General features: G+C 38.2%; 54 protein-coding genes and 1 pseudogene (1 of these 55 running past the window's edge). 16 read left to right on the top strand and 39 right to left on the bottom strand.

Annotated features, from left to right (window positions below):
- From FUA48_RS11740 to FUA48_RS11730, 3 genes are all read right to left on the bottom strand, one after another.
- On the bottom strand, positions 1–492 hold the 5' end (the start) of the coding sequence (locus FUA48_RS11740; RefSeq protein WP_147583708.1) for an arylsulfatase. Its footprint begins 1122 nt before the window's first position; only the first 492 of its 1614 coding nucleotides appear in the window; it begins with the start codon at positions 490–492; its stop codon lies off the left edge, out of view.
- Positions 493–1198: 706 nt separating this feature from the next.
- Entirely contained in the window at positions 1199–1912 is a 714-nt protein-coding gene (locus FUA48_RS11735) for an SIMPL domain-containing protein (protein ID WP_147583707.1), read from the bottom strand.
- Between the two features lie 150 nt (positions 1913–2062).
- Entirely contained in the window at positions 2063–2710 is a 648-nt protein-coding gene (locus tag FUA48_RS11730; RefSeq protein ID WP_147583706.1) for a rhomboid family intramembrane serine protease, read from the bottom strand.
- A gap of 110 nt (positions 2711–2820) precedes the next feature.
- Between FUA48_RS11730 and FUA48_RS11725 the strand changes: the two genes are divergently transcribed.
- A complete protein-coding gene (locus tag FUA48_RS11725) occupies positions 2821–3723 on the top strand; it encodes a lysophospholipid acyltransferase family protein (RefSeq protein WP_147583705.1) in 903 nt (300 codons plus the stop codon).
- Here FUA48_RS11725 and FUA48_RS11720 read toward each other — a convergent pair.
- The 19 genes and pseudogenes from FUA48_RS11720 to FUA48_RS11630 all read right to left on the bottom strand — a co-directional run bounded on the left by FUA48_RS11720 (position 3713) and on the right by FUA48_RS11630 (position 21682).
- Positions 3713–5209, bottom strand: a complete 1497-nt coding sequence (locus tag FUA48_RS11720) for an aminotransferase class V-fold PLP-dependent enzyme (protein WP_147583704.1) — start codon at positions 5207–5209, stop codon at positions 3713–3715. The genes FUA48_RS11725 and FUA48_RS11720 overlap by 11 nt on opposite strands.
- A 973-nt stretch (positions 5210–6182) precedes the next feature.
- Positions 6183–6635, bottom strand: coding sequence for an SH3 domain-containing protein (locus FUA48_RS11715; protein ID WP_147583703.1), 453 nt, complete (start codon positions 6633–6635; stop codon positions 6183–6185).
- Positions 6636–6710: 75 nt separating this feature from the next.
- Positions 6711–7031: pseudogene (locus FUA48_RS11710) on the bottom strand (cyclic-phosphate processing receiver domain-containing protein); the annotation flags it as partial.
- Positions 7032–7046: 15 nt separating this feature from the next.
- Entirely contained in the window at positions 7047–7478 is a 432-nt protein-coding gene (locus tag FUA48_RS11705) for an SMI1/KNR4 family protein (RefSeq protein ID WP_147583701.1), read from the bottom strand.
- Positions 7479–7483: 5 nt separating this feature from the next.
- Positions 7484–7810 carry a hypothetical protein gene (locus FUA48_RS11700; protein WP_147583700.1) on the bottom strand — a complete coding sequence of 109 codons (327 nt, stop codon included), beginning with the start codon at positions 7808–7810 and terminating at the stop codon, positions 7484–7486.
- A 28-nt stretch (positions 7811–7838) separates the two neighbouring features.
- A complete protein-coding gene (locus FUA48_RS11695; protein ID WP_147583699.1) occupies positions 7839–8273 on the bottom strand; it encodes a hypothetical protein in 435 nt (144 codons plus the stop codon).
- Positions 8274–8619: 346 nt separating this feature from the next.
- The gene (locus tag FUA48_RS11690) at positions 8620–8802 is read right to left on the bottom strand and encodes a hypothetical protein (RefSeq protein ID WP_147583698.1); all 183 of its coding nucleotides are present in this window, start codon (positions 8800–8802) and stop codon (positions 8620–8622) included.
- Positions 8803–8813: 11 nt separating this feature from the next.
- Positions 8814–9506, bottom strand: coding sequence for a (d)CMP kinase (gene cmk / locus FUA48_RS11685; RefSeq protein WP_147583697.1), 693 nt, complete (start codon positions 9504–9506; stop codon positions 8814–8816).
- A gap of 1 nt (position 9507) precedes the next feature.
- Positions 9508–10527, bottom strand: a complete 1020-nt coding sequence (gene porQ / locus FUA48_RS11680) for a type IX secretion system protein PorQ (RefSeq protein ID WP_147583696.1) — start codon at positions 10525–10527, stop codon at positions 9508–9510.
- Positions 10528–11002: 475 nt separating this feature from the next.
- Entirely contained in the window at positions 11003–11374 is a 372-nt protein-coding gene (locus tag FUA48_RS11675; protein WP_147583695.1) for a hypothetical protein, read from the bottom strand.
- Positions 11375–11792: 418 nt separating this feature from the next.
- Entirely contained in the window at positions 11793–14243 is a 2451-nt protein-coding gene (gene lon, locus FUA48_RS11670; protein ID WP_147583694.1) for an endopeptidase La, read from the bottom strand.
- A gap of 212 nt (positions 14244–14455) precedes the next feature.
- Positions 14456–14956 carry a DUF6252 family protein gene (locus FUA48_RS11665; protein WP_147583693.1) on the bottom strand — a complete coding sequence of 167 codons (501 nt, stop codon included), beginning with the start codon at positions 14954–14956 and terminating at the stop codon, positions 14456–14458.
- A 132-nt stretch (positions 14957–15088) separates the two neighbouring features.
- Positions 15089–16006 carry a DUF6252 family protein gene (locus tag FUA48_RS11660; RefSeq protein WP_147583692.1) on the bottom strand — a complete coding sequence of 306 codons (918 nt, stop codon included), beginning with the start codon at positions 16004–16006 and terminating at the stop codon, positions 15089–15091.
- Between the two features lie 21 nt (positions 16007–16027).
- Complete coding sequence (locus FUA48_RS11655; protein WP_147583691.1) at positions 16028–16804, bottom strand: hypothetical protein; 777 nt, start codon at positions 16802–16804, stop codon at positions 16028–16030.
- A 50-nt stretch (positions 16805–16854) separates the two neighbouring features.
- Positions 16855–18168 carry an MFS transporter gene (locus tag FUA48_RS11650; RefSeq protein ID WP_147583690.1) on the bottom strand — a complete coding sequence of 438 codons (1314 nt, stop codon included), beginning with the start codon at positions 18166–18168 and terminating at the stop codon, positions 16855–16857.
- Positions 18169–18394: 226 nt separating this feature from the next.
- Entirely contained in the window at positions 18395–19360 is a 966-nt protein-coding gene (locus tag FUA48_RS11645; RefSeq protein WP_147583689.1) for a hypothetical protein, read from the bottom strand.
- A 218-nt stretch (positions 19361–19578) separates the two neighbouring features.
- Positions 19579–20133: a hypothetical protein gene (locus FUA48_RS11640; protein WP_147583688.1), complete on the bottom strand. Its 555-nt coding sequence runs from the start codon at positions 20131–20133 to the stop codon at positions 19579–19581.
- A gap of 274 nt (positions 20134–20407) precedes the next feature.
- Positions 20408–21223, bottom strand: a complete 816-nt coding sequence (locus tag FUA48_RS11635) for a M48 family metallopeptidase (protein ID WP_147583687.1) — start codon at positions 21221–21223, stop codon at positions 20408–20410.
- 111 nt (positions 21224–21334) lie between these two features.
- The gene (locus tag FUA48_RS11630; RefSeq protein ID WP_147583686.1) at positions 21335–21682 is read right to left on the bottom strand and encodes a DUF1801 domain-containing protein; all 348 of its coding nucleotides are present in this window, start codon (positions 21680–21682) and stop codon (positions 21335–21337) included.
- Between the two features lie 67 nt (positions 21683–21749).
- On the opposite strand from FUA48_RS11630, the gene FUA48_RS11625 reads away from it, so the two are divergent.
- From FUA48_RS11625 to FUA48_RS11610, 4 genes are all read left to right on the top strand, one after another.
- Entirely contained in the window at positions 21750–22613 is an 864-nt protein-coding gene (locus tag FUA48_RS11625) for an alpha/beta fold hydrolase (protein WP_147583685.1), read from the top strand.
- Positions 22610–23128, top strand: a complete 519-nt coding sequence (msrB, locus tag FUA48_RS11620; RefSeq protein WP_147583684.1) for a peptide-methionine (R)-S-oxide reductase MsrB — start codon at positions 22610–22612, stop codon at positions 23126–23128. The genes FUA48_RS11625 and msrB (FUA48_RS11620) overlap by 4 nt, the downstream gene beginning before the upstream one ends.
- 4 nt (positions 23129–23132) lie before the next feature.
- Complete coding sequence (gene msrB / locus FUA48_RS11615) at positions 23133–23525, top strand: peptide-methionine (R)-S-oxide reductase MsrB (RefSeq protein WP_147583683.1); 393 nt, start codon at positions 23133–23135, stop codon at positions 23523–23525.
- Positions 23526–23715: 190 nt separating this feature from the next.
- Positions 23716–24357 carry a TRADD-N-associated membrane domain-containing protein gene (locus FUA48_RS11610; protein WP_147583682.1) on the top strand — a complete coding sequence of 214 codons (642 nt, stop codon included), beginning with the start codon at positions 23716–23718 and terminating at the stop codon, positions 24355–24357.
- 435 nt (positions 24358–24792) lie between these two features.
- On the opposite strand, the gene FUA48_RS11605 is transcribed toward FUA48_RS11610, so the two are convergent.
- The 4 genes from FUA48_RS11605 to FUA48_RS11590 all read right to left on the bottom strand — a co-directional run bounded on the left by FUA48_RS11605 (position 24793) and on the right by FUA48_RS11590 (position 29604).
- Complete coding sequence (locus FUA48_RS11605; protein ID WP_147583681.1) at positions 24793–25689, bottom strand: OmpA family protein; 897 nt, start codon at positions 25687–25689, stop codon at positions 24793–24795.
- A gap of 53 nt (positions 25690–25742) precedes the next feature.
- On the bottom strand, positions 25743–26522 hold the full coding sequence (locus tag FUA48_RS11600) for an OmpA family protein (protein WP_147583680.1): 780 nt from the start codon (positions 26520–26522) through the stop codon (positions 25743–25745).
- 6 nt (positions 26523–26528) lie between these two features.
- A complete protein-coding gene (locus FUA48_RS11595; protein WP_168196976.1) occupies positions 26529–27311 on the bottom strand; it encodes an OmpA family protein in 783 nt (260 codons plus the stop codon).
- 103 nt (positions 27312–27414) lie between these two features.
- Entirely contained in the window at positions 27415–29604 is a 2190-nt protein-coding gene (locus tag FUA48_RS11590) for a glutamine synthetase III family protein (RefSeq protein ID WP_147583678.1), read from the bottom strand.
- A 353-nt stretch (positions 29605–29957) separates the two neighbouring features.
- Between FUA48_RS11590 and FUA48_RS11585 the strand changes: the two genes are divergently transcribed.
- Positions 29958–30221, top strand: a complete 264-nt coding sequence (locus FUA48_RS11585) for a hypothetical protein (RefSeq protein ID WP_147583677.1) — start codon at positions 29958–29960, stop codon at positions 30219–30221.
- 118 nt (positions 30222–30339) lie between these two features.
- A complete protein-coding gene (locus tag FUA48_RS11580) occupies positions 30340–32700 on the top strand; it encodes a glycosyltransferase (RefSeq protein ID WP_147583676.1) in 2361 nt (786 codons plus the stop codon).
- A 70-nt stretch (positions 32701–32770) separates the two neighbouring features.
- On the opposite strand, the gene FUA48_RS11575 is transcribed toward FUA48_RS11580, so the two are convergent.
- Positions 32771–33295, bottom strand: a complete 525-nt coding sequence (locus FUA48_RS11575; protein WP_147583675.1) for a hypothetical protein — start codon at positions 33293–33295, stop codon at positions 32771–32773.
- Positions 33296–33400: 105 nt separating this feature from the next.
- On the opposite strand from FUA48_RS11575, the gene FUA48_RS11570 reads away from it, so the two are divergent.
- Positions 33401–33952 carry a DUF1543 domain-containing protein gene (locus tag FUA48_RS11570; protein WP_147583674.1) on the top strand — a complete coding sequence of 184 codons (552 nt, stop codon included), beginning with the start codon at positions 33401–33403 and terminating at the stop codon, positions 33950–33952.
- A gap of 2 nt (positions 33953–33954) precedes the next feature.
- Here FUA48_RS11570 and FUA48_RS11565 read toward each other — a convergent pair whose 3' ends face one another.
- From FUA48_RS11565 to FUA48_RS11525, 9 genes are all read right to left on the bottom strand, one after another.
- A complete protein-coding gene (locus tag FUA48_RS11565) occupies positions 33955–35733 on the bottom strand; it encodes a tetratricopeptide repeat-containing sensor histidine kinase (protein ID WP_147583673.1) in 1779 nt (592 codons plus the stop codon).
- A 272-nt stretch (positions 35734–36005) separates the two neighbouring features.
- Entirely contained in the window at positions 36006–37790 is a 1785-nt protein-coding gene (locus tag FUA48_RS11560) for a tetratricopeptide repeat-containing sensor histidine kinase (RefSeq protein WP_147583672.1), read from the bottom strand.
- Between the two features lie 402 nt (positions 37791–38192).
- A complete protein-coding gene (locus tag FUA48_RS11555) occupies positions 38193–39104 on the bottom strand; it encodes a hypothetical protein (RefSeq protein WP_147583671.1) in 912 nt (303 codons plus the stop codon).
- Positions 39105–39191: 87 nt separating this feature from the next.
- On the bottom strand, positions 39192–40034 hold the full coding sequence (locus tag FUA48_RS11550; protein WP_147583670.1) for a hypothetical protein: 843 nt from the start codon (positions 40032–40034) through the stop codon (positions 39192–39194).
- Positions 40035–40123: 89 nt separating this feature from the next.
- Positions 40124–40963 (bottom strand): hypothetical protein, encoded by an 840-nt coding sequence (locus FUA48_RS11545; RefSeq protein WP_147583669.1) that lies wholly within the window; start codon positions 40961–40963, stop codon positions 40124–40126.
- A 105-nt stretch (positions 40964–41068) separates the two neighbouring features.
- Positions 41069–41563, bottom strand: coding sequence for a hypothetical protein (locus FUA48_RS11540; RefSeq protein WP_147583668.1), 495 nt, complete (start codon positions 41561–41563; stop codon positions 41069–41071).
- Positions 41564–41727: 164 nt separating this feature from the next.
- Complete coding sequence (locus FUA48_RS11535) at positions 41728–45156, bottom strand: methylmalonyl-CoA mutase family protein (RefSeq protein ID WP_129751252.1); 3429 nt, start codon at positions 45154–45156, stop codon at positions 41728–41730.
- Positions 45157–45269: 113 nt separating this feature from the next.
- Positions 45270–45875: a hypothetical protein gene (locus tag FUA48_RS11530; RefSeq protein ID WP_147583667.1), complete on the bottom strand. Its 606-nt coding sequence runs from the start codon at positions 45873–45875 to the stop codon at positions 45270–45272.
- 33 nt (positions 45876–45908) lie between these two features.
- Positions 45909–46559, bottom strand: a complete 651-nt coding sequence (locus FUA48_RS11525; protein ID WP_147583666.1) for a VOC family protein — start codon at positions 46557–46559, stop codon at positions 45909–45911.
- Positions 46560–46736: 177 nt separating this feature from the next.
- On the opposite strand from FUA48_RS11525, the gene FUA48_RS11520 reads away from it, so the two are divergent.
- The 4 genes from FUA48_RS11520 (at position 46737) to FUA48_RS11505 (ending at position 49883) form a co-directional block, all read left to right on the top strand.
- Positions 46737–47657 carry an EamA family transporter gene (locus tag FUA48_RS11520; RefSeq protein WP_147583665.1) on the top strand — a complete coding sequence of 307 codons (921 nt, stop codon included), beginning with the start codon at positions 46737–46739 and terminating at the stop codon, positions 47655–47657.
- Between the two features lie 78 nt (positions 47658–47735).
- A complete protein-coding gene (locus FUA48_RS11515) occupies positions 47736–48461 on the top strand; it encodes a DUF4197 domain-containing protein (protein WP_147583664.1) in 726 nt (241 codons plus the stop codon).
- Between the two features lie 21 nt (positions 48462–48482).
- Positions 48483–49199, top strand: coding sequence for a DUF4197 domain-containing protein (locus FUA48_RS11510; protein WP_147583663.1), 717 nt, complete (start codon positions 48483–48485; stop codon positions 49197–49199).
- Positions 49200–49442: 243 nt separating this feature from the next.
- The gene (locus tag FUA48_RS11505; RefSeq protein ID WP_240732448.1) at positions 49443–49883 is read left to right on the top strand and encodes a thioredoxin family protein; all 441 of its coding nucleotides are present in this window, start codon (positions 49443–49445) and stop codon (positions 49881–49883) included.
- Between the two features lie 922 nt (positions 49884–50805).
- Here FUA48_RS11505 and FUA48_RS11500 read toward each other — a convergent pair.
- Entirely contained in the window at positions 50806–51561 is a 756-nt protein-coding gene (locus FUA48_RS11500) for an ABC transporter substrate-binding protein (RefSeq protein WP_147584988.1), read from the bottom strand.
- 107 nt (positions 51562–51668) lie between these two features.
- Positions 51669–52478: an orotidine-5'-phosphate decarboxylase gene (gene pyrF / locus FUA48_RS11495; RefSeq protein WP_129751247.1), complete on the bottom strand. Its 810-nt coding sequence runs from the start codon at positions 52476–52478 to the stop codon at positions 51669–51671.
- Positions 52479–52691: 213 nt separating this feature from the next.
- On the opposite strand from pyrF, the gene FUA48_RS11490 reads away from it, so the two are divergent.
- The 3 genes from FUA48_RS11490 to FUA48_RS11480 all read left to right on the top strand — a co-directional run bounded on the left by FUA48_RS11490 (position 52692) and on the right by FUA48_RS11480 (position 55419).
- Positions 52692–53120, top strand: a complete 429-nt coding sequence (locus FUA48_RS11490) for a response regulator (RefSeq protein WP_147583662.1) — start codon at positions 52692–52694, stop codon at positions 53118–53120.
- A 181-nt stretch (positions 53121–53301) separates the two neighbouring features.
- Positions 53302–54864 (top strand): hypothetical protein, encoded by a 1563-nt coding sequence (locus tag FUA48_RS11485; RefSeq protein WP_147583661.1) that lies wholly within the window; start codon positions 53302–53304, stop codon positions 54862–54864.
- Between the two features lie 69 nt (positions 54865–54933).
- On the top strand, positions 54934–55419 hold the full coding sequence (locus tag FUA48_RS11480; protein ID WP_147583660.1) for a hypothetical protein: 486 nt from the start codon (positions 54934–54936) through the stop codon (positions 55417–55419).
- Between the two features lie 94 nt (positions 55420–55513).
- Here the strand turns inward: FUA48_RS11480 and prfA are convergent, their stop codons facing one another.
- Positions 55514–56587, bottom strand: a complete 1074-nt coding sequence (gene prfA, locus FUA48_RS11475) for a peptide chain release factor 1 (RefSeq protein WP_147583659.1) — start codon at positions 56585–56587, stop codon at positions 55514–55516.
- A gap of 292 nt (positions 56588–56879) precedes the next feature.
- Between prfA and FUA48_RS11470 the strand changes: the two genes are divergently transcribed.
- On the top strand, positions 56880–57620 hold the full coding sequence (locus FUA48_RS11470; RefSeq protein ID WP_147583658.1) for a hypothetical protein: 741 nt from the start codon (positions 56880–56882) through the stop codon (positions 57618–57620).
- The last annotated feature ends 51 nt before the right edge of the window (positions 57621–57671 follow it).

Below are 57671 nucleotides of genomic sequence, written 5' to 3'. Positions count from 1 at the left end.
ATAGGTATAAGCATTTAAGTGATACAGCACTACATTTTCCATTTTATCAAAACCGTGGGCTGTAGGCATGGCATAATCTGCCTCACCTAAATGCCATTTACCCGAAAAATAGGTTTTGTAATTTGCCTTTTTTAATACAGAAGCAAGGGTCCACTCTGCTGCAGGCAAACCGCCTCCCTGCCCCTGAAAGGCAACTGTTGTCATACCGCTTCGGTTAGGAATGCGCCCGGTTAGCATTGCTGCCCTTCCCGGTGTACAGCTTGGTTGGCCGTAAAACGACCAAAACTGCATTCCCTCCTTAGCCATTTTATCCAGATTAGGGGTTGGCATACCGCGGCCTACACCGCCACCATATACACCAAGGTCTCCCCATCCTGTGTCATCTGAAATAACCATAATAATATTAGGCTTCTTTTTACTTTGTGCAAAAGTGTTAGTAAACACAAAGCAGCACAAGCCCGTTAAAACCAGTGATAATAATTTTTTTGCCATAAGAAAAAATTTAGTGATTAGTGTGAAATTCATTTACTCTTTGTAAACAGTAGTTAAAGCGTTTTGTTTAGTGCGTAAGTAAAATTTCCGCCAGACGATATGTCCCGTGGTAGTGGCTCAAGATCGCGTCTTCTTTTTAGTTGACCGATAAACTAATTTTTATTGGATTTTTTGATAGCAATTTTAATTGATTGGTTTTTTCTATTCTTTATAGGCTTATTCTCTTAAAATTAACTAAAAGAATTGTTCACTAACAGCGTTTTAATAAAACTTTAGCAAATATTTTCCCGTTATTACTTAGAAAATACCCCGCCCCATAAAAAGCCGGGGTAAATTATATAATGAAAAAACTACTAATTTCATCTGCAATAAAATTTTAAAAATTTCCCCTGCATCACTCTGCAGGGGAAATTAGTGGGGATTACAATAATTAACCTGATTTAAATGAAATCTTTATATTTTTAAACCTGAAAGAAAGGAAATCCCCGGGGCGCATTTCCCGGGGAAGGAACAACATTTAACCTGTTTCAGGTCGACATTATGTTTTTTAAGAGTGTGTTAAAACGTTATTAAAATTAACAAAATAAATTCCTGAAAGACAAATATTTAACAATCCTTTAAGTGTTGTTTGTGGTTTTCACGCAAAAAAAATCCCCGCAACCTTTCGGCTACGGGGACACACTTTCTATAATTAAATTTCCTGCGATTATTCCTTAATCAAAGCGTCACTTGGTTTTATCTTAATAATAAAACCTACGGTTACATTTGCCTTAATTTCTATTTCTCCGGCAGCCATGGTTTCTCTTTGTCCGCCAGACTCAGCTTTATCATACATTGCCATAGAACGCATTGGTACATAAGACGACGTTGCATTTTCGTTTATCATAATGGCAGGGCCCATCTCTTGGTTTAAAGCCGCAACATACTCCTGTGCTTTCTTTTTAGCATCCAACATTGCCTCTCTCCTTGCCTGAGTTTCATACTCTTTTTGCTTAGAAGACTCAAACTCCACTCCTTGTATGTTATTTACTCCCGACTCTACCAGTCCGCCCATAAGTGCGTCATACTTTGTAAGGTCTCTTAGCTTAACGGTAATGGTTTGTGAAGCCGAGTAATAGTATTTCTTTTTATCGTAATCGTAGTTCCTGTTTAGGTACACACGTTGTGTTTGATAGTCTTTTGCATCTATACCCGATTTTTTAAGGTATTTAAGCACGGCATCAACAGCTTTGTCGTTTTCCTTTTTAACGTCGGCGGAGTCGTTACCCTGGTTGTTTACCCCTATTGTTATGGTAGCCATATCGGGCACTACCCTTATAATACCTTCCCCTGTTACCGTTACCTGCGGAATTTGTGAACCGGTTTGGGCATTTACTGCCCCGGCAACCATCATAACTAATACTAATGCAATTTTTTTCATAGTCTGTATTTTTTATTTTGTTTGTTGAAATCCAAAATGCGTGCCAATAACGGCAAAGTTTCCTACAAAACTAGGAAAACACAACAACAGACAGCGTTAAGAAAATGATAATCAAACGGATGGTAAATGATATTTTTTTATGATAGATAGCTATATCTTCCCTGATCGGGCCATAAAGAACAAAATAACTATAGGTACTATAAGTAAGCCAATTACAAGAGTTTGTGTCTGGAAAAGTTCAGGCCTTTTACAAAGTGTAAATACGAGTCCGCCTATTGCACCGCCAAAGTGTGCCGTATGGCCTATGTTATCGGCCTTGGCTCTCATACCATAAATGGAATATATAAGATAACCCAATCCAAAAACATACAGTGGCATTGGTAAAAAGAAAAACAGATAGATTATCTCATCCGGATCCAACAATACTGCTGAATAGATAATCCCCATCACAGCCCCTGATGCTCCAATAGCTCTGTAGTACAAGTCGTTTTTATGAATGTAAAGTGTAAGCAGGTTACCGCATATAAGGCTGGCAAAGTAAATAATAAGGAAATTAATTACTCCCAGTCCGCCAAGTACCATAGGTGCAAATATGTATAGCGTATACATATTAAAAATAAGGTGAACGGGGTCGACATGCAAAAAGGCACTGGTAAACATACGGTGCTGTTCCCCTGCCCTTATGCTCCCTATGTGAAAGTCGTATTTCCTGAAAAAATATACATTGTCAAATCCTTTAAAGCTTACTAATGCGGTAATACCAATTATTACCCAAACTACTATATTTTCTATTCCCATATTCAATTTTAAAATGTAAATTTAACCAATAGTATTGAAACTTTTCCTACCGTTTAGGAAAGAAAAGCTTAAATAAACGATAATAAAGTATATTTGTAAAAATTTAAAGAATGCAGTTTTTAGCATATATCATAGCCTATCCCATACTTTGGCTTATCTCTATACTACCATTCAGGTTACTTTATATATTTTCCGATTTTGCTTATGTGCTGGTATACCATGTAATAGGTTACCGTAAAAAAGTGGTGCGCCTTAATCTTGCCCTGTGCCTGCCCGAACTTACCGAAGAGCAGCGCAAAAAAACTGAGAAGGAATTTTACCGCCACTTTTGCGACACTATAGTAGAAATGGTAAAAACCGTTAGCATAAGCCAAAAAGAGCTTGAAAAACGCTTTATACTGGAGAATATAGAGGTAGTAAACCAACTGGAAGCAAAAGGCAAAAGTATTGCCCTTATTTGCGGCCATTATGCCAGTTATGAGTGGCTTTTAAACATGAGCCGTGGTTTTACCACCCATAAAGGTTTTGGTATCTATAAAAAGCTCGCAAACCCTTATTTTGACAGGCTGGTGAGGAAATTACGTTTAAGGCTGGGTGCCGAACTGATAGATACTAAAGAAAGCGTATCTGTTATGAAAGACAACAAACGTAAAGGCATACTTGGCGTTTACGGATTTTTAAGCGACCAAAGCCCTAAAATATACCGAGTACCTTACTGGGGCAAATTCTTTGGTATGGAAGTACCCGTGCATGGCGGTGCCGAACTGCTTACCAAAAAACTGGACATGAACGTGATTTATGTAAAGGGTGAAAAAATAAAACGCGGCCATTATAAGGCCACGTTTATTCCGTTTGAAGGTAACCCTCAGGAAGTTCCTAACTTCGGGTTAACCGATATTTTCCTTCGTTTACTGGAAGACCAGATAAGGGAAGCTCCGGCTTATTACCTGTGGACACACAAGCGATTTAAAAACCGCCGCAACGATCCGCCGGGATATCCGCCTAAAGCTTAAACCAGTTATCTACCATATCCTGTACAACAGGCTGTGCATTAACGTGTGTAAACTCGTTGTTTGCCCTGTTGTAAGTATAGTCTTTAGCCCACTCCTCATGGTTTAGTGCCAGTTCTTTTATGCATTGGCACACATACTCAATCTCTGCATTGGTAGTTGTTGGGTGAATAGACATTCTAATCCATCCCGGTTTTTGTATAAGGTCGCCCTCCGTAATCTTATTAGTAAGATAGTGTGATTTCTCCTCGTCTACATGCAGCAGGTAGTGACCGTAAGTACCCGCACAGCTGCATCCGCCACGTGTTTGTATACCAAACTTGTCGTTAAGTATTTTAACCCCCAGGTTAAAGTGAAGGTTATCTATAAAGAAAGAAATAACCCCCAGCCTGTCCTGGTGCTGTGGCGCCAGTATATTAATGCTGCTTACATCCTTAAACTGGCTAAAAATGTAATCTATAATTTCATGTTCTCTTTTAAGGATGTTATCTACCCCCATCTGCTCTTTTAGCTTAACACACAGGGCAGTTTTTATAACCTGAAGGAATCCCGGTGTACCACCGTCTTCACGCTCTTCAATATTATCAAGGTATTTGTGCTCGCCCCACGGGTTGGTCCAGCTTACCGTACCACCTCCCGGATGATCGGGCACCATGTTTTTGTATAGCTTTTTGTTGAAGATTAACACTCCTGATGTGCCGGGGCCGCCAAGGAACTTGTGCGGAGAAAAGAAGATGGCATCAAGGTAAGCCTCTTCATCGGCAGGGTGCATATCTATATTTACATAAGGTGCACTGCAGGCAAAGTCTACAAAGCAAACACCATTGTACTGGTGTATAAGTTTTGCAACCTCATGGTATTTCGTTCTTATACCCGTAACGTTAGAGCATCCTGTTACAGAAGCTATTTTAAGCGTACGGTCTTTATGTTTTTCTAAAAGTTCCTTAAAGCTGTCAAGGCAGATAAGCCCTTCTGGACAAGCAGGTATAACCTCAACACGTGCGATGGTTTCCAGCCATGATGTTTGATTAGAGTGGTGCTCCATGTGAGATACAAACACAACCGGCCTTTTCTCCTCCGGTATGGTAGTAAACTCCCTTAGGTTTTCCGGAACCTTAAGCCCCAGTATCCTCTGGAATTTGTTTACAACACCTGTCATACCGCTACCATCTGTAATCAGTATGTCGTCCGGACCTGCATTAACGTGGTGCTTAATAATATGACGTGCTTCATGATAAGCATTTGTCATAGCCGTACCCGATATTGTAGTCTCGGTATGGGTATTGGCCACAAACGGACCAAACTCATTAAGCAGTTTATCTTCTATAGGGCGGTACAGCCTTCCGCTGGCAGTCCAGTCGGTATAAACAATTTTCTGTTTACCAAACGGAGTATTGAACTCCTGATCGATACCCACAATATTATTACGGAACTTTTTAAAGTATTGTTCCATCTCCGTACCCAGTGTAGTGTTTGCAGCTTCTAACATTATTGTTTGTTTACAAAGTGCAAATTTAGGAAAATTAAAACGTTATCGTAAATAAGTTTTATAAAGCACAGCAGGAAGTTTGTTATATTTTGAAGAGGTTGGCATGGCTGTTTGCTGTGGGGTTACAATTCGCCAAAACAACAACCTGTAAGGCAAACAACCAGACCAACGAGAAAAACTATTAATAAAAATCCCTCTTCTTATGTCTTCTTCTTAGATCTTTATAAATTAAAAATGCTAAATAGCTTAATAGCCCAAGGGCTAAAATCGGTACAATGTAATCCATGTCAATCGGGTTAGAGTTTAGTAATCGGTTTCGTGTAAAATGTGGTAAATTTTTACAGTAAGGTGACTGACATGATTTTGTAACGGCAAGGTAGCTAACCTTATTTTGCGTTGTACCTGCATTTATGAAAAGTATAACACAACTTTAAGAATACCCTACAGCTTTTTACTAAATACTTACAAAAAAAAGGAGCAGGGGTTACTAAGCCCTGCCCATAACAAATATTTTGTTTTCCTCATTTACTATTACTCAAATCTATTTCAACAAGGCGGTGGCAAATTTATTAATTGTTTGTTAATTTTTTACGGAAAACCGTATTAAATTAATGTTAAAATTTACCGTAAGTTATTTATTATGAGTGCATAGTATTTTTTTAGATGTTATTTTATATTCTTAAGAAATGCTTAAGCTGTTGATTGAGTTAGATTTAAAAAGTAAGAAAAGCCTTTATCAAAAAAATGAAACAGAATAAATTTTTGAACTTTAAAATTCAAAAAAATAAAAGCCCCGGCTGCTTTTTGTAACCGGGGCCATCATTAACCAATAATAGTAAATAATAATTTACCTTATATAAAGGTACATATTATATAATTAAAATCATACTTTATTTTTACATAAATATCTAAAAATCAGATAATTTAACTTTTATAACAGGAAAGTTTTTACAAGAAGAAAAACGTAATGAGATTATCTAACATCCTTTAAAATTACATATCCTGTGTTTCTTGAATTTACAGCCTTTACCTTAACCCAGTCTCCGCTATAGGCAATAACTACCACGCTACTTCCTTTTTTAAGCTTCTCAAGAACCTTATAATTTGTGCCGGGACCCGAATATAGATTAAGCTCTGCAGGAATAACCGAAAGTATTACAACCTCATCTGCACCATCCGATGTTGATGCTTTATAGTTATAACCTGAAGCCTGGCTGCTTTTTTCAGTTTTTGCTTTGGTTTTAGCTTCACATACACCACAGCTTCCGCCCTCTTTAGAGCAATGCTTACAGCCTGTGCAATTTTTACAGGCTGTGCAATAAGCACTTCCTGTACACTTACCGCAGCACGAAGCAATCAGTTTTGAGTCCTGAGCATTAACCGTAATACCTGTAAGTAGAATCAGAAAAAATAAGAGTCTGTTCATATCGCTATAAATTAAAAAACAAACAAATATAAACTATTGATTTACAGAAGTGTAATTTATTTTATAAGAAATAGATTATCCCTTTTTAAGAAAAGAGATATAATTATCAAGTAATGATAGTATTTGTACCGAAGCTACCGGATTTGCCGAATGCACCTTAAAGTTGAGTTCCTTTAAGTCAAGTCCGCTTTCATATACCAGCCATTTTGCTGTAGCATAACCGTCGGGCAAAACAGTTCCGTTTTCATCTTCACCTAAATCATTATCAAAACTGATAAAAGCAGGTAGTCCGTTTTGTTTAATAAACGAGATAAATGCCTCATACGATCTTACCACAACAAAATCATTGTTGGTTAAATCATGGTACACCATAGGTACGTCCCTTACATCGTCTAAAAAGAGTTTATACCTTTATTTTAAACCTGACATTTGAAGTTGTATATCTAAAAAATCCGTAAAGGTACCCATTATTACATAGTCTTTACTCCCCTCTCCTTCAGTAAAAAAGTAAACATCGGGATTCGGATTGCCGTTACATATAAACCAAGCCACCTGATATCCCTGATGCATCCAGAAAACATAGGCATTTTCAGGCAGTTGAGGCAGATTATTTTCTTCTATTAATTCTTTTGCTCCCTCGCTTAAATCAACTATATCTTTATGAAAAACATCACTACCAAGCATAAAATGCCCTGCTCCTTTTCCCATTTCCTGTAAAAAAGATTTGTATGTGGCAGGAAAGATAACCCCACAACTTTTTTCAAACCTATTGATTTCTTCAACAAATAGTGGCTCTGGTTTTATGTTGTTCTTTTTTAAAATGTCTATAATATCTTCCAGCATACTAACTACTGTTTATACTGCAATTTATGCTTTACCATCCAAATAGAGTCCTGTGCCTTACGTGTATAGTTATACATTAGGGCATCGTTTTTATGCAGGCTGTTTTTTACATGTACTATGCCCTGGCATATTTTGTAATCTTCCTCATAATACTCTAATACCTGAGTGATATTATGATTAAAAGAATTTGATAAGGGTTCTGTATTATTAACTATATACTCACCTCCCTTGTATGCAACAGGGTAAAAAGGCGTATAAAAATTACGCCAGTACAAAACAGAGGCAATAGTTAACAATAACAGAATAAGCAGTAAGGTGTACTTTCTGTTCATGGTGTGTGTGGTTAGGTAAATATATATTTTATGATGCGTTCTTTAATAAAGCTGCTATAACCTCTGATTTGGTTTTAGGAGCAGCATTTGTATTACCTACTTTTTTAGCCAAAGCAGGCATATCAATATCTATTACAGGAGAAGACAATTCCTTTAATACAGCAGATCTTGCCTGTGGCGATACTTTATCAAGTTTATTTAAAAAGACAGATGTTCTGGTATTTAGCTGAAGAAGAAGTACCTCACTCCTGTATTCGCTGTATTCAACATTATTTTGGCATTCAGTACCCGAAAAACTCTCTAAAAATTCAAAAACTTCATAATCTGTAAGATTCGTTTCATTTTCCAAATGGACTAAGAATTCTAAATCACAGGGTTGTCTTTGTGTAATAGCCTTTTTTTGTGGTTCATTACCCTTACAGGAAAAAAAGAAAAAAGCAGTAAGTAGTATAAAATATTTCATAAAAGGTGCGGATGTGCCGTAAATGTACGGGAAAACGTAAAAAGACACCTTCTTAGTATTGTTAAATTTTGAGATCCTTTCGAAAGATTGCCGCGTCGTTCCTCCTCGCAATGACATTCCTAATCTATCCAACAATAATAATGGGTAGTAACATGCAACGTATCAAAATTGAGTGAAGCTTTGGCATCAGGCTCCGTAGCGTAAAGAAAATTACAAGTGAGGAGTGAAAAAGCATCCGCTGTTTGAGCGTAGCGAGTTCGGATGGTTTAGCCGAATGAAGTAATTTTTAGCTTAAGGAGTCTTAGCCTTGACTTTTTGGTTCTTTTGTGTCAAGACAAAAGAACAATTATGTCATCATAAAAAACAGTAGTATAACCAAAAGTACTATTACAAACCAGCTACGCAGGTTAGCCCTGCTAAAAACCGCCACTCCGTTAGTACGCCTGCGGTTGCCCATACTTTTTCTTAAAAAATAAAACAGCTGAAAAAGCACTATGGCACCAAATATAAAAAGCAGTTTTTTTTGCATTAAGGAAGAAATTACTTTGCCAACAGCTCATTAACAATATCAATTACCTTTTGCAGCTGCTCCTGCTTGGTAATAGTACTATTATCCATCTCTATGGCATCATCGGCTTTTACAAGCGGAGAATCGGCACGGTGCGTATCAATGTAATCACGCTCTACTACGTTGTTATACACCTCATCATATGTTACCTCCTGCCCAAGGCCTGTAAGTTCCTTAAAACGACGCTGAGCACGCGTTTCGGGACTGGCATTCATGTATATCTTCAGTTCGGCATTAGGAAAAACAACAGTGCCTATATCCCTGCCATCCATAACCACACCTTTCTTCTCCCCCATGTGCTTTTGCTGCTCTACCAGTTTATGGCGCACTTCGGGCACTTCGGCAACACGGCTCACCAGTTGCGATACGGCAAGGGTGCGTATTTCCTTTTCCACATTCTCTTCGTTAAGGTACATTTCTGCAAACTCAAGCACCGGATTATATAAAAACTGAAGTGTTATATCCTCAAGGTGCTCTATTAATCCTTCCCGGTTAAAAAAACCCTGCGAAATCAGTCCGTTTTGCATGGCATAAAGAGTAACGGCACGGTACATAGCGCCCGTATCCACATACACATAGCCCAGATGTTTTGCAAGCTGCTTTGCCAGCGTGCTTTTTCCTGTAGAAGAAAAGCCGTCTATGGCAATCGTTATTTTCTTATCCAATTTACTGAAGGTTAATGGTTAGCCCTAACAGGCTGGTATTGGCTGCAAGGGTATACTTTGAGTACGAATAATCAAAGCGCAATTTATTAAACCTTATGCTTACTCCCGCAGAAATTCCCGAAAAAGTTCTTTTGTCTACAATACTAAGTTCCTGCCCTCTCCTAAAGTTATAGCCCAGCCTAAGGTTAAAGCTCTTACCCGGAAAAAGTTCGGCACCTAAAATAACGTGTCGCAACGCATTATTTACAAATGAAACTTTTTCTTCGGTCACTTCGCCGTCTATACTCTGTTCACTGCGGTTAGGGTTAGAAAAGGCAATATTCCACTGTTGCAGATTCTCCAGGGTAATATGCCAGCGAATAGGCACGTTTTCTACCTCTTGTGATATACCCGCTATAATTTCAAAAGGAAGCTTTTCCTGCAGCCCGGCATAAGTGCTAATCTGCGTACCTGCATTACGCAAAGCAATCGCATAGTGAATATCGTTATCCTCGTCAATATAAATAGCCCCTAAATCGAGCGCTACCCCAAAGGAATTGTAGCTTTCCAGAGTTGAAGATATAAACTTAAGGTTAGTACCCAAATACAGGGTTGTATAAGGCACATTGTAAGCATATCCAAAAGAAAGCGCTATTTCGCTACCGGTAAAGTCTCCGGTGAGCAATCCGTTTTGATCGCGCCCTTCAAAAGTTCCGTAATCTACATAGTTAACCCCCATATGAAAGGTTTGCACGTGCCTGTCCCATGTATAGGCATAGGCAGCCGTACCATAATTAACCTCACCATAGTAGTTACCATAATTTGCCGAAAGGTGGTTATCCATCTCCCTGTTAATGGTTGCCGGGTTATAAATGGCCTGGTTTACGTCATAATCGTAAAGGGTAATGATCTTACCTCCCAAAGCCGCCTGACGGGGTGAGGTAACCAAATTTAGGAACTGATAAGTGTATTTACCCCCTATTTGGCTGTATGTGAGAGCCGTGGTGAATAAAAAGAGGTAAATAAACGCTTTTTTGAACATTATTGTCTGTAAGTTTTCTGCATACTATAACGCAGCTGCGAAGATATTATTTTTTTATTTACGAGAATTGGGAAATGAGAGATTAGATAAACAGACTTTAGACTGCCTGTCATGTCGACCGCAGGAGAACCATCTCAAGAGGGGAACCCGTACCTCATAACAGATTACTTCACAGGCTCTCAATGACAACCGAGTGAAGCTTCGGCATCAGGCTCCGTAGCGTAAATAAAATTACAAGCGAGGCGTAAAAAAGCATCCGCTGTTTGAGGTGATAACCGAGTTCGGATGGTTTAGCCAAGTGAGGTAATTTTTAGCTTAAGGTGTCTTAGCCGCAGTCACGCCACAGCGTGATGATTCTTTTGTGTCAAGACAAAAGAAGAAATAAATCACGAGAATTGAGATTCCTCCGTTACGCTATCGCTACAGTCGGAATGGAAAAAAGATTGCTTCGCAGGCTCGCAATGACAAGCGCATGCTACAACTCCGTTATCGTCTCGGTATTAATTATAGGCGACTGATACAATATTACCTTTTCCTTATGCCACCAGTACATTAGGTTAGAGCTGGCATAAATAGTATCGCTATCCTTAACAAAGGCATAGGTAAAAACCCCCTCGGGGAAAAGATGCTCCCTGCCGGTTATAAGATAATTTTTCATGTAATCGAACTCTGCAGCAACATCCTTACTCTTAACCTGTTTTAAGGTAGTTTTGTTAGGATTGCTAAATTCCCTAAAGTTTTTAGAGGTTATACTATAACCATATACATCATTCGCCGTTATTACCGTAACACTGCTTTTGCATGATGTAAGGATAATAAAAATAATAAGGGGGATTATTTTTTTCATAAGGTGTATTATTAAAACCTATATCATAACAAGTTAAGTCTTTATTTTAAATAACACTCTTATTAAATAGTTATTATTTAAATAATACTTTTTTTTCAGATTGCTTTGTACCTGTAATCCCCCCTTTTGTCATTGCGAGGAGGAACGACCCCGCTGTGCGTGGCAGGCTTTGGCAATCTCTCTGAATAAGATTTCTCCGTTACGCTATCGCTACAGTCGAAATGGAAAAAGACCCTTCTGTCGTCAGGATGAAACACCCCTAACCCTCACGCTAAGGCGTGACAGGCACCTCAAGAGGGGAACTCTCACCCCTATAACAGATTGCTCCGCAGGCTCGCAATGACAACCTCATAAACATAAAAAAACGGCTAAGATATCCTCTTTGCCGTTTCTCATTTCAAATAGTTACTATTTAAAATTATAGCGTTTTAGCATTCTTCACCTTCTGGTCGGTAATGGCATGTTTAACCACCTGACTCATTTCACTAACATAGTGGAATGTTAACCCCTGAAGGTATTCCTGCTTAATTTCGTCTATATCTCGACGGTTTTCCTCACAAAGGATAATCTCCTTAATGCCCGCCCTTTTTGCTGCAAGTATTTTTTCTTTAATACCACCTACAGGCAATACGCGTCCGCGAAGGGTAATCTCGCCTGTCATGGCAAGGTTCTTTTTAATCCTTCTTTGCGTGAACGACGATACCAGTGATGTTAGCATTGCAATACCGGCACTTGGCCCGTCTTTTGGCGTAGCTCCCTCCGGTACGTGAATGTGCACGTTGTAATTTGAAATCACTTCCGGACTAATGCCCAACTGCTCTGCATTGGCCTTAATGTACTCCAGCGCAATAGTAGCCGACTCCTTCATTACATTACCCAGGTTACCTGTCATGGTAAGCGTTCCTTTACCTTTGCTAAGCAACGATTCTATAAACAATATATCACCGCCTACACTTGTCCAGGCAAGGCCTGTAACCACACCGGCAACCTCGTTGTTTTCATACTTATCGCGTTCCATTCTTGGTGCGCCCAGTACTTCAAGAACATCAGCTTCGGTAGCTTTATGGTTATATTCCTCTTCCATGGCAATGCTCTTGGCAACGTGCCTTATCATTTTAGCAATCTGCTTTTCAAGTCCGCGTACGCCAGACTCTCTTGTATAACCGGTAACTATCTTTTCAAGAACCTTTTTGCTCATGCTAAAGTCTTTATCGGTTAGTCCGTGTTCTTTAAGCTGTTTAGGTAACAGGTGGCGTTTAGCGATCTCCACTTTTTCTTCTATGGTGTAGCCTGTCATGTTTATGATTTCCATCCTGTCACGAAGTGCCGGCTGGATGGTAGACATATTGTTAGACGTAGCTATAAACATTACTTTACTAAGGTCGAAACCAAGCTCAAGGAAGTTATCATAGAACTCTGAGTTTTGTTCAGGGTCTAATACTTCAAGTAACGCACTCGACGGGTCGCCGCTTGGCCCGACAGATAATTTATCTATCTCATCCAGTACAAATACAGGGTTGCTGGTCTTTGCTTTTTTAATGCTCTGAATAATACGGCCCGGCATAGCACCAATATATGTTTTACGGTGTCCGCGAATTTCTGCCTCATCACGAAGTCCGCCTAATGAGATACGGATGTACTCACGGCCCAGTGCTTCGGCAACCGACTTACCTATGGACGTCTTACCAACCCCAGGAGGGCCATAAAGGCATAATATAGGCGATTTCATGTCGTTTCTAAGCTTAAGTACCGCTAAGTGCTCTATAATACGTTTCTTAACGTCTTCAAGCCCAAAATGGTCTCTGTGTAATATCTTCTCGGCACGCTTAAGGTCAAACTTGTCTTTAGAGAACTCATTCCACGGCAGGTCAAGCATCAGCTCCAGGTAATTACGCTGAATGGCAAACTCTGCCACCTGCGGATTCATTCGCTGCAGTTTGGCAAGCTCTTTCTCAAAGTGTTCCTTGGTTTTTTGGTTCCACTTCTTATTTTTCCCTTTTTTACGCATTTCCTCTATCTCCTGATCGTGAGAAACGCCACCCAGTTCTTCCTGAATGGTTTTCATTTGCTGATGCAGGAAGTACTCACGCTGCTGTTGGTCTAAGTCAAAACGCACCTTACTCTGGATGTCGTTTTTAAGTTCCAGCTTTTGCAGCTCAAGGTTCATGTGGCGAAGGGTTTCCAGCGCACGCTCCTTAAGGTTGTTTTTAGCAAGAAGCTCCTGCTTTTCCTTAACCGAAAGGCTCATGTTTGAAGACACGAAGTTTACCAAAAACGATTCACTTTCAATATTTTTGATAGCAAATGTAGCCTCTGTAGGGATGTTAGGGCTCTCCTTAATAATCTGGATAGCCAGTTCCTTAATCGATTCGATAATAGTAGCAAACTCTACCTCTCCTTTTTCAGGGCGCTCCTCGGCTACCTCTTTAATGGTTGCACGCAGGTAAGGCTCCTCTGTAGTTACCTGATCAATTTCAAAGCGCTTTTTACCCTGAATGATAACGGTTGTGTTACCATCGGGCATTTTAAGTACTCGAAGTATACGGGCTACCGTACCTACTTTATGAATATCGTTTGCAGTAGGCTCTTCAACCTTCTCATCTTTTTGAGCCACAACGCCAATAATCTTACCGCCGGCGTTGGCTTCGTTTATTAGTTTGATAGACTTGTCGCGGCCTGCAGTAATAGGAATTACCACCCCCGGGAAAAGCACCATATTACGTAACGGTAATATAGCGAGGTCATCGGGAAGCTGCTCATTATTCATTTCCTCTTCATCCTCCGGAGTCATTAACGGAATCAATTCCGCATCTGTATCCAGTTCCTGAAGTGACAAACTGTCAATATTTAGTATTTTCTGATTAGACATGCTTATTATAAGTCATTTTGTCATTAAACATAGATGCAAAAATAACTCCCTTGTTTCAATAAGGGAAATTATTTAACTGAATACCAGTAATTACAGGGTATTTACCGGTATAGTAACGCAGTATTAAGGCAATCATTATGCCACAGTAGTTATTTACTTTTTATTATGAAAAATCCGCCCTTTAGGCGGATAGCGTGACTATATTAATCTTTTTAATCCTGAGTAACAGGCAGCGTACCTGTATATGGAATTTTCTCAAACACGCCTGCAGTCACTTCTGCTGTTGTTGTATCATACATATGATAAGCTAAAAAGCTAAAAGTACCCGAAATAGTATGGTTTTGAGTATCAATTTCAGTCACGTTAACCGTACCGTTTGTTTGCTCATTTTCATCTTTGCTCCAATAACCTTCTCCTCCTTTTTCTATATAAAATTCAACATCATTATAAGTTCCTTCTCCCTGAATCCGGAAAGAAAAACTTACACCTACACTTGATGGCTGATTGGCAAATTGGCTATGAGCCACAATCTCAATCATATCATTATACATAGTAGCCTTTTTTTCATCGTTCTCTCCGGCTATATAGGTTTTTTCTCCGTTAAAGTCATATGTAACATAAGGTGCTGTAAGTTGAAAATCGTCGTCGTTGCTGCATGACACAACAGTTAACCCAATAAAAAATAAGGTAAACAGTAAAGAAATCTTTTTCATAATAAGGTGTGCTTGATTATTTTTAATGAATAACGTTTTTAACTGCAAATTATTATAAAAGTAGAACGCCCCACTTACGTGAGGCGTTCCGGTAGATATAGTAGTTTGAGTTAGTAGTTCGAAACTAAAATTTTAGAAACTGTAATCCACATCAAAAGTACCTTCTGTAACCGTTACGGTTCCCTCACTACCTGTAGCAGTAAAGGTAAATGTACCTGCTATTCTTGTTTCTGTTTTACTGTTTATGGTTACACTCCCTGTTGTAGCCATATACATAGCCTCTGGTGATGTAGTGGTATATCTTCCTCCTACAACATCTTCAAGTATATTACCTGTAATATTGTATGTTCCCGGATTTAAAGAAGCCTTCATGCTTACAATAACTTTATTTTGGTTAGCATCAAGTCCGTTTATGCTTATTGTTTCACCTAAACCGCCATCAGCAACTGCCACAGCAACATTAACTACAGGAAAGGTTGTACCGTCTAAAACAGCGGTTAAAACATCGTCTCCTGTTTCGCCACCACCAGGCATATTACCCTGATAAGTAACATTGGTAAACGAACCGTTTGTAAATTCAATTGGTGCAACTTCCTCCTCGTCGTTGCTCCACCAGCCTGTAAAGCTAAAAGTACCCGATACAGTTTTGTTAACAGTATCGATATTTGTAATGTTTACAGAACCGGAAACCTGCTCCAGGTTAAAATTGATGTACTGGTACTCTTCACCTGCCGGTTGGTAATACATTAATAAATCGTCACCGCTAAAAGAACCTACTTCAGGGTTTGGAACTAAAAAGGCAACTTGTTCGGTATTAGCACCGCTGCCTCTGTATCCGCTAATAGCAAGCATACCATCGTTAATAACAGCTGTTATGGCTGTAGCTTCATAAGTCTGACCGCTAAAGTCTACTTTGAATGTTCCCTGTGAAGTTCCCGGATTACCAATATTGTCTAATAATACCGGATCTACCGGTTCTGTATCACAGGCTACAAAGCCTATGGCCAAAAACAGAAGTGTAAATACCTGTACAATTTTCATCTTTTTCATAACTTCTTTTTTATTTTATTCTTAATTAAGCGTGTACGACACAAGCGTGCTGCTTGATGTAAAAGTACCGCTTTGTGATTCTGATTTTATAGGTCCCACATCTTTAGCGAACCAGTAATAAACCGTTAGCACCATACCCGGTGTAAGGTTGCTGGTAATGGTTTGTGTTTGTTTTACCTTAATTACATTTTCATAATTAACGCCATTTACGGTAACAGATATTCCTTTTTCCTGGATTATGTTCTCGATATGGAAGTTCATAACCATTGGAGCAAGTGTTACACCCGGCATTTGATAACTGGTTGTCTGCTGTACATCCTGTGTCCAGCTTTGACCCGGTTCAAGATAATCTTTAAGTATGGTATACTCATAAGGTGAAACGGTAATCTGCATACCCTGTTCATCAGGAACAATTACACTTATCCTAACCGAGTAATCTCCGTTATTGTGACGTAATAGGTTTGTAGCCTCTCCGGTAAGGTCACCCGTACCTGAACTGGCAAAACTATAATTAACCCTATAATATGTATTACCGCCTATAGATTCGGTGCTTGTTATTTTCATTGGGCTTTCGCCTTCGTCTTCCACATCAAAAACCCACTCGTTATTTAATGCCATTGGCCAATAGCTACCATCACTCGTACCGGGATTGGTAGGATTGTTAGGGTTTGTACCCGGATTTTCCGGATTATTAACATTGTCTAAAAGAACCGGATCTACAGGTTCTGTATCACATGAAACAAAACTAAGTGCTGAAAGAAACAGTACTACAGCCGATAATCTTTGTAATTTCTTCATTTGGTTTTTGCTTGTTAGGTGTCCAAATATAAATTATTTTTTTTAATATCTTAATGTTTTTTTAATACACGCATCAGTAAAAAGATACCTATTACAAAGAATAATGTAAGGAATACGACAGAATAACGCATACTTCCAAAATACTGGTCAATAGCACCATAAAGCACCATACCTATTACAATACCTATCTTTTCGGTAACATCATAAAAACTGAAAAATGATGCAGTATCCTGAGTTTCAGGCAACATTTTAGAATAGGTACTTCTTGAAAGCGACTGTATACCCCCCATTACAAGACCTACAAAACCTGCCGTTATATAAAAGTGTATAGGCAGCGTTACAAAAAATGCAGCCACACAAATTACAGCCCACACACAGTTAATACCTATAAGTGTTTTAATGTTTCCGTATTTTGCAGATAATCTTGAAGTTATAACAGCACCGGCAACAGCTACAAGCTGTATTAGCAGTATACTTACAATAAGTCCCATTTGTTTACCGCCTTCACCCCATTGTACTTCTTTAGCTCCAAAATAAGTTGCCACAAGCATTACGGTTTGTACTGCCATACTGTATACAAAAAATGCCCCTAAGTAACGTTTTAGCATAGTGGTTTGCTTTAGCTGTCTCCATACTTTGCGTAGTTCCCTAAAGCCGTTAAGCATAACATCTCCGGTTACTTTATTCCTTTCTTTATTTCCTTTTGGTAAATAATAATAAGTGTACTGGCTAAAAAGTATCCACCACACCCCTACCGATACAAACGACCAACGCATGGCTTTTTCGGCAGCTTCATTATCATTACCTTCAATACCAAACCACCCCGGCTTCATTACCATAACAAGGTTAAAAATAAGCAGTATAACACTACCTATATATCCTAACGAATATCCCTTAGCGCTCACACCATCCTGTTGTTCCGGGTGAGCAATATCAGGCAGGTAGGAGTTATAGAACACAAGACTGCCCCAAAATCCTATAAGTCCGAAAAAGTAGCATACAAGACTCCAGTAAATGTCTTCAAGACTAAACCAATACAACCCTATACAAGACAGCGCACCTAAGTAGCAAAAAAGCTTAAGGAACACTTTTTTGTTTCCGCTGTAATCGGCAATACCCGAAAGCAACGGCGAAATAAACGCCACTACCAAAAAGGCAAAAGCGGTTACAAAGCTCATTAGCGCGGTATCTTTTACATTACTGCCAAAAACAGCAATATACTTCTCCCTTTTATCAAAAAGCAGATCATAAAATATGGGAAAAACCGCCGAAGCGATTACAAGGCTGTAAACAGAGTTGGCCCAATCGTAAAACGCCCAGGCATTAAGAAGCTTTTTATCGCCCTTTTGTAATTGTACTGACATACTTAATTATTTGGTTTGTTTTGCCAAAACTAACTTATTTTTTGGATTATAGGATTATCGCAGCGTTAGATTTTAGTATGTAGTGAACAGTGTACTTGTCATGTCGATGGCAGGAGACATCTCTTACTCATGAGATTCCTCCATTACGCTATCGCTACAGTCGGAATGGAAAAAACAGATTGCCACGTCGTTCCTCCTCGCAATGACAACGCTAAGTATTTTTTCATTAATCTAAAGGGGTTTTCAATGCTTTGCAACGCCAGTTAACCTCATAAAACAAACCCTTTTCATCATCAGTCTTTACGTAAAGGTAAACTTTGCTGAAAAACCTTTCAGGATAATAAGGCGGTGGTACAGGGCGTTTATCCTGACTGTTTTTTATGTATTCTTTTGTTTCTTTATCACAAAGATACTGAAGCCTTTTATTTGCCTCTGTTTTACTTAGCAATTTGTCTTTAATATCAATATATTTTATTTCTTGCGGTTTCTTCCTTAGGGTATCAAATTCAAATTTATCTTCGCGAATGTAAGGTTCTTCCCTAAACTCAATATTATTATATTTAAGCTCTTTACTGGTGTTTTGAGTATTATCATTAAACTCAATATAAATCACTTCTCTAAACAGGTCGTCATAAAAATTAAAACCATTTGCCGCATCCAGCAGTTTTTGCCTTTCCTCTGCTCCCGGATATCCATACTCAATAGCTTCATGTGGTGCATAACTCTCAAGTACCGACATAAGTTCGCCCTGATGTATCTCTATGCTACAGGTACCGGCATCGAAAATAACAAGTTCTTCTCCCGTATCCTTTTTTGTAATGTTAAGCATCCCGCTTTTTATTTGGGTAGTAGCGTTTATAAGCTTAAGAAGTTTTGTTTTTTCGGCAGCATCGGTAATCTCGCTGCTTTTAAGTACATCTTCGCTATATGCGGTATGTATGTAGCGGTAATACTTAAACATTTTAACATTAGTTAAAACAACAAGGTAACTCGAACTTTTTCCCAAACTCCACGGACTATATGCCTGTGTTTTTATAATAAGTGCATTTTTATCATCTAAACCCAACTCCTCTATATAGGGATTTTGGCGCAACTGACTCTTTTGAAACTCAAAAGGTTCAACTCCCGGTATATCCTGAGCCTGTAAAAAACTACAGAGTAATAAAAAGAATAGAGTAAGCTGAATTTTCATGCTAGTCATTTAAGAAGGTGTTGTTACTATTTCAAATACGACAAAAAAACTTATTACAAGAATAGCCACAAACGCCATTAAATATACCCACCATATCCTGTATTCTTTTGACACAAAAAAACGGACCAATAAACAGGCAATAACAGCAGGGATCAAAGATATTCCTATTACGATACTCAAAAGAGCAACCACATCACCTGTAAGGAAAAAAAGTTTTATCATGACTTTGTAATAATAAGTTCAAAAAAGACATCATCAACAGCTATTGATTTATGCAGTTCTTCAAGATTTTCAACATCATAACAATGTATATGCACCGAGTAAGGGTGGCCAACCATTCTGCTCATAACAATACCCAACGAATCGTTTATAAAAACATTTCCTGTAGGCCCTGTTGGAAAAACATCCTGAAGGTATTTCTTTACAACAATAGGTTTTCCGTTCAGTTTAAATGTTTTTTGAGAAAGGTACTTAAGTTCGTCCCTTAAAACAACATTGGTTTTGGTTATTGCAAGGGTATCTGTATAATCCATCATATACCTGTAAGGATAAATGTATGTAAGTGTATCTTTAACCTGTATCCTTTTAAGACTCAAGGAATCTCTCTCAAAATAATTTAGCGTATCAAAACTTACTCCTTTAATATCTGTAGTGCATTTTATATGATATAAAGACAGTTTTATTTCCCGTTCAGTTTGAACAGTTACTGTGTCTTTTTGCTTACACGATAAAGCTAAAAGAAATAATACGGGTAAGGTGATTAGTTTTTTCATACCCGAAAGATAGTAAAAAAGTATTCTGTCATAGTTAACATTGTACTTGCCATGTCGACCGAAGAAAGACATCTCTTACTCATGAGATTCCTCCATTACGCTATCGCTACAGTCGGAATGGAAAAAACAGATTGCCACAGCCTGCCACGCACAGCGGGGTCGTTCCTCCTCGCAATGACAAAAGAACAATAAAAAAAGCCCCGCTTTCGCGGGGCTATATATTATAAACAGATGTCTCACATCTCTTATCTTTTATCTCTAAGTCTTATTTATCTTATTTAAACGTTACCCCAAACTTAGCTGCTTCAGCTTTAGCCTCAGGAATCATTTTTTGAAGGTTGGCAATCCTAGTGGCATCACTTGGGTGTGTACTAAGCAGTTCAGGAGTACCGCCACCACCCTGAGCCGACATTCTTTGCCAGAAAGCAAGCGCATCATCAGGGTTGTATCCTGCAATAGCCATAAGTATAAGTCCGTATTTATCAGCTTCGCTCTCGTGGTTTCTGCTAAATGGCAATACACCCAAAACATTAGATCCTACCCCATAAGCCTGCATATATATTTGCTGTGCAGCCTCACTCTCTCCGGTTGTTGCAGCACCTAAAACGGCAGCACCTACCTGTTGTGCCTGTTGTGCCGTCATACGCTGACCACCGTGGTTAAGTAACGCGTGCGATATTTCGTGACCTAATACTGTTGCAAGTCCCGCCTCAGTTTTAGTAACCGGTAATATACCTGTATATACCACAATTTTACCACCCGGCATACACCATGCGTTTAACGCCGGATCTTGTACCAGCTTATATTCCCACTGATAATCTTTTAAATACCCCTGATACCCGTTAGCGTTAAGGTATTTCTCTGCAGCGGCAGCAATTTTTTGCCCTACAGTAGTTACCATCTTAGCATCAGATGTACCGGTAATTACCTTGTTTTCCTTTAAAAACTCGTCATACTGCTGAAAAGCCGCCGGAAAAATCTGGTCGTTAGATACGGCATTAAACTGCGTTTTACCTGTAAAAGGATTTGTGGTACACGCAAAAAACATCATCAGTATAAAACCTGATAATACTAAAACACTCTTTCTCATAATCGCGTAGAATTGGTTATCCAGTTCAAAATTAGTAAATATTTTCCTGTAATCTTCCTAATAAATACCACCAGTCAGTTAAAATATTGTGAAGGTTTGCACATTAATATTTTACTTCCTCAATACCAGCGCGGCAGCTAAAACTTCGGCTATCTCCCCTACCGGAATATCTGCTTCAGGATTTACGGCAAAGGTTTTCATACGGGCACGCTTTTCCTGTTTGAGTTGAGGGAAGTCCAGCAGCTTTCCGTCTACAAACCCAATATAAGGCTGTCCTGTTTTCTTATCGGTCCATAAATAGCATAGCATTTTGCCTTTAAAGCAAAAAAACGGCATGCCATATTTCCAGTCTTCGGTAATACCGGCATCAAACTTAGCGATATAGTCACGCAGGTACAGCATACAGCTTTTTACGGGTTCCTGTTTCTGCAAAAAATAATTATCAATAGGACGAAGCATTTAATTCAATTTTAATATAGTGTAAGGTAAGAAATTTCTAACTTGCAGGTATTAATCGCATCTCATTATGTCTATAAACAGCGGCTCACAACGCCAAAGTATGGCTATACCCAAGCCTATACGCATTACGGCTAAAATACTGGAAGCCACATCGGTAAAAATGGCGGCCAAGTTTGCCATGAAAATATTTATTACCCCCATTAAATTCCCTATACCAAAAAGGGAAGAAAAAATGGATACCGAAAGCAGGCAGGAATTTATAAATATACCCGCATTAAACAAAAAGATAATGGTTTACCATTATGGTGAATCGGATAAAAAAGTACTTCTGGTACACGGCTGGAGCGGACGCGGAACGCAACTGCACTCCATTGCCGACAAGATGCTTAAAAAAGGGTACAGCACCATTAGCTTTGATGCTCCTGCACACGGAAAGTCGCCAGGTAAGACCAGCGACATGACCGAGTTTATTGCCTGCATACTTGAACTGCAAAAAGTATACGGTCCGTTTACATTTGCCATAGGGCACTCCCTGGGCGGTATGAGTGTACTAAATGCTATAAAGCGCGGGCTACAGGTAGATAAGGCGGTAATAATAGGCAGCGGCGATGTGATAAAAGATATAATGGATCACTTTATAAATCAGTTAGGCATGAATATTGGTACTGGTAACCTGATGATAAAGCTGTTTGAAAAGAAGTTTGGCGAAACCATCAATACCTATTCAGCGTATATAGCAGCACAGGCAGTTACTGTACCCGTTATGGTTGTTCACGACGAAAACGACACCGATGTACCTGTTACCGCTGCACACCATATTCACAGCCATTTGGCAAACAGCCAACTGGTTATTACGCAGGGTTTGGGGCATCGCAAAATTTTGGGCGACAGTACGGTCATCAAAACGTTAACCCAATTCTTACTAGCATGAAAAAAATAATGGCCCTACTAATCCTGTTCAGCCTAACGGCATGCAACGGGCAAACAAAAAAAGAAAAAGAAACAGCAAAAACCGAAGCCAAAGGACAGTTTAAGGTAAACAAAACCGATGCCCAGTGGAAAGAGCAGCTTACCCCTGAGGAATATGAAGTACTTCGCCAAAAAGGAACCGAACGCGCTTACACCGGCAAATATGATGAGTTTTTTGAGGATGGTGTATATGTATGCGCTGCCTGCGAAAACCCTTTGTTTAAATCAGACAATAAGTTTAATTCTCACTGCGGATGGCCTTCGTTTGACGAGGCTATAAAAGGTTCGGTTGTTTATAAAGAAGATTTTACTCACGGTATGCACCGTACCGAGGTAATGTGTGCCAACTGTGGCGGGCACTTAGGCCACGTGTTTGATGACGGACCTAAGGAAACTACCGGAAACCGTTTTTGTACCAATTCGGTATCAATTAAGTTTATACCTGCCGAAGAGCTTAAAAAAACTAAAAACCAGTAAGTAAATGAAAGACTATAAAGTAAACAAATCTGAAGCCGAATGGAAAGAACAGTTAGGCTTTGAACGCTATAAAATACTTAGGCAAAAAGGCACCGAGTTCCCACACTCCGGTAAGTACAACCTGCATTTTGAAAAAGGAACTTATGTATGCGGAGCGTGTGGCGAACCGCTTTTTGCTTCCGACTCAAAATTTGATTCCCGTTGCGGATGGCCTTCGTTTGACGAAGCACTACCGGGAAAAATTGAATATGTAAAAGATACCTCTCATGGTATGGTACGTACAGAGATAATGTGTGCCAATTGCGGCGGACACCTTGGCCACGTATTTGATGACGGACCTACTCCTACAGGGCAGCGTTACTGCGTTAACTCCCTGTCGGTTGATTTTAAAGAATAATTTTTACAGATACTAATCCCCGCAATAGCGGGGATTTTTTTGTTTATGTATGTCATTGGGAGCGGACACAACTAAATATTTTTTTGAGTAAATATTAATTTATTATACACATTTCAACATCCATAGTTTGAATTAAATTATCTCTAACTATATTTTGTTTTTACCTATATTCGTATAAAATAGCCTTACTATGTTTGAAATAATCACTCTTATAGGTGGCGTACCTAAGCCAAGAAATAATCCTGCTAAACTTATTGAATGGGATTGGACTGACCAAGATACGTTAGCTTTAGTTATCAAAATTACTTTTTTAATTTTGATAATGTATATTTTACAAAGATCTCTTTCTAATAATAAAGAAATTGAAAAAAAAGTTGAGGAAAATTTAGATAAAATTTCTGGCACTGTAAAAAACATAGACTCTGATGGTAGTAATGTCTTGTTATTAATGATAACTCATGTCCGTGAATTAAGAGGTTATTATTCCTTGACAAGGAAACAAGCTATTTCATCATTTATAGCAGCTTTAATGATTTCAATAATTGGTGTTCTAATTTTTTTTAAAGGTTTATTATTTTCATCTGAAAATTCTATTTCATTATTATCCACAATAGCAGGAGCAATTGTCGAAATTATTGCTGGTCTATTCTTTTGGCTATATAGTAAAGCTCTTGACCAACTTAGCCTTTTTCATATAAGCTTACAAAGATCCGCTAACGTATTACTTTCAATACAATTAGTTGATAAAATATCTAATGAAGAAAAAGACTCTGTCTATAGAGAGATTGTTCTTAAAATCATTGATTCCGAATATAAGATTGAGCCAAAATAATATTTTCAAATGAAGCTATGGCATCAGGCTCCGTAGCGTAAAGAAAATTACAAGCAAAGTGTAAAAAAGCATCCGCTGTTTGAGGCGACAGCCGAGTTCGGATGGTTTAGCCGAGTACAGTAATTTTTAGCTTAAGGAGTCATAGCCTTGACTTTTTGGTTCTTTTGTGTCAAGACAAAAGAAGAAGTATTTTGTAATAAATGTAACACTCTGTTTGTCATGTCGAACCGGAGGGAGACATCTCTTATTACTCTTTATTTAAATTTATTAATCTTTGAGATTCCTCCATTACGCTATCGCTACAGTCGGAATGGAAAACAGATTGCTTCATCCTTCGCAATGACAATTACGAGTGATTCAACACACCCCTAACCCCTCTCAAGAGGGGAACTGAGCACCCGACCTGAAAACTGATTACTGAACACTCAATACTGACTACTCGTTTTCCACAACAAGAATCTCTACGCGGCGGTTAGCGGCGCGTTCTTCCTCATTGTTTTCCGGTAACGGATAAAGTGGTTGTGAAGTACCCAAACCTTCAAACGAAAGTCGGCTCTTAAGCACGCCATACTGCTGAAGGAACATAAATACGGCCTTTGCCCTTTTGGTACTCAGGTCACGCGGATCGCCTTCCATACAGCAAATATGCCCCTGTATCTTGATTTTAAGCTTAGGGTGTAAGCGCATAACTTCCAGCAGCTCAAACAACCTTGGTCTTGACTCCTGAGTTATGGCAAAAGTATTTTCATAAAAGTTAAGGTTCTTCATAGCCAGGTGCTCACCCGGTTTTGCCGTACCCACTTTTTTCATAAAAACCGTATCCAGTATTATCTCATCGGTAGTACCGTTAGGATTGCGAAGTACAATCTTCTCTGTATATACTATAGGTTTCTTTTCCGGTTCCGGTTTAGGCTCTTCCTCTATACCTAAAATTTCGTTTTCACGGTGCAGTTCATCCTTACGGATGTAAAATATATCTACTCTCCTGTTTTTGGCCTTTTCGTCATAATGCTTATGAAGCTCACCAAAACTGCGGGTTTCAAAATCGTCCCTTATTTTAATGTTCCCGTTTATAAGTCCGAATACATACGCAACCCTACGCTGTGCCAGTGTATCGTTAGATGTTATCGTACCATCCTCGTCGGTAAAACCGTTAATGGAAACAATTTTTGACTCCTTGTTTGCAGCCATCCATGACTTAAAGATTCGCATCTGGTCAGAAGCAGGATCAATCTCATATTTATTGGAATCAAAATAAAGAGAATATTGCTTTTGGGCAGTTGCGGTAAACGACAGCAAAAAAAACAGTATTATTAAAACGGGGTTTCTCATTTTTATGTTTTCTGATACATTACGAAAATAACCTTTTATTTATTACAAAAAAGTTAATTCTCTATTATCTCAATCTCTACACGCCTGTTGGCATTACGCTCGTCTTCATTTTTTTCGGGTAATGGATAAACAGGATGACTGCTTTTAAGTCCCTGGTAGGATAACCTGCTTTTATCTATCCCGCTACGAACCAAATAGCCATAAACCGCTCTAGCCCTTAAACGCGAAATATCTCCTGTTTCAACCATTTCACAGCAAATATGCCCCTGTATATCTATTTTAAGCTTAGGGTTATCACGCATAATAATGAAAAGATCATCCAGCACAGGCCTTGACCATGGCACTACAATATCAGAATAGTTATAAAAATAGAGCTCCGGTAGCTTTAGCTTATCTCCAACTTTAGACTGTTTTACTTTTTTGGCAAAATCAGATTCCGTCTTTTCAATAACTTCTGCAACAACAGGCAAACCATAATACACTTCAACCTTACGGTTTTTTGCCTGCTCTTTATCCTGCTCAAATTCTTCGCCTAAAGCCTGTATCTCAAAATCTTCGGCAAAGGCTATTTTATTTTTCTGCAACCGGTTTACAACATCTTTAGCCCTGCGTAACGATAAATTCCTGTTATAGGGTATACTGCCTACACTATCGGCACAACCTACTACTTTTAGTATTACTGCATTTTTATTTTCCTTTAACCAGTTATCAAATCCGGCTATAGACGAACTGTTAGCCTCATCAATATCAAAGTCAAAATAAACGGTATGCTTTTGCTGTGCCTGAGTAAAGGTAAAAATGGCAAGCAATAGTATGGTAAAGGTGAGTTTCATTATAAACTAATTAGCAATTATTTCTATTTCAACTCTTCGGTTAGTAATTCTTTCTCTTTCATTCATCTCAGGAATATTGTATATTGGAGAACTTCCTCCAAAATCCTTATATGAAAGTCTGGAATGGGGAATGCCGTTATTTACCAAATAACTATATACTGCTTTAGCCCTGTCCATCGACACTGGGTGCATTGCTGTCTTTTCACAGCATATATGACCCTGTATTTGAATTTTAAGATTAGGATTATTTTTCATTACCATCAATAGCTCTTCCAGAACAGGTATCGATTCCGGTAAAAAATGAGCTGAATTACCATAAAAATTTAAGTTCTCTAATCTTAGCTTATCTCCTAATTTAGATCCTTCTACCCTACGGGCTAATTCTTTTTTTTCCGGTTTTGGTTCAGAACTGATCTCTTTAGATAGTGTATAATATATCTCCACCTTGCGGTTCTTTGCCTCATTCTCATCCTGCTCAAAATCCTCTCCAAAGGCTTTTACCTCAACATTATTGTTTACGGCAATACCATAAGCCTTAAGCCTGTTTAGTACATCATCTGCCCTGCGTTGTGAAAGATCTATATTATAATCGTTGCTGCCTTTGCTGTCGGCATAACCATACACTTTTTCTACAATGGCATTTTTGTTTTGAGCCATCCAGTTATCCAGATTGGAAACAGACGAACTGTTTGCCTCATCGATATCAAAATCAAAATAAACGGTGTGTTTTTGCTGGGCATGTGTAAAGAAAATAACAGCCAGCATAAGTAAAGTAAAGGTGTGTTTCATGAGGGGTTGGTTAATTCTTTTAATAGAAACGCCCCTTCTTACCAGTTTAGTATAAAAAAGCCCTGCGCAATGCGCAGGGCTTTCAGTTTTATAAGGTAAGCTATTATCTTGTAAATAATAACTCTCTGTATTTAGTAAGTGTCCATAACTCATCGTCAACAAGAAGCTCCAGTTTGTCACAGTGCTTTCTAATTACATCAAAGTAAGGTTTTACGTTATCGCAGTAAGCAGTTGCCATTTCCTCAGTACTGCTAAGGTTGTTAGCTTTTTTACGCTCTTCAGTCATTTCTTCCACTTTAGAGTTGATACCCGCAATGTGCTCAGAAATTTCTTTGATAAGGATAATCTGCTCTTTACCGATTGTTTCAAAATCCTGACCAAATATCTCTTTAAGACCTTTTACGTTCTCGATAAGAATGTTTTGGTAACGGATAGCTGTAGGGATTACGTGGTTACGAGCAATATCGCCTAACACACGGCCTTCTATCTGGATTTTTTTAACGTACTCTTCCAGTTCAATTTCATAACGAGCCTCAACCTCAACGTGGTTCATTACGCCAAGTTCTTCAAATAAAGCAAGAGATTGTTTAGAAACTTTAGCTTTAAGCGCCTGTGGAGTAGTTTTGTTATTGCTTAGTCCGCGTTTTGCAGCCTCTTTCTCCCACTCATCGCTGTAACCGTCACCTTCAAAAAGGATGTTTTTAGTTTCTTTGATGTACTCTCTTAAGATGTTAAAGATAGCATCGTCTTTCTTCATGCCTTTAGCAGCAATTAGAGCGTCAACCTCTTTCTTGAAGTCTTTAAGCTGTTTAGCTACGATAGCATTAAGAATTGTCATTGAGTTAGCACAGTTAGCGCTGGAACCTACTGCCCTGAACTCAAATTTATTACCTGTAAAGGCAAACGGAGAAGTTCTGTTTCTGTCAGTATTATCAAGTAATACATCCGGAATTTTACCTACTACGTTAAGTTTAAGATCTGTTTTTTCTTCAGGAGAAAGTTTACCGTTAGATACACCTTCTAACTCCTCAAGAACTTTTGTAAGCTGCTGACCGATGAATACAGAAATGATTGCCGGCGGTGCCTCGTTAGCTCCAAGTCTGTGATCGTTTGAAGCAGAAGCGATAGAAGCTCTCATCAGCTGCTCGTTAGTGTAAACAGCTTTAATAGTGTTGATAAAGAAAGTAAGGAACTGTAAGTTGCTCATTGGCGTTTTACCGGGACCTAACAGGTTAACACCTGTATCTGTAGCAAGCGACCAGTTGTTGTGCTTACCGCTACCGTTTACTCCCTGGAATGGCTTCTCGTGGAAAAGCACTTTAAAGTCATGGCGCTCTGCAACTTTTTGCATTACATCCATTAGTAATGAGTTGTGGTCTACAGCAAGGTTAGTTTCCTCAAATATAGGAGCAAGCTCAAACTGGTTAGGAGCAACCTCGTTGTGACGTGTTTTTACAGGTATACCTAAAAGCATACACTCGTTTTCAAGGTCTCTCATATAATTAAGAACCCTTGTAGGGATAGAACCAAAATAGTGGTCTTCTAACTGCTGCCCTTTAGCAGAAGTGTGTCCTAAAAGTGTACGTCCTGTAAGTGTAATATCCGGTCTTGAAGCAGCAAGGGCTGCATCTATAAGGAAATATTCCTGTTCCCAACCAAGGGTTGGAGTAACTTTCTTAACGTTTTTATCAAAGTAACGGCATACATCTGTAGCAGCTTCGTCTATAGAATGTAATGCACGTAATAATGGAGTTTTATAGTCAAGTGCCTCACCTGTGTAAGATACAAACACAGTAGGTATACATAAAGTAGTACCAAATATAAAGGCTGGTGATGTAGGATCCCATGCAGTATAACCACGAGCTTCAAAAGTATTACGAATACCTCCGTTAGGGAAACTTGAAGCATCCGGCTCCTGTTGTACTAACTGGCTACCACCAAATTTTTCGATTGGGTCGCTACCGTCAAAAGAAGTTTCGAAGAAAGCATCGTGCTTCTCTGCTGTAGTACCTGTTAATGGCTGGAACCAGTGAGTATAGTGAGTTACACCTTTAGAAAGAGCCCACTCTTTCATACCCATAGCTACATAATCAGCCAGTTTTCTTTCAATTTTTGTTCCATACTGTACAGCCCCTTTTACTGCCTGATATGCCTCAGGTGTTAAAAATTGACGCATAGACTTGTCGTTGAACACATTGGTACCGAAAATAGCAGATTTACGGTCCAGTTCTTCTACTTTAACCGGCTTTCTGCCTGCGGTTTCTTTTAAGGCCTGAAAACGAATTGTTGACATGAAACTAAATTTTAAATTATTAATGATATTAAAAATCGATGCAAATATATAAATTTTTTGATTCAAAATTAAGATACCCCTATTTTTTAGGGGGTCATATTTCCAAATTTTACTAACTTAATAAAAATTACCCCTAAAATAAAAATACCCTACCCTAAACTTGACACTTACACAACTATTGCTTAACTTTATATTGCATTTTTTTCAAAAAAATTCTTACATCAGTTAAATAAAATTTAAAATTCTCAAAGCATTGTTAATTGTGTTAAATATTCCATAACCAAAACACGCCTTAGGTAAAGATTGTGGTAATTTTAGGTGATCGAAATTTGATAACCTAAATATATAAAAAAATGAACAGGAAAACAATGATAGGTATTGCAGCAGGAGCTGTAGCCTTAGCAGGTGTAGCTGCTTACTTTGCAAAGAGAAGGAATGACAGGAAAAATTTTGAAGCAAATGCCGCTCAGGCAAAAGACCATTTTAAAGGTAAATTAAACGAACTGCAACGTAAAGCCGGCAAAGAGCTTAAAAACGCCGCTGCCGAAACTAAAGAAGCAGTAAACAGCGCAAAAGAAAGAGCTAACGACTGGGTAAACAATGCAGCCCAGGCGTAAAAGATAATAAAAGGAAGTCCCTTATTTATTATTATAAACACTTTTGAAACCGGTTATAGCCTTTTATAACCGGTTTTTAAATCGATTAAAATTAACTGCAAAAAAAAGGAGCCACGCCATGAAAAACAGAAATAATGCCGGTAACAAATACCAGCAATACCCATTACTGATTGAACAGATCGTAAAGGATATAGACATTAATAAACCTTTACCCGAAATTGTAGTGATTACTACCTACCCCCCAAGGCAGTGTGGTATAGCTACCTATTCTCAGGACCTAATTAAGGCCCTTAACAATCAGTATGTGGATTCGTTTTCTATAAAGGTATGTGCACTGGAAAACAAAAACGAAAAACATACGTATACCGATCCGGATGTAAAATACATTCTTGACACATCAGAACCGGAATCATACATAAAACTTGCTAAGGCATTAAATGAAGACGAGAATATTAAAATTGTTCTTATTCAGCATGAGTTTGGTCTTTTTGCCGAAAGCACAAAAGAATTCAACGAGTTTATAGATGCCGTACAAAAACCGCTTACCGTGGTTTTCCATACCGTACTGCCTAACCCTGACGAAGTTTTTAAAGCTAACGTACAGCACATACTTAACAGGGTAGACTCACTTATAGTAATGACAAACAACGCGGCCGATATATTGGTGCGCGACTATATAATAGACCGTAGCCTTATTACGGTTATACCACACGGAACGCATTTGGTTCCGCATTCCGATAAAAACAACCTAAAGGCTAAGTATGGTTACCAAGGCAAGACCATTCTCTCTACTTTCGGGCTTTTAAGCTCAGGTAAGAGTATCGAAACTACCTTAGAGGCATTGCCGCAGGTTATCGAGAAAAATCCCGATGTGTTATTCCTTATTATAGGAAAAACACATCCTACGGTATTTTTACATGAGGGCGAAACGTACAGGGATTCACTTGTACAGAAGATAAACGAACTTGGCCTTGAGAACCATGTGGCTTTTATCAATAAATATGTGCCCCTGCCGGAACTGTTAGAGTACCTGCAGATGACAGATATTTACCTGTTTACTTCTAAAGACCCTAACCAGGCAGTAAGCGGTACATTCTCATATGCCCTTAGCTGTGGTTGTGCCATAGTATCTACTCCTATTCCGCATGCGCGCGAAGTATTGGCGGGAGATACAGGTATAACTTTCGATTTCGGAAATTCGCCACAACTTGCAGCAGCCATCAATAAACTGTTAGCCGACGATACGCTGCGCGAAACAATGGTATTAAACGGCCTGCATAAAATTATACATACAGCATGGGAAAACTCTGCCGTAGATCATGCCATACTATTGGAGCAGACTGCGGGAAACGCTATTAAGCTTCACTACCGCAATCCTGAAGTGAACCTTAATCACATTAAGGCTATGACTACCGATTTTGGTATGCTGCAGTTCAGTAAGCTAAACAAACCCGATAAGGCATCTGGTTATACTGTGGATGATAATGCACGTGCACTTATTGCTATGTGTCAGCACTATAAAAAATACAAAGACGAAAGTGTACTGCCATACATAAATACCTATTTAAGTTATATAGAATATTGCCATATGAAAGATGGCCGGTTTATTAACTATGTAGATCTTGATAAGAACTTTACAGAACAAAACAACAACGAAAATCTTGAAGATAGTTCGGGTCGTGCCATGTGGGCGCTGGGTTATTTGATATCTGTGGCAAATATACTACCTACAGAATATGTACAAAGGGCTGAGGCAATGTTCCAAAACTCTTTATCGTTAACAAAAGGTATTTATTCTACCCGTGCTATGGCTTTTGTTATTAAAGGGCTATACTACTATAACAGAACAATAAAAGACGACGATACTATTATATACATAAAACTCTTTGCCGACAGGATGGTGCAGATGTACCGCCATGAAAAAGAAGAGAACTGGCATTGGTTTGAGAGTTACTTAACGTATGCCAATAGTGTATTGCCTGAAGCATTATTACTTTGCTATACCATTACAGGAGAAGAGGTTTACAAAGACATCGCTAAGGAGTCTATGGACTTTTTACTGGATGTAATTTTTGACGAAAACTCTATTAAGGTCGTACCAAACGACGGATGGTATTTTAAAGGTCAGGAGGATAAAAAGCGTTATGGCGAGCAGCCTATAGATGTGGCCTATACCATAATGGCATTACGCAAGTTCCATGATATTTTTAAGGAAGAAAAATACCTTACTAAAATGGAAATGGCCTTTAACTGGTTTTTGGGTAACAACCATCTTCAACAAATTATTTATAACCCGTGCACGGGAGGTTGCTTTGACGGACTTGAGCAACACAATGTAAACCTTAATCAGGGTGCAGAGTCTACCCTAAGCTATTTAATGGCACGACTAACCATTACAAAATACTTTGGTAATCCCGATCAGATTTATTTCAGGAGAAAATTAAAAAACACGATTACCAAACATCTTGAGAAGTTTTAATTCGATTATGTTCATAAATGAAGAAAGCAGGCCTAAAGCCTGCTTTTCTTTTTGATATGGAAATCTGGTATTATTTCAATTTTAAGGTTTTCATATTGCTTTCGTCAATATTAAACTCTTTAATTACATTGTTGTAATCTGTAAGGTCTATTCTTGCAGAATTATCATATCCAGGTATAATTACCACCCTGAAAACCTGATTTTGAAGGAAGTTAGGATTTGTACCTAAATCATAATTAGCACCCATATAGAAAACAATATCGTTACGGGTAAAGTCAAAATCAAACTCTACATAATCACCATTATCATAGTAAATGGTTTTTGGTATCATTTCCCACACATCGCTATTGTTAACCACATCTTTTAAACGGTAAACTAAAATCATATCTGCTGGATATAATGCAGGATCTAAAATATATTGTGAAGTATAATACCCTGTATTATTATCAAAACTAAATGTTGCCTGATTAATTTCGAAAACCTCTGCTTCAAAATAATTATCGGTATTGTTATAAATTACATCCGGATCATCATCAACACACGACGATAGTGTAAACAAACCTACTACGCTTAAAAGTAAAAATATCTTTCTCATAATGTTAAAAGTTTTATTGTTTATAAAGGTATTTCCAAAAACTGAACCAAAAAATTATTTGTAGCGAAAAATAATGAAAAAAAATTTAAATACCTTTGTTTCAGTATGGAACAAAATCTCAAATTATACAAGGTTTTACTGGGCTGCACACCAAAAGGCCGTTTAACCGAACAGCACGATATTTTTTTTGGAATTGGTACCTCAATTGAGGAACTTATTTCTGATATGTATACTTTTTGGCCCGACGGAGGAAGGCTTCATGTAGACTGCTGGAGAGAAGTTACTCACGTAGGCGAATATGCCCTTACCATAACTCCTAAAAAAGATAGCAATAATGCCGAAAAACTGTTTTTTATAAACCTTGGCGGTTACAAGCCGGGAGATTTTGAAGAATACCATTACAAAACCCTTATGGTTGCCCAAACTATGGGCGAAGCGGTAAAAGCCGCCAAACAAACCACATTCTATAAACATTGCGGATTTAAGGGTGCCGAGTCGCACATAGACGATAAATATGCCCTGGATATAGACGACATGTATAATGTGGAAGATATACTCCTGCCCCATTACAAAGAAAAATATAGCTTCTCTATTACAAAAACAGCCCATCCTGTAGAAGATGAGCTGCATATAGGTTATTTAAAGCTGGGTGTATAGCCTTATATCTTTTTAATCTTTTTAAACTGTTTGTTTATAGGGATAATCATTTTTACCATGGTACCCCAACCCGGTTCGGCATCAATTTTCATTATACCGCCTATTCCGGTAACGTGGCTTTCCATCGTTTTCTTACGCGAATCGTTCCTGTCGCCTCCGGTACCGTTATCCTTAATAGATACCATTAGCCTTGTACCTGTAAACGACATACCAAAGAAAACTTTAGATGCCTGCGGATCTTCGCCAATACCTTCAAGACTTTCCTTAATGGCTGCGGTAAGCTCACGCTGACTCTCCTTTACAATAGTGTTTGTAGAAGGCTTATCAGGCATAGAGAACAATACCTCAACAGGACTGTCTTTAAAGTAGTTGGTTACATACTCTTGCGTGCTTGTAATATAGCTGGAAAGTGTAGTAGATTTTGGCGTAAGCAACCAAACAAGATCGCGAATGTTCTCCTCAATCATTTTGGTAGTATCCTGCATTGCCTCTCCGTTACTTCTAACGGTAGGCATACCATTTGTTTTTTCTACTATAGCTTCGCTCAGGTAGTTGATTTTAGAAAGCTTGGAATCGATATCAGAATGAATGTCCTGCACAAGGCGAAGGCGTTCCTGCCTTTCTGCCTCGTTATACATTCTTTCCTCACGAAGTTTTGTTTTAAGCTGTTGCTTTCTTCTCCAAAACCAGCCTATTACCAAAAGAACAAGTACAGAACATACTGCAATTATAATTATCCTTATTCTTTTTGTAGCCTCATATTCTTCCCTGCTTATGCTGTCGCCTCCGGCAGATACAGTTTCTTCCTCATCATCACCCGGCTGGCTAAACTTACGTTGTTTTTCATACTTAAGTTGTAATGCAGCCATTTGTTTTGCATGGTTAACATTAGTAAAACTGTCTTTTTTCTGCTCGTACAGTTTATGGTATCTTATCGACTCAGGGTATTGTTTAAGTTTTTCGTAAGCTATAGCCATACCCAGGCACGACTCTATTACCACCTCATTGTACTTCATTGAGGTTGCATCAAGGTAAGCCTGCTCATAAAGCCTTAACGACTCACTGTAGTCATCGTTAAGTGCATGCACTTTACCAAGGCTGCTCAGGGTTGCCGTTACGTTTCTCCTGTCGTCCAGTCCGGCGAAATAGCCCAACGCCTCTTTGTAATTAAGTATAGACTGTACATAATCGGTTTTCTTTCTGTAGGCATTACCCATTTTGCTAAGCGTATGCCCTGCTTCGCTGTTTTTACCCCTTGCACGATAAATGGCAAGTGCACGGCTGTAGGCATCAAGTGCCGGTTCCGGTTTTTGCTGAAGTTCATACACGCTGCCTATAGCAACAAGCGTTTCGGCTTCCAGCAGCTCGTTGTTAAGCTTTTTGGCTTCTTTTATACCGTAAGTATAATACTGAACCGAAAGGCCGTAGTCTTTCTCATCGGCATATACTTCACCAAGCGACTTAGATGTTGTTGCAATACCATTACCATCGTTAATGGCCTTAAAATTGCTTAGAGCCAAAAGATAGCTTTTAACAGAAGCTTTTGTCTGTTCGGCTTTATGGTATGCACCGCCTAAGCCTGCATAGGCTTTAGCCAAAGCTTTCTTGTCGCCTGCATCTGTAGCAAGGTCAACGCTTTGCTGAAAAGCATCTATAGCCTCCTGATAGTGGTTTTGTGAAATTTGTTTTGTTCCCTGGTTAAGGAAATACTCAGCATTCTCTTCCTGTGCGTAACAGTAGAAACTGAATAATAGCAGTAAAAACGGTAAGGTTTTCTTCATTAAAATTTTTGATTGGGCTTAGCAAAAATAGAAAATATCTCAATGCAATATAAACAAAATGTTAATTTCTCGCGTATTATTAAAAATAAATTATTGCAAGCATAAAAATGCACCTTAAGAATTTTCTTTCTAAACTGTTATAAAAAAGTAGAATTATTCCTACTTAATAAATTTCACAAAATGAGTAAATCCGTAATTTTAAAGGAGATAGCGATAAACATAAAAATTTGGCACAATAAATTACCGAGTCAAATTATTCTTATAAATTATTTTTAAATTTCTTCTTCAAAACTTTCAAAAGGAGTCGAAATTGTGATTGTTGTTCCCCATCCCGGCAAACTTTCAACAAAGGTTTCTCCGCCAATATTTTTAAGCCTTTTGTACAACGATTTTAGTTTTCCGTCATTGTAATCCACATAATTACCTGAACCATTATCTCTTACAGTTATCTGCATCTTGTCATCTTTAGCAGAAATACCTAAAAACACCTTGTTTGCCTTAGCTTTTACCGCTATGGCATTAAGACATTCTTTAAGTACAATAGCGAGCTCTTTTCTTGCCGAACCCGACATTTTTACCTCAGGCATATCTGGATCTACCGAGAAAACCGACTCCACATGATGGTTTTTTAAATACCCTGAAGCGAAATCGCACATACCGTTTGCCAAATTTTGAGGACTGGCATTTTCTCTTTCCAATGCCCAAACCAAGTCACTTATATCCTCGTGTATCTTGACCGTTACATTATGCAATGCCTCATTAGATACCCTTATGGAAGGAGCGCCTACTGACTTGCGACTAAGTTCATCGTTTAGGTAATACACCTCCCCCAGCCTGTTATCAAGATGGGTATAAAGTTCTTTTACACGGGTAAGCTTTTCGCTTTGCTTTCGCCTTTGAGAAGCCATTCGGGCCACCTGCTTTTTATATTTCTTTTTAATCCTTGCTTTTTGAAACCATACAAAAATCAAAAAAGAAGACATAACCGCAAACCCACCCGATATAGCTATAAGACTGTATTTATCATTCAGTAATGCCGACCGGTTGCCTGCCTCCAGTTTATTTATCTTTTCGGTAAGTGCCAGTATTTCCATCTGGCTCTTTGCCTTTTGGGTTTCATACCTCATCTGGGCTTTTGCATTTTCCTGCAAAGCTAAGCGTGCCTCAAGGCTGTCCCTTTTCTGCTCATAAAGCTTTTGGTATAAAATGGTATTTTCATACTCCTCCAGATGCTCATACGCTTTATAAAGTCCTTTGCAGGCATCTACCACCGCTTCGTCATACTTTATCTCTACCGCATCAAGATAGGCCTGTTTATGTAGCTTGAGGGATTCGTTATAATCGCCTGAACCGGCAAATGTTTCACCCAAATCATTAAGTGTTTCGGCAACTTTTTGCCGTTCGTCACTCTCATTAAAATATCCCAGGGCTTCTTTATAGTTTTGTTCTGCAAGATTATAATACCCGGTATGGTTGTAAACATTACCCATAGCGCTAAGCAAAACGGCTTTGCCCAGCATATCGTTATTGGTTTCATATATCCTGATGGCCCTCCTGTAAACCGAGAGTGCCATATCATACTTTTGCTGCTTTTCATACACTATACCCAGTCCGCCCAGGCTTCCCGCCTCAATATTGGGGCTCTTAGCCAAAAGGGCATATTGCTGTGCCTCTTTGTAGTACTGTATGGCAGCATCATACTCGTTTGCCAAAGTATAGAGCACAGCAACCTGCTTAGCGGTTTCGGCAATGCTTTTGTAGTTTCCCTGCTGTTTGTGCAGGCTAAGAGACTGTAAATAATAATCGAGGGCTTCCCTTGGCTGATCGGCCATGGTATAAACTGAACCTAAATAATTATAGCTGTTTATAAGGGTAAGTGTGTCTTTGCTTTTCTTTGCATGGTCTACACTCTGCATAAAGGCCATAATGGCTGCAGTATAGTTTTTTTGCTCAAAAGCCTGTTCTCCCTTATGCATAAAAGAAGAGGCTGTGGTAGTTTGCGCAGGGCTAGGTAACACGCATAATAGCACAACTGCAAAAAGTAAGGTTTTTTGCATAGGTATCTTCGTTAAGCGGGGATATATAAATGTAAGAAAAAAACTGTTACAAAATTCAAAATTTAAATAAATTTCATAAAAGGATAACGTTGCAAGCTTAATATGTTACATTACTACAACCCTTTATTTATAATGACTGTTTGAATTTTACACCCCAATTATCCCATTTAAGGTTACGTTAAATACTATTATTTTTTAAATAATTACTTCTACATTTAATAAAAAAAGAAAAACTATGAGAGGGATATTTAAGGCGCTTCTTGCAGGCTGGGGAGCTAAAAAACTGGGATTTGGGTGCTTTGGTACCATTATAGCCTTTATAATAATATACTACCTTTTAGGGTATGTGTTTTAAACAAAAAAGCCTCCCGATTGGAAGGCTTTTTTTATCGTTACGCTTTATTATTCGTATATAATTACAGTTTTTTGAAAATAGACATCACTACCAGAAGATATTCTTCGTATCTCTACAGGATAACCGTCTTCATCAAAAGAATATTCATAATAGGTATTAACATCTGTACTGTTAGCTTTGCTTTCTGTTAATATATAATTATCTGTGCACAAGGCTGCCAAATAAAAGTCCGCCCTAAACAGAACCATATTATTGGTAGAGCCAAATGAATTTCTGTATAGGTTTAAATACTGCCCCTTTACCTCGGTTTCATAATCGTAGGTATAATTTATTGTATATGGATTAAAGTTTGTACTGTTGCTAATGCGGGTATTAGAAACTATATTGTTACCTTGGTAGTTAACTTCCGTTATACTACTGTAAAATTCATTTTCATATTCCGTTTTATAAATAATCCCGTTGCCGTTCATATAATATATATTTGGTAACGTTCCTCCCGGATCATAATCGCCCGTTACCACATTATCCTCAATGTTATAAGTATATTCTCTTATTCTGTTTATTGAACTATCTTCATCATCTGCTTTCATATAAGTTAACCTTCCCTGCGCGTCATATTCAAATGAAGTGAAAGTATCATCTCCATAAATGGTATAGTAATTATAAGTTAAACTGTTAAGTCTCCCCTGACTATCATAAGAGTATTCTTCCATGCCGCTTATTACAGATGGATCCGGATCTATATATCCTAATATCTGGTGAATTTTATTATTCTCACACAAAATAACCTGATAAAGTGATTCGGTTTCTCCATTGAAACCATATTCCTCAATTCTCTTAATGTTTTTTTCAACGGGTGGTGTAGGGTCCGGATTTTCATTTACAGGATCGGTACTGTCATCAGAAGTACACGAAGCAAGCGACAGGAATGCGGCAAAAAATAATAAGCGTAGTTTCATAAGGGTGGTTTAATTGTTTAAGGCTGCAAGAAAGCAAAAAACTATTTTATATACAATAAAAAAATCTTCCCGATCGGGAGGCTTTTTTTATTGGTATTCAATTACTCTTTCGCTAACTACATTTCCATTTAGTATCTCTTTTCTTCTAACAGGATAACCTTCCTCATCAAACTCATACTGGTAGGTATAAGTTTCATCGAGTTTGGTTAACGTTTTTAAATACTTATTTGAAGACTCAAGCACTAAACCAAAACCCGGATTACTTAATACAAGATTTGGCTCAAAGTTACCATACATGTTTTTATAAAAATTAAGGTAATCTCCTTTCGGCACTAAATTATTATCATAAGTACAGCTAGTAGTTGATGAGGAGGTCTCAGATACTACTGAGGCTAAATTGCCATCGTCATAAGTAGCTGTTGTTGTAGTTCCGTATGCTTCAATAGAGTAAATCTGATCTAAATCATTTACATAAAATTCATAGAATATTCCATTCGCCGGATTTTCACCGGAAACAGCAGTAATCTTACCGGGTTCATAGGTGAAAGTAATACTATCAATGGCTTCAGACTGGTCTTCTAAAGAATAAAAGTAAGTAGTATTTTTAATGATCCTGCCTGTAGAGTCAAATTCTTTCATAGTTTTAAGATACAGCATGTTATCTCTATACGACTCCGTTTTTTCAAGTAAGCCACTATCGTTATAAAAATATTCAGTTCTCTCATATCCCAATTCTTCAGAGATGACAAGTGAATGAAGGGTTTTTATTTTGTTGTTTTGAAAAAATAATACTCTTACAGGGAATGTATCTCCTTCATAGTAAGTAATCTTTTTTAATCTCTTCTCCTGTTCTCCGGAAACTGATGAATCATCAGACGAACAAGAGACAAGCGACAAAAATGCCGCAAAAAATAATAAGCGTAGTTTCATTAGTGTGGTTTAATTGTTAAAGGCCGCAAGAAAGCAAAAAACTGTTTTATATACAATAAAAAAAGCCTCCCTTATCGGGAGGTTTTTTTTTATTCGTAGGTTATGGTTTCTTCTGATAGAAGAACATTGTCTGAATACATATATCTATTTACAGGATAGCCATCTTCATCAAACATATAAGTATAACTAACATTAGTAAAAGGATTTTCAACTGAACTTATATACTTCGTATAACTCTTGTTCACAAACCCCCTTGCAAACAACTGATGATTAAGCACATTACCATTAAACATGTTTAAATCTGATTTTAAATAATGTCCTTTTACCTCTGTAGTGACATCATAGGTATATGTTGTTGTATAACCTTCCTTTGTATGGCTAACTATACAGTCATTGGCATACACAACCTCTTCTTCATCTACATTACCGGTTAATTCACTTACTATTTTATATACTATACCCTGAGAATTTAAATGGTAAGTTTTTGTTTCAGGAACTGTATTAACATAAACATCATTTACAGTTATGGTATTATCATCATTATAGATAAACTCTGTATAGTCTTCTATTTCTTCTCCCTCATTATTAAGGGCTTTAAGTGCATCCTTAATCATTCTTCCCTGACTATCATAAGTAAACTCATTATGAGTTCCGGTAGGCTGCATCAAATTATCCAGATACACAATATCATTCAATATACCATTTGCCGAATAATGATATTCATACGCATTTAGCAGATTATTGTTCAAATCGTACTGATATATTTCACTTAGCTTATTTCCGGAAAATTCATATCTAAACTTATAATAATCGTTAGTAATATTGATTTCCAAAAGATTTTTCTCTGTATTCACAGGATCATCTCCATCGTCTGATGAACAGGATAGCAAAACAATAAAAAATGAAAGGGCTAATAGTCGTAGTTTCATAGGTGTGGTTTAAAAAGGTTATAAATACTAAATAAACAAATTATTTTAAAATAATAAAAAAGATTAGCATTTATATACTTATCCTTTCTTTAGTATATTTCAACATTATTTTTTAGAAGTAATGATTTTATTATTTCTGACATGATAGGTACTTTGAAAATACGGATCAATTAACCATCCCTCTACAGGTTCTAATACAACCTTATGAAGATGGCTGTTTCTTAAATCAAGAAATTCATTTAATGTTGGCTTAAGCTCTGCTGTAGAGTAAAAATACAGTCTATAGTTTTTATAAGTATTAATACCCACTAAGTCCACAGTTTCATATGGCTCAAAACTTGTGAGTGAAATAATTGTATCACTATTTTGATTAATATATAGCTCAACAATAATTGACTTAGTAGGCTCCACTTGATAATCCTCAATATCTTTAATAAACAAGTCTACCGTTTCTTTAAAAATAGTATCTGCAAATTTAATCTCATTAATTTTCTCATTATCTTCACTTACTTTCGTGTTATTACATCCTGAAATCGATATAAATAATACTCCCACAAAAACACTAAGAAGTCTTAAATTCTTGTCTATCCTTAAATTCATTTTTTTTAGTATCACTATAATTAATTCTATTATGCCACATTACAATTATATATATCTAAGCTTCACTAAGTAACTAAATAATTTTAATACAACAAAAAAAGCCTCCCTTAACGGGAGGCTTTTCTTTAAATATTTCAATCTTAAATTTTTAATCTAAGTAAGAATTACATATTTCTGCGGTACTGTCCGCCCACTTCAAACAACGCCGAAGTAATCTGTCCCAGCGAACAAACCTTAGCGGCTTCCATAAGGCGCTCAAACATGTTTTGGTTTTGTATTGCTGCTTCCTGTACAAGGGCAAGCTGTTCTTTAACCTTTTGAGCATTACCTTTATGCAGGCTCTCAAGGGTATTAATCTGGAACTGTTTCTCCTCTTCCGTAGCACGTATAACCTCAGCAGGAACAACCGTAGGCGAACCTTTAGAACTTAAGAAGGTATTCACCCCAATAATAGGAAACTCTCCTGTATGCTTAAGGGTTTCGTAGTAAAGGCTTTCTTCCTGTATTTTAGAACGCTGGTACATGGTTTCCATAGCACCCAGTACACCACCTCTTTCGGTAATACGGTCAAACTCTGTAAGTACAGCCTCCTCAACAAGATCGGTAAGCTCTTCAATAATAAACGATCCCTGTATTGGGTTTTCGTTTTTAGCCAGCCCCAGCTCTTTGTTGATAATAAGCTGAATTGCCATTGCACGGCGCACGCTTTCTTCGGTAGGCGTTGTAATAGCCTCGTCATAAGCGTTTGTATGCAGCGAGTTACAGTTATCGTAAATGGCATAAAGTGCCTGTAATGTAGTACGGATATCATTAAAGTCGATTTCCTGTGCGTGTAGTGAACGACCCGACGTTTGAATGTGGTACTTAAGCATTTGTGCACGCTCGTTAGCACCATATTTGTTTTTAAGTGCCTTAGCCCAAATTCTTCTTGCCACACGGCCTATAACCGCATACTCAGGGTCAATACCGTTAGAGAAGAAGAACGACAGGTTTGGTCCAAAATCGTTAATGTTCATACCACGGCTCAGGTAGTACTCCACATAGGTAAATCCGTTTGCAAGGGTAAATGCCAACTGTGTAATAGGGTTAGCACCTGCCTCGGCAATGTGGTATCCTGAAATGGAAACCGAATAGAAGTTCCTTACGTTTTTCTGGATAAAGTACTCCTGTACATCACCCATTAGGCGAAGGGCAAACTCTGTAGAGAAGATACAGGTATTTTGTGCCTGATCTTCCTTAAGGATATCTGCCTGTACCGTACCACGCACCTGCGACAGGGTACGTACTTTTATTTCGTTATATACATCGGCAGGAAGCACCTGGTCTCCGGTTACACCAAGAAGCATAAGCCCAAGTCCGTCGTTACCCTGTGGCAATGCACCGTTGTAACGTGGCCTCTCCACTCCTTTTTCCTTGTATATCTTGTTTATCTTATCGTCTACCTCTTTTTCAAGGCCGTTTTCTTTAATGTAAAGCTCACACTGCTGGTCGATAGCCGCATTCATAAAGAAACCTAACAACATAGGCGCCGGACCGTTAATGGTCATACTCACCGATGTCATAGGGTGTGCAAGGTTAAAGCCTGAGTATAGTTTTTTGGCATCGTCAAGGCAGCAGATAGATACACCCGCATTACCAATCTTACCATATATATCCGGACGGTGATCAGGGTCATTACCATAAAGGGTAACACTGTCAAAAGCTGTAGATAAACGCTTGGCCGGCATACCTAAACTCACGTAGTGGAAACGTCTGTTAGTACGCTCAGGTCCGCCCTCTCCGGCAAACATACGCGTTGGGTCTTCCCCTTCTCTCTTAAACGGATATAATCCTGAAGTATAAGGGAATTCTCCCGGTACGTTTTCCTGCAGGCACCATCTTAAAATATCTCCCCAAGCCTGGTATTTAGGCAGGGCAACTTTAGGTATCTGCGTGTGCGAAAGCGATTCGGTATGCGTTTGTATCTTAATCTCCTTATCCCTTACCTTAAAGGAATAAACAGGATTTTTGTATTTGTTTACTTTTTCGTCCCATGTAAGTATAACCTCCCAGTTGTACGGGTCAAGGTTCATTTTTACACGGTCGAACTCTTTTAGTAATAAATCTGTGAATAGTGACTTATCAGCATCAGTAACCGCTACTGAGGCATCGTCTATACCCGCTTTGTTTATCTGCGGAACTTTACCGCTTACGGTCTCTATGGTTTTAAAGATACCGTATAGCTTTTGTGCCACGTCCTGTTGCGAAGCCGCTGTTTCGTCATAGCTGCGGTTGTTTTCTGCAATTTCGCTCAGGTAACGCGTTCTGTGCGGAGGGATAACAAATATCTTCTCGCTCATTTCGCGGGTAATCTCAAAAGTCGATTTAAGGTCAGATTCTGTTTTCTCCACAATCTTATCCATAATCGCTTTGTAAAGCGTATTCATACCAGGGTCGTTAAACTGAGAAGCAATAGTACCAAATACCGGAAGATCGTCCGGGTTGGCATCCCACAGGTTATGGTTACGCTGGTATTGCTTTTTCACATCACGAAGCGCATCAAGCGAACCGCGTTTGTCAAACTTGTTAATAGCAACAAGATCGGCAAAATCAAGCATATCAATTTTTTCCAGCTGAGTAGCAGCACCAAACTCAGGTGTCATTACATACAGCGAAACATCCGAATGGTCAAGGATCTCAGTATCACTTTGCCCGATACCCGATGTTTCAAGGATAATTAAATCATATTTAGCTGCCTTAAGCACCTGTATAGCCTCTGCCACATACTTAGAAAGGGCAAGGTTAGACTGGCGTGTGGCAAGCGAACGCATATAAACCCTTGGGTTGTTTATGGCATTCATCCTGATACGGTCGCCCAGTAAGGCACCGCCCGTTTTACGCTTAGACGGGTCTACAGATATAAGTCCGATAGTTTTTTCAGGGAAATCGATAAGGAAACGGCGCACAAGCTCATCTACTAATGATGATTTACCTGCACCACCCGTACCGGTAATACCCAATACAGGAATTTTAGACGTTTCGTTTTGTTTGTGTATGGTATCAAGGGTTTCTTTTGCAACTTCAGGGAAGTTCTCTGCAGAAGATATTACCCTTGCAATAGCCGTTGGGTTTTTATCTGTAAGATGGTTCACCTCACCGTTAAGGGTATCGCCCACCGGATAGTCTGCCCTTTGTACAAGGTCGTTAATCATGCCCTGTAGTCCAAGCTCACGCCCGTCATCCGGAGAGTATATTCTTGTAATACCATACTCATGAAGCTCTTTTATCTCTTCAGGAAGGATAACTCCGCCCCCGCCGCCAAATATTTTAATATGTCCCGCCCCTTTTTCTTTAAGCAGGTCGTACATGTATTTAAAATATTCGTTGTGCCCGCCTTGGTATGAGGTCATAGCAATGGCGTTTGCATCTTCCTGTATGGCGGTATTTACTACTTCTTCCACACTTCGGTCGTGCCCTAAGTGAATTACCTCAACACCCGTTGCCTGAATAATTCGGCGCATGATGTTTATAGCTGCATCGTGCCCGTCAAACAGGGATGCTGCGGTTACTATTCTAACTTTATGTTTAGGAATATAAGGCTGTACTTGCTCCATCTTTATAATAATCTCAATTTTAAGCCCGCAATTTACGTATTTATTGAAGATTTCAAAACAAACAGGGCCTATAAAAAACGTTGTAGTAAATTTTAAAGAACTAACCTACAAGATTATGGAAAAATATGATAATCATCCAGAAAGAATGCATTAAAGAATGTAAACTCTCCCATCTTAATAGTCTCAATATTTATATCCGGAATCATCTCGTTAAGTAAATCTTCAGGAAAAGGTTTATATCCAAAATTACTTTCGGCAACTTTTGCCATTTTATACAATATCTCCTGATCTTCCTTACTCACGGTAAGTGCTTTTTTAGGATAATCGCTTGTCATCCTGAAAGGATCGGCAGGTTCCTGCAACTTTTCTTTTATATCCCATTCTATTACATAAGTTGTATAGTATGGCACGACAATACTTACATTAAGACAAAATGCGTGATGTATAGTTCCCCTTCTCTCTACAAAATGAAGGTTATGACACCTGTCGTTACCATGAAACCTATGAATCATCCTGAAGTTATCGGGATTATTTACAGACTTTATTTTATCATAAAAATCCTTAAACACCCCTTCTTCTTCCTTTTTATCCATCAAATCACATAAGTTTATCAACTTAGTGAATTCAGGAGAAATCATGTACAATTCTATATCTAAAAAGTGGTCTATATTCCTGGGATAGTATTGATAAGCAGTGGCAATAAATTCTTCTTTTGTCATAAGATGCGGTTATAATAGCCAAATATAAACTATCTACCTTACAATATGATAAAGGTTACCCTCATTCATAAACAGCACACGGGTGCGAAACGAAGCCGATTTTACTTTGGTAGGATACCAGTCCCTGCCCTTTGCGGCAATTATAAACAGGCCTTGGTCGTCTCCCGATACGGTAAACTTACTCCCCCTGGGCTGCCTGTGGAATATCGGCACGCCAAATTCTTTCTTTAACTGATCGGCAAGGCGCGGCACATCATTGGTTACCAGTCCCACCTCACTTATGGATAGGTACGATTTTGAGTTAAAATCGTGGGTAGAGGTTTCACGGTTAGGATACCGGGTTATAAACTCCAGTATATTGCCGTTATTATCATAAAAATAAAATGACTGGGCATCCCAATTGGTAAAGTCGGCAATATCGTTTTCCTTTTCAATGGGAATCAAATCAATGCGCGACTTCATTATTGAATATGCCTGATCAAAACGGTTGTTCGGGATATCTATAGCAAAGTGGTAAACGGGGTTCAGGCCTTCGGCATATCTAAAAATAAGTTTGGTATAACCTATTGCAAACGTTACAGAAAATTTATCAGATAGTTCTGCCTTTAACCCTAAAACTCTTTTATAAAATCTCTCGGTCTCTGCTAAATTGCTGCTAAGCAGTTCAAGCTCGATAATTTGCATACCTTAAATCTTATCTTTCAAAAACATCTATGCAAGATACGCATAAATACTATCTCTCAATAAATCAAATAGTTAAATCATGACTAAAAAATGTTATAATTGCCTGCATCATATTTACAGTCTTTTAACTTTTGCATAGGGAGTTGTTCACTACATTTGCGGCTTATTTACACGGAGATGAAACTTCCTAAACACTACATGGCTGCCATTTCAGCCTTTATTATATGGGGATTTTTTAGCATTGTGCTTAAACCCCTTTATTTATACCCTTCTCTTGACATACTTTTTTATCGTGTTTTTGCCTGCATTATTATCATGCTGCTTATTAACATTGCCTTTAGAAGAGATAAGATAAAAGAAACCAAAAACTATTTTACCGCTCTTACCAAAAAGGAAAAACGAAACCAGTGGCTGCTTATTTTCGGGAGTTCGCTGTTGCTTACCGCAAACTGGTTCTTCTTTATTTATGTAATGAACCACATAAGTGTAAAGGCAGCATCGTTTGCCTATATGGTGTGCCCTATACTTACCACGGTATTTGCCTGGTTTATACTAAAGGAAAAGCTTACCAAATTGCAGTGGCTATCGGTATTTCTAAGTATGCTTAGCTGCGTGATACTGTCTTACAACAGTTTTACCAGTGCACTTTACAGCGTGGTTATTGCCTCTACCTACGCGGTATACCTTGTACTGCAAAAAAGAATCACGATGCCCGACAGGTTTGTACTCCTTACCCTGCAAATAGGGTTTACGGCACTTATACTGCTTCCGTTTTACAAGCCTTACAGCGGCCCCGTACCTACAGAGCCTTTATTCTACTATTTTATATTTATGATTGCTGTAGGCTTTACCATAATACCTATGTTCCTTAACCTGTTTGCGCTAAAAGGAATTAATTCTTCCACCGTTGGGATATTGATATACCTTAACCCAATCATCGCGTTTACGCTGGCTATTGTGTATTATGACGAGAACGTTACGTTAATACAGGCTATGGCCTATTTTGTTATCGTAATATCGGTAATACTGTTTAATGTGGGTAGCTACTTAAAGCTAAAGGAACAGGACATGCCGGTAAACCGTCCGTCGGTAAACTAACTATATTTTACTGTCAATAAAACGGCTCTGTATTTTGCATGGAACGGTTTTTGTTTATTTTTGAAGAAAATAGTATTCATGAAAAAAGTAGTATTCGCCATTCTATTACTGCCACTGGCATCTAATGCACAACTGGGAGGCCTTATAAACAAGGCAAAAGATAAAGTAACCGAAGTAACCGGAACAGGCACAGGCCTTAGTAATGCCGATATTGCTTCGGCACTTAAGGAAGCCCTTAACAAAGGGATAGACGAGCAGGTAACCAAACTTACTGCTGTAGACGGTTTCTATAAAAACGAAATGGTAAAGATACTTTTACCCGAAGAGCTTCAAAAAGTAGACAAAACCCTTAGAAGCGTAGGTATGGGTAACCTGGCCGACGAAGGGCTTTTAGTACTTAACCGCGCTGCTGAGGATGCCGTAAAAGAGGCTACCCCTATTTTTGTGAATGCGGTAACAAGCATGACTTTTAGCGATGCCAAAAATATACTTATGGGCGACGACAGATCGGCCACTACTTATTTAGAGAAAACAACTTCAACACAGTTATACGACAAGTTTAGCCCCGTGGTAAAAACATCGCTGGACAAGGTGGGTGCCGATAAGGTATGGGCAACAATAATTGAGAAATACAATTCGCTGCCGCTTACTAAAGACGTAAACCCTAACCTTACCGATTATGTAACCAGCAAGGCTATGAGTGGTGTATTCACCATGATATCTGTAGAGGAAAAAGAGATAAGAACCGATTTATCATCCCGTACGTCAGATCTGCTTAAAAAGGTATTTGCATTACAGGACTAAGCCAATAACAAACCAACTTTTATGAAAAGACTAATTATTCCCGTTATAGCCATAATGGCTTCAATTTCTTTTTCCGGATGTGCCGAGCTGCAACAGATAGCAGAGCAGTATCCGCAAACAGGCATAATAAGTAATGCCGATATAGCTGCCGGACTTAAGGAAGCCCTTGATAAGGGGATTGACAAACAGGTAAGCAAACTTACCGCTACCGATGGTTTTTACAAAAACAACCTGGTAAAGATATTATTGCCCGAAGAGCTTCAAAAAGTGGATAAGGCACTGCGTCAGGTTGGTTTAAGTTCGTTGGCAGACGAAGGCCTTAAAATGATGAACCGCGCTGCCGAGGATGCCGTAAAAGAGGCAACACCCATATTTGTTACCGCAGTAAAGGACATGACCTTTAACGATGCCCGCAACATACTTATGGGTAACGACAGGTCGGCTACTACCTATCTGCAAAACACAACCACAACACAGCTTTATGCCAAGTTTAATCCGGTTATAAAATCGTCGTTCAGTAAAGTGGGTGCCGATAAGGTTTGGAGCAACATAATAACCAAGTACAATGCCCTGCCCCTTACCCAGGATGTAAACCCCGATCTTACGGATTATGTAACAAATAAAGCGCTGGACGGAGTTTTTACCATGATAGCCGTAGAAGAGAAAGAAATTAGAAATAATATTAACGAAAGGACTTCTGTTTTATTAAAAAAAGTATTCGCTTTACAGGACAATTAATAAGCTAATAATTTAATTTACAGATAAATACATATAACATTACCTTAACATACAATCCTATTATTTTTAAGTAATTTGCACTTTGAAAATAAATAGTTTTCTCACATTTGGTTAGGGTTAGTTAAAAAAAAAGTGCCGGTAGTAATTGCTATTGGCATTTTTGCTTTTATACACTTCAAAATATTTTTAACCCGCTGTTTTTTAAATCGTTTTGTTTTCTACATTTGCGCAAAATATGGAGTCGTGAAAAAGTGCGTATTGTTTGTATGCCTTATGCTGAGTGCTGTAGGCTTTTGCCAGGAGTGGAATACTGAATTAGAGGCAGCAAAAAGCAAAGCTGTTGCCCAAAACAAAAACATTCTTCTTGTCTTTTCGGGATCCGACTGGTGTGCCCGTTGCATAGAACTGGAAAAGAAAGTATGGCAAAACCCCGAGTTTAAGGCTGAAGCCGAGAAAAACTGGGTGCTGCTTCGTGCCGACTTCCTGCAAAAGAAAGGCGAAGCCGATCCTGTAGATATAAACGACCCTAAAATTATACTTGCCGAGCGTTACAACCGTAATGGCTTTTTCCCTTACATCGTACTTTTAGACAAATACGGCCGTGTTATAGAACGTGGCGGGTATGAAGAGTTTAGCACCGCTAAAGAGTATATAGAGTACTTTAAAAAACTGGGGAAGAAGTAAAGTGTTCAGTTATTACGAGCGAACGCATTCCTGTTCCATTTGCTTCGCCAGTCGGGCAAGCCCTCGAGCCGACCGAAATGCAATGGAGTGGAGAAATCCTTAATTATAGTAGAGATTTATTTCATCAGTTCGGCTTACAGCCTCGTGTCTCCATTACGCTATCGCTACAGTCGGAATGGAAGAAAGATTGCTTCGTCAGGATACTACGTTACTGTCATGTCGAAACGGAGGGAGACATCACATTTAAATTCATAATTTGAAATTCATAATTAAACAGACACACCCCTAGCCCCTCTCAAGAGGGGAACTGAATAATCTGCTTATAGATTTAGATTGCTTCGTCGTACCTCCTCGCAATGACGGGAAAGCCGTGCCTTTTTCATTCTTTTGTGGCAGGACAAAAGGACTAGAGATTGCCGCGCTACATTACGTTTCGCTCGCAATGACGGGAAGAACACCTAACCCGTAACTCAGGAACTGCATCAATGACGTCAGAGTGAAGCTACGGCATCAGGCTCCGTAGCGTAAAGAAAATTACAAACGAGGCGTAAAGAAGCATCCGCTGTTTGAGGCGAAAGCCGAGTTCGGATGGTTTAGCCAAGCATAGTAATTTTTAGCTTAAGGAGTCATAGCCTTGAATTTTTGGTTCTTTTGTTTCAAGACAAAAGAAGAAGTCTTCAGTCTTCAGTCGCAGAAGGCAGTTTATTATAGTGGATAAATTCTTTCTTGGTCAGGATAATACACCTCGCTGTCATGTCGAACCGGAGGGAGACATCTCAGAGAGATTTATTTCATCAGTTCGGCTTACAGCCTCGTGTCTCACTACACTGCGTTTCGTTTCGAAATGACAAACATTGATTCGTACCTCGCAATGACACACCCCGGCTTCGCCACCCCTCTCAAGAGGGGAACTGAACACTACCTAAACAGGTTCCTCTATTCTTTCCTGTAACTGTTTAAAATAAGTAAACGCCTTTACCAGCCTGGTACCATACCACGAGAACATCTCGCCATCTACAAAAACAGTTTGTGCATGGTGGGTATGCCTTCCCAGTTCAAAAGCATCCTCATCCTTAAATGGATAAGGTTCAGACGAAAGGAATATAACCTGCGGGTCGCCCTGTATCCTCATTTTTTGTACAATCACTTCCGGATAACGGCTGTCCCTGTCTTCATAGATATTAGTGAAATGGTTAAGCTTAAGCATTTCGTTAATAAAGTTGTTACCCCCTGCTGCCATATACGGATTCTTCCAAATAAAGTAAGCCGACCTTTTAAAAGGCTTATCCTTCATAAAGTTTTTAAAATCCTGCAGCCCGAAGCTTATTTTATCAATCCAGTTTTGTGCCTTGGTACGTACCGAGAATATTTTGCCCAGTTCTTCTATCATCTTCAGGTTATCTTCAACAGTAATGACATCGCTAACCCATACAGGCGCAATATCCTGCAACTGCTCCACAATTTCCTGAGTGTTCTCTTCCTTATTGGCAATAATAATATCGGGCTGTAAAAGCCTTATTTTCTCAACGTGGACTTTTTTGGTCCCTCCTATTATCTTTTTGGTTTGCTTTAGGTGATAAGGGTGAACGCAAAATTTGGTAATACCCACTATCTTATCCTCAAGGCCAAGGTCAAAAAGAAGTTCTGTTTGCGAAGGCACTAACGATACTATACGCATAGGCGTTTTGCTAAGCGTAATAGTATTGCCTAACTGGTCTGTATATGTTTTTGTCTGTTCCAAGTTTTGGGTTTATTTTCCGTTTCGGGTAAAGCGGATTGGAAAATTTACAGCAATGCTGCCATTTCCTGTTGCATCTTTAAAGCCTCTTCCCTTGCCTTTTCGGCAAAGTCGTTTCCGTTAGAAGCATATATAATACCTCTTGAAGAGTTTATAAGCAGTCCTACATTTTTACTCATGCCATACTTGCAAACTTCCTGCAGGCTGCCTCCCTGTGCGCCCACACCCGGTACAAGTAAAAAGCTTTCCGGCACAATCTTTCTTATTTCGGTAAAGTACTCTGCTTTAGTGGCCCCTACAACATACATAAGGTTCTCGCTGTTTTTCCATGTTTTAGAGGTTTTAAGAACCGTTTTGTACAGCTCTTCCCCGTCAACAATTTTAGTTTGGAAATCAAAAGCACCTTCGTTAGAAGTTAGCGCCAGCATAATGGCAAACTTATTTTTAAAAGCCAAAAACGGCTCCACACTGTCTTTACCCATATAAGGCGCAACAGTAACTGAATCAAAATTAAGGTCTTCTAAAAAAGCTTTGGCATACATGGTAGAGGTATTGCCTATATCGCCACGTTTAGCATCGGCAATGGTAAATATCTCCGGATGCATGTGGTTAATATAGTTTATGGTTTTTTCCAGCGACAGCCATCCTTTTAGTCCGTATGCCTCAAAAAAAGCCGTATTGGGTTTATAGGCTACCGCAAGGTCGTGGGTAGCATCTATAATGGCTTTATTAAACTCAAAAATAGGATCCTCGGTAGCCAGTAAGTGTGGCGGAATCTTATTAAGGTCTGCATCAAGGCCTATACATAAAAATGATTTTTTATCAAGAATGTTTTGGTGAAGCTGTTGCGTGGTCATGCTATGCTGTATGTTTTTTTGTTTGCCTTATTGGCTTAGTATGCAAAAGTACAAATTGCATTTCACATCTTAAAATTATATGGTTGGCTGGCGTTTGTCGACACTAAAATGCAGTTTAACGAAATTTATTAAAAAGTAAGGTTACTCTTGTTAGTTTTATATTAATTTAATTTATAGATTTAAATTTATTAAATAACTACCATCCCCCATAATATGAATACACACGGAGACATTATCATTATTGAAGACGATGCTGACGACAGGGACATCCTTATCAGCATTTTTGAAGAACTCGGCAAAGAGCATAACTATGAAAACCGTTTGGTTATTATAGAAGAAGCTGCAGATCTTATCGACTTTTTAAAATCGGACGACTGCGATCCTTTTATTATCATTTCCGATATAAACATGCCTAAAATAAACGGGTTCGACCTGCGTAATCTTATTTTTAACGATGCCGAAATAAGGGAACGTGCCATACCTTTTATATTCCTAACCACGTCTGACAACAGCGAGGAAAACATGCGGAAAGCTTTTCAGCTGTCCATACAGGGGTATTTTAGAAAACCTGTAAGCTATACCAAATTCAAAAAGGTTATTAATGATATTATTACCTATTGGAAAAATGCAGCAACGAACTAATTACTACTAATCCTTATATCTACTACTCTGAAGTATCCTGCCGATTGGCGGGATATTTTTTTATCTTTAATAGTTCAAAACCCTATAAATGAAGAAACACCTTTATTATTGAAAATCAAAAACTTATTATATTATTTTTTATAATTTAGCGTTATAATTATATTAACCTAAATTACTTTTTATGAAAAAACACACCTTACTAAAAATTTCCTGTATATTAGGAATTATGGCTATCATTATATTATCATGTAATAAAGATGATGAAATAATTAAACCAAGTTCATCCGTAAATACAAAAGCCAAACATCGCCTGTTAAAGGGAGATGATTTACAAAATGCTTTAAAGGTTTACGAAGAACAAATGACTCAAATAAGATCTAAAAACAACGGTTTTAACACTAAAAATGGGGAAATTTTTACCATTGATCAAACAGAGGTACTAGAGAATACTGACCGTACAGGAAAAATCCATTACACATACAGAGTAAACCACCCTTTAAGTTCTGAATCTATTTTCTTTAACTTAGTTATAAGTGATAATGATGGTTACAAAAAAACACGCCTTATTAAATATGAAATGACTACTGAATTTGCTGACCGTTTTAATAATGGAGGTAGTGATTTTATTAATATGGATGGTACTATAACCTTCAGTTTGCTTAGTGCTGATGAAGGAAATCCGTGTGGAGAAACACCTATAAACGGGATACCTATTCAAGGAGGTTCTGGCCCAGGCGGAACCGGTGGGTATACTGGTGGCAGTAGTGGTGGTGGCGGTGAACCATGGAACCCTAATGGTAATGGCAACCCCCATAATCAGGTTTTAGTAGAAGCACAATATCTGTCAATGAGTTTAAGTTATTTTAGCTCACAGGGTAGTACAGGAGAAGATGGTGAAGATGAAATGGAACCCGGGGGAACCGATGATGAAGGCTGGTATTTAGTAAGTCGTTCACCACGATCTTTTAATGTACCTCCTTTAGACGACACTTTAAATCCTTGCGGCGAAGAAGAAGAGGTTGGTGTTTTATTGCCTTTTAAAATTATAATAGATCAAACATTTGAAGATAATGATTGTCTAAATAGTGTATATAATCAATTAGGAGGTTCGCCTACTTTTCAAGAATATTTAAATAATTTTGATGATGATTTTTCTGTAGCACATTTAAAACTCTCAGCAGCTTCAACTTCTAATCATGCGATTACTAATATACCTTCAAATTACACTATTGAAATAGTTTTTAGTACAAATGTACTAAGTCAGGTTCCACCTCTTGATGTTGCAGGCACGATGATTCATGAGTTGTTACATGCAGAAATTTATAGAAAATTATTAATGGTAGCTGGTACAGGATCTTTATATAATGGCTGGTCATCAGAGCAATGGCAAAATTATTTAGAAAATCTTAAAAATGATTTCCCTGGTCTTTACGATTATTATTTAAGATATGAATCAAATGTTGCAATTGACGGCGAATTATCTGATGCGCAGCATCAAATGATGGCTCAACACTACAGAGATATAATTATTCAGGTCTTAAAAGAATTTGACAATACACAAAGTGAAGACGTATATGAGGCTATAGCTTGGGTTGGTCTAATGGGTGAAGGAACATTCAATGCACAAACAGGCTTACCACAAAATCCAACAGTAGCTTGGCAAAATATTCCTCAGGCGGAACGTTTACAAATATTAGCCACTTATAACAATTATAAAAACTCTAATCCTTCATGTTCAAATTAAGCTTAAATAATTATTTCTTTTTCCTCTAACGAATATGAAGTTATATTTGTCCATTTAATTTATTTAAAAATGAGAACTTTTATCATATTTCCTCTTTTAATACTTTTCACTTGTAGTAAAGGTCTTTGTCAGGACGAAAAAAAAACACGCCTTTATGTATATTATGACTCTCAAAGTGAGTATGCTGACAATTATAAAATTTCTTCAGATTCATTAACTGCTAACTTCTCTATTTATTATAAAGAGTATATTGATGGAAACAATAGAGCAAAAGCCTTAAAGGAATATGAAAACAAAGTAAAAAAGCAAAAAGAAGAGAACAGAAATATTAATTATACTAAAATAATAACTCCTATAAAAAGACCCATATTCTCAAAGTGGTTTACTTGTTATGATCCGCCTGTTAGATTAAAAGAAAAAGAACTACCTGATTATATAACGCTTGAGGAATACATTACCAATGAATTACGCTTTAAAGATATGATTTTCATAATCTTTAAAATAAATGATAATGAATATATGATATGGCAAGGAAACCATTTAAGAGCGAAATAAAAAAGGGAAAAGTCACCATGTATCAGGTAGGGTTATATTCTACTTATATGCCTGAAATATAAAAAATCCCGCCGATTGGCGGGATTCTTATTTTTTAGTAAACTTCACTTTCTTTAAGTTTCTCTGTATTGTTTACAAGCTGTATCTCATCAATAAGCTTTTGTATGTTTCCGTTCATTACACCGTCTAGGTCATAAAGTGTAAGGCCAATTCTGTGATCGGTTACACGCCCCTGCGGGTAGTTGTAGGTACGAATCTTAGCCGAACGGTCACCACTGCTTACCTGCGAGTTACGCTTAGCTGCATCGGCTTCCTGTTTCTTGGCAAGTTCCATTTCATATAAACGTGAACGAAGTACCTGTAAAGCCTTGTCCTTGTTTTTATGCTGCGATTTCTCGTCCTGACACTGTGCCACAAGTCCGGTTGGGATGTGCGTCATACGTACAGCCGATTTGGTTGTGTTTACCGACTGGCCACCGGGCCCTGACGAACAGAAAAGGTCAATACGAACATCGTTCATATCAATTTGTACATCAAACTCCTCAGCCTCCGGTAATACCATTACAGTCGCTGCAGATGTATGTATACGTCCCTGAGTTTCTGTTTGCGGTACACGCTGTACACGGTGTACACCGGCTTCAAACTTAAGTGTACCATATACATCGTCTCCGGTAACTTCAAAGATAACCTCTTTAAATCCACCCGATGTACCTTCGCTAATATCAACAACACTGGTTCTCCAGCCTTGGTTTTCGCAGTATTTTGTATACATCCTGAAAAGGTCTCCGGCAAAAATACTCGCCTCGTCCCCACCTGTACCGGCACGAATCTCCACCATTACGTTTTTAGCGTCTTCAGGATCTTTAGGTATAAGCATGTATTTTATTTCATCTTCAAGCTGTGGCAGGCGCTCTTTAGCATCGTCAAGTTCCATTTTAGCCATTTCCACCATCTCTGCATCGCTGCCATCGGCTAAAATTTCCTGAGCTTCCTTAATGCTTCCTGTTACTTTAATGTACTCATCGCGTTTTTCCACAAGCCCTTTCAGGTCTTTGTACTCTTTATTTAGCTGTACATAACGCTTTTGGTCGGATATCACATCCGGCTGAATGATAAGGTCTGAAATCTCATCAAAGCGCTGTTTTATTATCTGTAACCTGTCTAACATGTTTTTTGTCTCCTTATTTTCGAGGTGCAAAATTACGAAATTTTCCTGTATTATTTTCTATTAATGCTATTTTGGTTTTATATATTAAAGTTAAAATCTGTTTAGGTAGTTTTTAATAAAAATATATATTTGCAACCCTATTAACCATAAACCTTACCTATCATGAAAAATATAAGCAGCAACCTGCTTAATTTTTTAGCAGTCTTTCCTTGTTTTACTTTCATCATGCCATATGATGATAAGCATTCCAAAAACAGTAATAAACACTAAATAAATAACTCAATTTTTAATTATGAAAAAAGTAAACAACTTTTTACTCAAGGCATTTGCAGTTTTTGCAATATTCACTATGGTATCATGTTCAGGCGATGATGATACAACGAATTTTATTTCTGATCGATTTATTGGTAACTGGCGATATATAGGATATATAGAGAACGGACAGTTTATTGAAGAGACTGATGAGTGCTACAATGTAAGCCTGGTTACAAATAATATCAATAAAAATGCTTACTACATAACTAATGATTGTGGTTATACTGAACCTACTATTGTTTTAAACTGGGAAAAAAACGGGGATGCTTATAGCGCCACATGGACAGACTCTTATGATGGATCAGCCCAAAGCGGTACAATAACTTTTCCGGAAGATGATAACACTATCCATTTAACCGGTAATGGTGTGAACGGTACATTTACTTCTGTATTTGTAAGACAGGATTATTTAATTGGAAGATGGAAGCTTACAGGAGAAGTAGTTGATGGAAACTATCAAGCAGCCGATGATTGTGACGAAAAATATATAAACTTATATTCATCTAATACAGGTCATTTTAAATTACGCTATTGTGGTATTGGAGATATAAGTGAAAGCCTTACATGGATAAAAAATGCAGATGAATATTACACTATTAATTCTGAATACGGAACACTGCAGGATGCAGTACAAATTTTCTTTGAAGGTAATGATATGACTATAGTTCCTTCGGGGCAATCAGCTAACAAAGAGTATTATACAAGATACTTCTATTAAAAATATATCTTTTTTTTAAAAGTCCGTAGGCATCCTGTTTGCGGGCTTTTT

It is taken from the genome of Flavobacterium alkalisoli (assembly GCF_008000935.1).
GTDB lineage: Bacteria > Bacteroidota > Bacteroidia > Flavobacteriales > Flavobacteriaceae > Flavobacterium > Flavobacterium alkalisoli.
The sequence above is the reverse complement of the archived record's forward strand: the minus strand, read 5'-3'. Positions and strand labels throughout refer to the sequence as shown.

Bases quoted from the DNA above. Each gene is read 5' to 3' on its own strand.
- FUA48_RS11590 (WP_147583678.1), bottom strand. From the start codon at position 29,604: ATGTCAACAATTCGTTTTCAGGCCTTAAAAGAAACCGCAGGCAGAAAG.
- FUA48_RS11675 (WP_147583695.1), bottom strand. From the start codon at position 11,374: ATGAAAAAAATAATCCCCCTTATTATTTTTATTATCCTTACATCATGC.
- FUA48_RS11610 (WP_147583682.1), top strand. From the start codon at position 23,716: ATGTTTGAAATAATCACTCTTATAGGTGGCGTACCTAAGCCAAGAAAT.
- FUA48_RS11480 (WP_147583660.1), top strand. From the start codon at position 54,934: ATGAGAACTTTTATCATATTTCCTCTTTTAATACTTTTCACTTGTAGT.
- FUA48_RS11535 (WP_129751252.1), bottom strand. From the start codon at position 45,156: ATGGAGCAAGTACAGCCTTATATTCCTAAACATAAAGTTAGAATAGTA.
- FUA48_RS11485 (WP_147583661.1), top strand. From the start codon at position 53,302: ATGAAAAAACACACCTTACTAAAAATTTCCTGTATATTAGGAATTATG.
- FUA48_RS11510 (WP_147583663.1), top strand. From the start codon at position 48,483: ATGAAAAGACTAATTATTCCCGTTATAGCCATAATGGCTTCAATTTCT.
- FUA48_RS11635 (WP_147583687.1), bottom strand. From the start codon at position 21,223: ATGAGAAAGAGTGTTTTAGTATTATCAGGTTTTATACTGATGATGTTT.
- FUA48_RS11695 (WP_147583699.1), bottom strand. From the start codon at position 8,273: ATGAAATATTTTATACTACTTACTGCTTTTTTCTTTTTTTCCTGTAAG.
- FUA48_RS11720 (WP_147583704.1), bottom strand. From the start codon at position 5,209: ATGTTAGAAGCTGCAAACACTACACTGGGTACGGAGATGGAACAATAC.
- FUA48_RS11705 (WP_147583701.1), bottom strand. From the start codon at position 7,478: ATGCTGGAAGATATTATAGACATTTTAAAAAAGAACAACATAAAACCA.
- FUA48_RS11700 (WP_147583700.1), bottom strand. From the start codon at position 7,810: ATGAACAGAAAGTACACCTTACTGCTTATTCTGTTATTGTTAACTATT.
- lon (WP_147583694.1), bottom strand. From the start codon at position 14,243: ATGTCTAATCAGAAAATACTAAATATTGACAGTTTGTCACTTCAGGAA.
- FUA48_RS11470 (WP_147583658.1), top strand. From the start codon at position 56,880: ATGAAAAAAGTAAACAACTTTTTACTCAAGGCATTTGCAGTTTTTGCA.
- FUA48_RS11690 (WP_147583698.1), bottom strand. From the start codon at position 8,802: ATGCAAAAAAAACTGCTTTTTATATTTGGTGCCATAGTGCTTTTTCAG.
- porQ (WP_147583696.1), bottom strand. From the start codon at position 10,527: ATGTTCAAAAAAGCGTTTATTTACCTCTTTTTATTCACCACGGCTCTC.
- FUA48_RS11515 (WP_147583664.1), top strand. From the start codon at position 47,736: ATGAAAAAAGTAGTATTCGCCATTCTATTACTGCCACTGGCATCTAAT.
- FUA48_RS11530 (WP_147583667.1), bottom strand. From the start codon at position 45,875: ATGACAAAAGAAGAATTTATTGCCACTGCTTATCAATACTATCCCAGG.
- FUA48_RS11655 (WP_147583691.1), bottom strand. From the start codon at position 16,804: ATGAAGAAATTACAAAGATTATCGGCTGTAGTACTGTTTCTTTCAGCA.
- FUA48_RS11585 (WP_147583677.1), top strand. From the start codon at position 29,958: ATGAACAGGAAAACAATGATAGGTATTGCAGCAGGAGCTGTAGCCTTA.
- FUA48_RS11730 (WP_147583706.1), bottom strand. From the start codon at position 2,710: ATGGGAATAGAAAATATAGTAGTTTGGGTAATAATTGGTATTACCGCA.
- FUA48_RS11580 (WP_147583676.1), top strand. From the start codon at position 30,340: ATGAAAAACAGAAATAATGCCGGTAACAAATACCAGCAATACCCATTA.
- FUA48_RS11725 (WP_147583705.1), top strand. From the start codon at position 2,821: ATGCAGTTTTTAGCATATATCATAGCCTATCCCATACTTTGGCTTATC.
- FUA48_RS11550 (WP_147583670.1), bottom strand. From the start codon at position 40,034: ATGAAACTACGCTTATTATTTTTTGCGGCATTTTTGTCGCTTGTCTCT.
- FUA48_RS11545 (WP_147583669.1), bottom strand. From the start codon at position 40,963: ATGAAACTACGACTATTAGCCCTTTCATTTTTTATTGTTTTGCTATCC.
- FUA48_RS11575 (WP_147583675.1), bottom strand. From the start codon at position 33,295: ATGAGAAAGATATTTTTACTTTTAAGCGTAGTAGGTTTGTTTACACTA.
- FUA48_RS11630 (WP_147583686.1), bottom strand. From the start codon at position 21,682: ATGCTTCGTCCTATTGATAATTATTTTTTGCAGAAACAGGAACCCGTA.
- FUA48_RS11650 (WP_147583690.1), bottom strand. From the start codon at position 18,168: ATGTCAGTACAATTACAAAAGGGCGATAAAAAGCTTCTTAATGCCTGG.
- FUA48_RS11735 (WP_147583707.1), bottom strand. From the start codon at position 1,912: ATGAAAAAAATTGCATTAGTATTAGTTATGATGGTTGCCGGGGCAGTA.
- FUA48_RS11600 (WP_147583680.1), bottom strand. From the start codon at position 26,522: ATGAAACTCACCTTTACCATACTATTGCTTGCCATTTTTACCTTTACT.
- FUA48_RS11645 (WP_147583689.1), bottom strand. From the start codon at position 19,360: ATGAAAATTCAGCTTACTCTATTCTTTTTATTACTCTGTAGTTTTTTA.
- FUA48_RS11665 (WP_147583693.1), bottom strand. From the start codon at position 14,956: ATGAAAAAGATTTCTTTACTGTTTACCTTATTTTTTATTGGGTTAACT.
- FUA48_RS11525 (WP_147583666.1), bottom strand. From the start codon at position 46,559: ATGCAAATTATCGAGCTTGAACTGCTTAGCAGCAATTTAGCAGAGACC.
- FUA48_RS11640 (WP_147583688.1), bottom strand. From the start codon at position 20,133: ATGAAAAAACTAATCACCTTACCCGTATTATTTCTTTTAGCTTTATCG.
- FUA48_RS11565 (WP_147583673.1), bottom strand. From the start codon at position 35,733: ATGAAGAAAACCTTACCGTTTTTACTGCTATTATTCAGTTTCTACTGT.
- FUA48_RS11660 (WP_147583692.1), bottom strand. From the start codon at position 16,006: ATGAAAAAGATGAAAATTGTACAGGTATTTACACTTCTGTTTTTGGCC.
- FUA48_RS11715 (WP_147583703.1), bottom strand. From the start codon at position 6,635: ATGAACAGACTCTTATTTTTTCTGATTCTACTTACAGGTATTACGGTT.
- FUA48_RS11560 (WP_147583672.1), bottom strand. From the start codon at position 37,790: ATGCAAAAAACCTTACTTTTTGCAGTTGTGCTATTATGCGTGTTACCT.
- FUA48_RS11490 (WP_147583662.1), top strand. From the start codon at position 52,692: ATGAATACACACGGAGACATTATCATTATTGAAGACGATGCTGACGAC.
- FUA48_RS11625 (WP_147583685.1), top strand. From the start codon at position 21,750: ATGTCTATAAACAGCGGCTCACAACGCCAAAGTATGGCTATACCCAAG.
- FUA48_RS11520 (WP_147583665.1), top strand. From the start codon at position 46,737: ATGAAACTTCCTAAACACTACATGGCTGCCATTTCAGCCTTTATTATA.
- pyrF (WP_129751247.1), bottom strand. From the start codon at position 52,478: ATGACCACGCAACAGCTTCACCAAAACATTCTTGATAAAAAATCATTT.
- FUA48_RS11555 (WP_147583671.1), bottom strand. From the start codon at position 39,104: ATGAAACTACGCTTATTATTTTTTGCCGCATTCCTGTCGCTTGCTTCG.
- FUA48_RS11595 (WP_168196976.1), bottom strand. From the start codon at position 27,311: ATGAAACACACCTTTACTTTACTTATGCTGGCTGTTATTTTCTTTACA.
- FUA48_RS11500 (WP_147584988.1), bottom strand. From the start codon at position 51,561: ATGCGTATAGTATCGTTAGTGCCTTCGCAAACAGAACTTCTTTTTGAC.
- msrB (WP_147583683.1), top strand. From the start codon at position 23,133: ATGAAAGACTATAAAGTAAACAAATCTGAAGCCGAATGGAAAGAACAG.
- FUA48_RS11570 (WP_147583674.1), top strand. From the start codon at position 33,401: ATGGAACAAAATCTCAAATTATACAAGGTTTTACTGGGCTGCACACCA.
- FUA48_RS11540 (WP_147583668.1), bottom strand. From the start codon at position 41,563: ATGAATTTAAGGATAGACAAGAATTTAAGACTTCTTAGTGTTTTTGTG.
- msrB (WP_147583684.1), top strand. From the start codon at position 22,610: ATGAAAAAAATAATGGCCCTACTAATCCTGTTCAGCCTAACGGCATGC.
- FUA48_RS11605 (WP_147583681.1), bottom strand. From the start codon at position 25,689: ATGAGAAACCCCGTTTTAATAATACTGTTTTTTTTGCTGTCGTTTACC.
- prfA (WP_147583659.1), bottom strand. From the start codon at position 56,587: ATGTTAGACAGGTTACAGATAATAAAACAGCGCTTTGATGAGATTTCA.